Raw genomic sequence first — 57,671 nt, 5'->3', positions numbered from 1 at the left:
CTTATCGTAGCCCTGTGAGCAAACATTAATATGTATCGAGCTCGCCTTTGCATTGAGGCCCAATGCTATCAAGGCCGCAAGACAGGCGTTTTTGTCTTCTATCGCAGGCGGTGTAATATCTTGCGCGTAATCAATCGCCACATCTGTCAACCGATAAGACTGATCTCTTGCCAAGCGCAGTCGAGGAAACTGGATTAACACCTGATTAACTTGAGCAAGCAAACGCGCTTGCTCTGTTCGCATCTCAACCTCGTCACGCCAAAAGGCATACGTAAGATGACGATCGGCTGTTTTACCAATAAAACACGCTCCGCCTTCGGTAATCACACCATCAACGGGGAGTGATCTGGCGATCATGTCTGACCAACCCGCACAGCCACCTGTAACAGGAATTACCTTAAGCCCATTCACTTCCAGTTGAGCCAACGCGCGCAGTGTTTCAACAGGCAACTGCCCTTCCCACGTAAGGGTGTCGTCAAAATCCGTTAAAATAAACCGTAATCCTTGGCAATCATGATTTGCTAGTGCAGAAAGAGCAGATATAGACATAGTCGTCCTAAGAACAAAGTTGAATTTGAACACCATGAGAGGTGAGTAAACGGGCTTGCTCTTCACTCAGAGCATCACTAAAAAACCAATCAATTGCTGAAAAAGGCTGCACCCGCGCCATGGCTTTACGCCCCCATTTATGTTGATCCGCCACCAACAAGCTATAGCGACTTTGCTCTACTAACACCCGACTTACCGCGGCTTCTTCAGGGTCGAAGTCCAAAATACCTTGGTCTTCATCCATGCCACCACAGCCCAATACACCATAGTCAAAGTAATACTGCCGTAAACCCGACAGTGTCTCTTCGCCGACTAGATCATGATGCTGATGCCGTAACTTACCCGCCAATACTCGTACTCGAATATCGGGGTAATTACCCAGAATCCCCGCCACCGTTAAATTATTCGTAAACACTTGCAGGTTATGATGCGATACCAACGCTTTGGCAACATATTCGACGGTCGTGCCAATGCCTAAAAACACCGAGGCACCATCAGGAATCACCTGAGCAACTTGCGCTGCAATCGACGTTTTTGCATCGCCATTTAAAAATTGACGATGGTCAAAAGGTAGGTTTTCTGCACTGGAAACCGGCGAAATGCCACCATGAGTGCGGCGAATCAAATGACGTTCGGCCAACTGATTAATGTCTTTTCGGATGGTTTGTGATGACACATTAAACCGTGCCACCATGTCTTCCACCAACAAAGCATCTTCTTGTTGTACCCAGTTTAATATCTGGTTTTGTCGCTCATTCAAACCCACAAAACAACCCTAAATAATCAGATAAAAATAGCTAAGCCGATAGAAAGGCGAATTTTGTTGGATCATCGGTAATCACCGCGTCCATTCCCCACGCCCAATGAGACTCTACTGCTTGCGGATCATTCGCCGTGTAGCAAAGCAACTTATAACCTGCGGCTTTCACGGCCTGTGCCTGTGACTGTGTCAATCGTGAATAATCGCAATTCAAACTGTACGCTTTAATGCTTTCAAGCTGTGCCTGCCAGTCTTCTGGAATGCTTTCATACAGCTGAGCCAAATGACGATCACCATCAATCTCGTAGCACAACTGTAATGCAGCGTGATTAAAGCTTGAAATCATCAAATTATCATTGTCTTTCCAATGATCTCGTAGCATTGCCAGTACAGCAGGCACAATGTTTTCAACGTCCACACCATCGTGTTTAATTTCAAGGTTTAAACCTAGGTTTAAACCTTGAATGCACTCCAATGCGTCTAACAAAGTGGGAACCTTTTCACCGGAAAAATCCGCAGAAAACCAAGAGCCAGCGTCTAATTCAGCCACATCCGCTGGGCGGGCGTCACGCGTCACACCCGTTCCCGTTGTACAACGATCTAATGTATCGTCATGAAAAATGATCAAACCGCCTTCGGCAATCAAATACACATCGATTTCCACCCAAGTCGCTCCTGCGTCAGCCGCCGCACGAATGGAAGCTAAGGTGTTTTCAGGTGCTAATAAAGCCGCGCCACGATGTCCCATCACTTTTGTGTTCAACACTCTTTCTTTCGAAACACGGCTTTTTAAAATGTGGTCATTTTGCATGTTGTTCTCACAGTCTCTGTTGAGTTTTTGCGTCAAATAGGTGCCAATGTTGTACTGGTGCGGTCAGCCACATAAGACTGTTTATGTCCGGTAAATGCGGCCCAGCCAGACGCACTACCATCGATTTACCCTTCCCAGACTCTTCTTCTAATACGCCATGTATCAAAGTCTCAGCGCCCAATGATTCTACCGCTTGTATACGCAAAGCGAAATCCGCATTTTGCTCATCCGACACCACTAAATGCTCTGGGCGAATCCCCCACACAATGGCGCCGCGGTGCTCATGAGAAAGCGGCAGAGTAAACGTTTCAGTAATTTTTATGCCTTGCTCCGTCACATTAGCGTCCATCAAATTCATGGAAGGAGAGCCAATAAACGCCGCCACAAAAGGGGTGGCTGGTTGATTGTATATATCCATCGGCGTACCGATTTGCTCCGCCCTGCCTTTGTTCAATACCACCAATCGATCCGCCAACGTCATGGCTTCAACCTGATCGTGCGTCACATATAACGTCGTCGTTCCTAATTTACGCTGTAACTGACGGATTTCGACTCGCATCTGTACGCGTAACTTGGCATCAAGATTCGACAATGGCTCATCGAATAAAAATACTTTCGGGTCTCGCACCATCGCACGCCCCATTGCCACACGCTGACGCTGGCCGCCAGATAACTGACCCGGTTTACGCTGCAATAATTCAGTCAGACCCAGCATCTCAGCCACGCCCGAAACTTTTTCTTCAATCTGTTCTTTCGGCACACCGCGATTTTTCAAACCATACGCCATATTGTTATAAACCGTCATATGCGGATACAAGGCGTAATTCTGGAATACCATGGCGATATCACGCTCTGCTGGCTCTTTTTCATTCATGCGCTCGCCACGAATACGTAGCTCACCGTCAGAAATACTTTCCAAACCCGCGACCATGCGCAGCAACGTCGACTTACCACAACCTGATGGGCCCACTAAAACAATGAACTCACCTTCTTCAATAGACAGATCCACACTGGGAATGGCGTGATAACCGTTAGGGTAAGTTTTACCAATTTTTTCTAAAACAACATCCGTCATCACTACTTCTCCGAATCCACTAAGCCTTTAACAAACAACTTCTGCATACCAATAACCACCGCAACAGGCGGCAACATCGCAAGCAAGGTCGTCGCCATAATCTGGTTCCACGCAATGTCGCCATCGGTAACCGATAACATGCGCTTAATACTCATTACCAAGGTGTAATAAGCGTCGTCTGTGGTGATCAGCAAAGGCCATAAATATTGATTCCAGCCATATATAAATAAAATCACAAACAATGCCGCAATGTTTGTCCGAGACAAGGGCAGCAAAATATCAAAAAAGAAACGCCACGGCCCCGCGCCATCCATTCTTGCGGCTTCAACCAATTCACCCGGGATACTCAAAAAGCACTGACGAAACAAAAACGTCGCCGTCGCACTGGCAATTAAAGGCAGCGTTAAACCCGTATAACTGTTCAGTAAATCAAGATTCGCCACTACCTCATAAGTCGGTACAATTCGTACTTCGACAGGAAGCATTAGCGTCATGAAAATGACCCAAAAACAAAAATTGCGGAAGGGAAAACGAAAGAAAACAATGGCATAAGCAGACAACAACGAAATGGCAATTTTACCGAAGGTAATCCCCAGCGCCATCACCAACGAATTCAGCATCATCAAAAAAACAGGCGTTTCCACACCATTACCGGCTTTTTCAAACAACACCGTCTTCCATGTTTCCACGCCGGCATCACCAAACCACAAAGGAATGTGCCCGACACCAAAAGCGGAAGCTGGATGCGTTGAAGCCACCAACGCCATCCACACCGGTAAGGCAACCAACGCAATCCCCACCATTAATGTCGCGTGGCTAGTCACCGTTAACCAAGGTCGATTTTCGATCATGAGTACTGCACCTTACGCTCAATAAAACGAAACTGAATAACGGTCATCAGGCCGACTATTCCCATCAAAATAACAGATTGAGCCGCAGAGCCACCAAGATCTAAACCAACAAAACCATCATCAAACACTTTATACACCAAGGTGGTCGTACTTTGTCCTGGGCCACCTTTGGTTGTAGCATCGATCACACCAAAGGTTTCAAAAAAGGCGTACACGAGGTTAACGACTAACAGGAAAAACGTCGTTGGAGACAAAAGAGGAAAGACAATGGTCCAAAAGCGTTTAAATGGACTCGCCCCATCGATCGCCGCCGCTTCGATCAGCGAACGAGGCACCGCTTGTAAACCCGCTAGGAAAAACAAGAAGTTGTAGCTTATTTGCTTCCATGTTGACGCAATCACCACCAAAATCATTGCTTGGTTGCCATTAAGGTAATGGTTCCAATCCACACCAGCAGACGTTAGCCACAAGGCAATCGGCCCCATGCTAGGATCAAATAATATCCACCAAAGCACACCCGCTAAGGCAGGAGCAACTGCGTAAGGCCAAATCAACAAGGTTTGATATGCCAACTTACCGCGAATAATACGATCCGCCATCACCGCCAGTAATAACGCAACCGACATACCAACAACGGCAACCGAAAAACTAAAAAATAATGTGGTTAAAATAGATTGGTAATACAGTGGATCGGTAAATAAATCGATAAAATTTTCAAAACCAACAAACTCGCGACTTAAACCGAAGGCGTCCTCTAGATAAAACGCTTGCTCTAATGCTTGTTCGGCAGGCCATAGAAAAAAAATCGCTGTCACCACCAACTGAGGCAGTAACAATAACCAAGGTAGGCCTTTTTGAGGGAAGGTAACCGTCATAGAAGTATCCAAAAAAATAAAACGACAAACAACGCCTAAAAAAATCGCCCTTATGAGTCATCATAAGAGCGATTGATTGGATTAATCGTTCGCTTTTTCAAACTTACGAAGTAGAGAGTTACCACGCTCCACCGCTGTGTCTAATGCGGTTTGTGCATCAACATCACCACTCCATACAGACTCAAGTGCTTCATCGATCACACCACGAATTTGAACGAAGTTACCCAAACGCAAGCCTTTCGTGTTCGCTGTTGGCGTACCGGTTGTCATCTGAACAACACCGGTTTCTGTGCCTGGATTAGCGGCGTAGAAACCTTGTCCTTTGGTCAAATCATACGCCGCGTGAGTAATTGGCAGATAACCAGAGAATTGATGCCAATCCGCCTGAACAGACGCACGAGACAAGTAGCTTAGGAAAGACGCAACGCCTTTGTATTCCTCTTTAGTGTGACCTTGAAGAACCCACAAAGAAGCGCCACCGATAATGGTATTAGAAGGCTGCTTTACTTTGCCTTCCCAATAAGGAAGCTCTGCGACACCAAAATCAAATTTGGCATTACGTTTGATTCCCGCATAACCGGCAGACGACTCGGTAAACATAGCGCACTCTTGGCTATAGAATTTTGCAGCGCCATCGTTTGTGCGTCCTGAGTAACTAAAAACACCACTTTTTTGCCATTCACCCATTTTCTTAACATGAGCCACTTGAAGAGGACCATTAAACTTCAACTCTGTTTTCAAACCGCCAAAACCATTATCAAGTGATGCAAATGGTACATTGTGACGTGAACTGAAGTTTTCTAATTGAACCCAAGACTGCCAAGACGTGGTAAAGCCACAGGTCACACCAGACGCTTGAAGCTTCTTAGAAACACTTTCTACATCTTGCCACGTTTTCGGTGCTTGGCTAATACCCGCTTTTTTAAATAAATCTTTGTTGTAGTACAAAACAGGCGTTGAGCTATTGAACGGCATGGACAACATTTTGCCTTCACTGCTGGTGTAATAGCCTGTGACTGCGCTTAAATACGTACTTTCATCAAACGGTTGACCGGATTCACGCATCAATTGATGCACAGGGTAAATCGCGCCTTTCGCCGCCATCATGCTAGCGGTACCCACTTCAAATACTTGAACGATAGCAGGCTGCTGCTTTGCTCGGAACGCGGCAATAGCAGACGTCATGGTTTCTGTGTAATTTCCTTTATAAACCGGCTTTACTTCGTACGCATCTTGAGAATCGTTAAAGTTTTTAGCGATTTCATTTACTTTTTCACCATTGGCACCACCCATTGCGTGCCACCATTCTACTTCCGTCGCTGCCAATGCTGAACCAGCAATAGACAAACCAACAACCACCGACGCTAATTTCAATTTATGCATTTCCGTGTTCCTCACAATGAGTTTTTATTAGAAAAGAAAGAACGACTATAAAGAGCAAATGTTTCACTTTGATGATAGTTAGGTTTCATTTGAAATACAATTACAATTCAAATGAAACAAAAAGATAGAAAACATAGGAGATAAAAACAGAAATGAAACTAAAAATGCAGAAAAACCATAACCTGATAGTAAAACGAAAGGCGTAATCATTAAAATTTTTAATATGCTTGGGCATCTATAGCAGCACTACATTAGGAGCTCCTGATTCAAAGCAAACACTAATGACCTAAACTCCTCCCTCAACGCCATAAGGCTTTTCGGAAGTGCGTCACTGTTGCGCTGTGCCACCAAGACTTCTACTTCACCAATTAACCGACAAAACCGATATGCAGACACCTCTAAAGCGGCGCCTTTTAGTCGATGCACTACAAGATCAAAATTATGCAAATCTTGACCTTCCATATGAGCCTGTAAAGCGTCCAATAAACCAGCAGCTTCTTTAATAAACTCTCCGGCGACCAACACCATCAATTCGTGATTGCACGCCAGCCGACTTTCGTAATCTGTATTATCAAATACCTTTACCTCAAACATGATAATGAAACCTCTGTATAATATTATCTAAGGAAGCCATTTTTTAAGTATCGAGATCAGCTTATCTTGTGAAATTGGCTTTGCAATATGGGCATTCATACCTGCGGCAAAACACTCGTCTTCATCCCCTTTCATGGCATTGGCGCTCAGCGCAACAATGGCCACATCGGCTGGCGTCTTCCCATCGACAAATTGACGAATGGTGCGCGTTGCTTCGTAACCATCCATAACTGGCATCTGACAATCCATAAAGATTAGGTCAAACTGGGTTGATTGCGCCAGCTCAACCGCTTTTTGGCCATTTTCAGCCACCACGACCTCCACGCCATATAACTTCAGCAAACCGCAGGCCACAATTTGATTGGTTAGATTATCTTCTGCTAACAATACTTTTGCGTTAAATACTGGCCGGCCTTCAGGCGTTGTTTCAACTTCTTTTACCGCCATGTTGAGATCTCCTTCACGTAAAGGCTTTAGTTTTTCTAATACATTCAGCAATGAATGACGAAATACGGGCTTAATTAATGATTCAGTATAGGACTCTAAATCATAGTTCACATTAGTACGACCATGAAAGAGCACTCGTTTTAGTTGCCGCTTTTGACTAAGGCGATCAAACGCTAAAACATCAGAAGAAGCGGCATGCTGTAATGCATCCAAATCCACCAACACAGCATGACTCGTCCACTTACTCTCAGCAACAGCACTGGCTAAGTTATCATAAGAGTCATAAGTCACCCCAAATGAATCCAGCAATGCACCAATATACTCACGCCCCGTTTTATTTCGATAGACCAAAGTAACGTTTACTTCATGAGCGATCTTTTTAGGCGGCGCCACACCAGGCGCGAACGCAAAAGGTACGTTAAGCCAAAATGTCGAGCCTTTTCCTTCCATTGACGTTAAACCAATGTCACCACCCATGGCACCCACTATCTCTTTGCTAATTGCCAGCCCAAGTCCAGTCCCACCAAATTTACGAGTTGTCGAACCATCTGCTTGCTTAAAACGATGGAACAGGTGCTTTTGACTTTCTTTAGAGATACCAATGCCCGTGTCTACAATAGAAACTCGCAATATAACCGTATCATCTGCTAACGACTCAACAATAATATGCAGTGCAACTTCCCCATCCTGCGTAAATTTCATGGCATTGCCCATCAAATTTACCAACACCTGCTTAAGGCGCAATCGATCACCGATCAAGTTTAGTTCAGGAACAGGAGTCGCAGGAGAGTTCAGTACAATGCCTTTTTCTTCGGCCTTTAAAACAAAGAGGTTGGTCACTTCCTCAATCAAGTCTTGCAACTCAAAAGTGTGTTTTTCTAACACAAGGTTTCCCATCTCGATCTTAGACAAATCTAGAATGTCATTAATAATGTCTAGAAGAGACTCAGCACTGTGCTGCGATAGTTTTGCTAAATGCGCTTGCTCCGCTTCCAGCTTAGTACTCATTAATAAAGAAAGGCAGCCAATAACCCCATTTAACGGTGTTCGAATTTCGTGGCTCATATTCGCCAAGAACTCACTTTTAGCACGGTTTGCTTCTTCCGCTTCCTCTTTCGCCTTACTCTGCTCTAATTCGGACACTTTCAAGCTTTCATTGGCTAATTGTAAATCCTTCGTTCTTAACCGCACCTTGCTTTCCACTGCGGCTGAGTGACTACCCACAATCAATAAAAACCAACCAAATAACCCCGTCACTAAAAAACCACATACTAAAATGAATTGCACAATCCAAGGCTGTTTGAAGAAGTAACTTTCACTGATTTGAAATAAACGCCACTTTTTAGCACCGACGATAATATCCAAGCACACGGCGTGATTAAAATCATCGGCTTTGTAACGAGAGATAAGTTCATTTAAAGGCAAATTAGCCGATTCACTTTTAGCCACTAAAATTGATTCGTGAACATCCGCACCCTCGTGAAGATCAACCAAGTACAGGTCTGTATTTGGCAACAAACCTCGTTGAAAAATAGTATCTGTTAGTGACTCCAACCCTATTGCCGCGGTAGCAACGCCTAAAAAAGCGCCCGTTGTACTATGAAAGAAAGGCAAAAATAAGAGCACACCATCGCTATTTTGAACCAGTTTTATCGGCGCCGTTGGATAGACTTGCTTTGCGGAGATGGCTTGATCAAGTGCAAAGCGTCGATCAGATTGTGAGTAAACATCGTATCCCAACGCGGCTTTATTACCTTCTAACGGACTCAGAAAAGTCACCACTATATGCTGCGATCTTGGGCTAACCGGTAAAAGCTTCCCATCAATGCCTCTTTCCTTTACTTGAAAGACATTATTGGGATAGTTTTTCTGTATTTCTCTTTCAAAACGAGGAATATCATCGCCCGAAACCGCAAAATTTAATGACACGCCAAGAATAGAGTCTTCTCGCTCTATAACGCTGTCCGCAAACGCCTCAAATTTTTTCGCTTCAAGCTGTTCACTACCATTAACCAGACCTACAAAACTGTACAACATATCCACCGTATTCTTAATACGGTTATTCAAAAGCACTTCTAACAGTTCAGCGTTGGTACGAAATTCCTTTTTTTGCTTGCTCCATTCTGAATAACTGCTCCCCAATGAAAGTGCCGCAGTAATAAACAAAACAAAAAGAAAACAACCCAGCAAGCGAAAAGGGTGCTTAAAATCATTACCAAAAAAACGCGGAAAACACGCCGCTAGCCAAGGGACTATCACTAGAACCCCCATCATGTCACCGCCCCACCAAATCAACCAGTTTGTGAGAAAGTCTTCTTTATTGATAATACCAAGTGAAAGCAGAGACAAAGAACCAACACTGGCACCAATCAAGGTTGATAAAATACCGGCCAAAAAGAGAAAGCGAAACACCAAGCGAGTTTGATGAAATAAGAAAGGGATACCAATAAAACGCCTAACCAAGTAGGCACCAACACAAGATTGTAAAGTAGATCCCAGAGCAATAAGGGTAGGAAGTAACCACGCTATCGTCTGATAGTTTGACCATGTCGCCCATATATTCACCAACAAAGAGCCTATAAAAACGCCCCATGGTGCTTGTCTTGGAAAAAGCATAACCGCAGTAACAGCCAATCCAGCGGCCGGCCAAATAATAGTAGCGTAACCAGGTGGAATAGAGACAGCAAGACCTGCAACGCCTAGGAGAAAATACCCCAGAGCAGTCAATGCCACGACCATCATTGCTTTTTTCATACCCATTTACCCCATCAAAGACTTCTTTAAGCATAACCAAAGCCATGCAGATTGAAGATCAAATAATGGTTACATTATGTAATAAGCACGGCAACTAAAAACTAGAAATAGGCAGTGACTAGAGAGAAGAATTTAAAAAAGAGAAGGGGCTAAAAGAAAGTTAAGAGTGCCACTCATGCCACAGCAAACAAGTGAGAGAGAAATTTTAGGCAAAAAAAAGCCTGCTATAAATAGCAGGCTTTCTTTTTAATCATGGTGCCCGGAGACGGAATCGAACCGCCGACACGAGGATTTTCAATCCTGTATTTAATCTAATAAATTCAATAAGTTAAGAGGTTTCTTTGTACCTAAAATAAAAACACATTTTCTTTATAAATCAATTGATTAGGTTTTGTTGTGCCTATAACTTTACGCCGCTTTATCTTTTACTAATTTTGAGCTCATAAAGGTGATCATAGACTTGGCTACCGCACGAACAACGTCTACACAAACAGAGTTTCCAAATTGCTTATAAATCTGCCCTTGAGATACCGCATCCACAATGAACTCTTCAGGAAAGCCCTGTAATCTTGCGCATTCTCTCGGGGTTAGTTTACGAGGGTTTTTACCCAGTTCACTCTGATCTATCAGAATTTCAGAGCCATCTTTGTAGTATCTAGCGCTGATGGTGTTCGTATAGTCACTATCATGGTTATACAGTGTATAACCGAAGCCATTACCTTTCTCTTTGTGTTGCTCTTTACGCTTTTGATGGCCAGCCCACAATCGATCAGAGATAGTAAACTTATCAGCTGCAGCGGAGATATTTGAAAGGTCTTCAAGAATATCACCCAGTTTTGTAGGGATGCATGGCGGCTCTGGCCACGCAAACTGTTCGGCAATATCAACTTCCGAGTAGTAGTCTTTATCAAAGCCAACGATAAACACCCTTTCTCGGTTTTGAGGAACACCAAAGTCAGCTGCTCGTAATACTTTAAAATCAACCCAGTAGTTTAACTTTTCAGAAAGTGCCTTTCTCGCTTCTTCACTAAGCGGAATATCATCAGGTACTTCTAGTTCAAATTCGCCACGTAGAATTGCTTGAATCGTATTTAAAGTGCGTCCTTTGTCGTGACCTCTTAATTGTTTAACGTTTTCCAACATGAAGGCTTTAGGGCGCTTTTCAACAAGTAGACGCTGTATCTCAAAGAACATCGTGCCTCGTGTGTCACTAAACCCTTTTCCATGACCTGCTTGGGAAAAGCTCTGGCAAGGAAAACCACCCAATAGAATATCGTGATCAGGAACATCAGCCGCTTTAATTTGTGTGATGTCACCACTAGGCATATCAGCGTAATTGGCAAGATACGTTTTCTGTGCAAATTTATCCCACTCAGAAGTGAAGACACATTCGCCACCCAACTCTTGGAACGGCAGGCGTATACCACCGATTCCAGCAAATAAATCGATAAATTTAAAGCTGGGTGTTTGCTCTTTAAACACAAGCGGTGCAGTACCTTGAATCTCTTTAAGTTGGCTCTCTAGCGCCAATATCGCCTCTATTTTCTTTTTAGACGGACGGTGCTCTTCTGTCTCCCATCCTCTAACGGTTCTTTCGCCTTGGCTACCCAATCCCAAAAGGTTCGCAAACTCGGTACGGCCTAGCCCAAGATTCTCTCGTATACTTTTAATAGTATCGGCATTAAGATTGTTGGCATTTGTTGTCATTTGAAACCCTAAACTTATCCGGTTTTAGTCCCGGAAAGTTTACACTGTATACTTATACATGCAAGTTTTTTGAGAGGGAATTTTGAGCTTACAGAACCTAGAAGAGTTAATTCATGAGTGTCGTGATGAATACGATAACTTACCTTATAAGTCTGATATTGAGTTAAATCACCCTACACTAGCTGGTTTATTACAGCATGCTTTGGATTCTGTAGATAAAAAAACACGACATATAATAACCCCTTTTTCTATTGAATTTTTAAATGACGATGGGTTAAGGGCAAATGTATCGTCTTCTGCTTTATGGTATGGAATGTGCTTTTGGAAACTATCTAATCAATTAGATGTATTCTTCAATAATCTGTCAAAAATAAACGATAGCCTGCCTCCTGAGCTATACAAAAGAAGAAAAGAACTTCTTAAACTCCTACCCTCAGAAAAAATCAATGATTCAAGCAACGATGTTGCCTTGGCTATATTAGAACAAGTAGACACTCTTTTTCCTGAAGAGCCAGATAACACATACTTCAGGTTATTTTTATCTAATGGCAATTGGTGGCAACAATCTGTTAGAGAGTCTGACAGAAACGGCAAAAAATTGGACCGTGGCGACGTTAGAGCATCAGCTCTTGCTTCGGCATGCCGAGTAATTAATGATAGCTCCTCAAAAATGCTTATTGTCATAAAAGCTTTTCAACACTCTAAAGAGCTTCGTAATTATTTTTCTACACAAAAACTTAAGCAACTCCAGTCACTAACCAACACAGCACCAACCCAGCAACCAGAGCCACAAGCAAACCAAAAAGCCGCTGAAAATGTCATTTACTATGGCGCACCTGGTGTGGGTAAAAGCTATGAGATCGATTCTACTTGTAGCACGTTAAATTCAATCCGAACGGTATTCCATCCAGATACGCAATACAGCGATTTTGTGGGTTGCCTAAAACCGCAAATGAATGGCGAAAATGTCGTTTATGCGTTCAGACCTGGCCCCTTCACTCTTGCGCTAGAAATGGCTGCATGCGATATGAGCAATCACGTATGCTTAGTCATAGAAGAATTAAACAGAGCCCCAGCGGCGGCTGTATTCGGTGAGCTTTTCCAATTACTGGATCGTGACCCTTCAGGCCAAAGCCAATATTCTATTACGCTTTCTGACCCAGATATGATCCAGTATCTACAAACCAATGCCAGCGTATTATTGGACGGTAACAACCTCAGAATTCCTGCAAACTTATCACTCTTAGCCACGATGAACAGCAGTGACCAAGCCGTAATGCCGATGGACACCGCATTTAAGCGAAGATGGAAGTTTAAATATGTGCCTATCAGTTTCGACCAATGCCCTGAAGGGATCATTACGTTACCAATAACAGACGCTCCAGCATTAAAAGTAGAATGGAAAGATTTTGCGTCTCTCATTAATGACGTTTTACAAGACAGACAAATTCCAGATGACCGACTACTTGGGCCGTGGTTTTTGAACAGTTCAGAGTTAAGCGACGAAGAAGCTTCACTGAAGAGTTTAAAAGGTAAGCTTTTACTTTATATCTGGGATGACATCTTAAGACACGATGATAAAGACATCGTATTTGCTTCTGGCATCAATACCTATGGGGCTTTGATTAAAAAGCTCGATGCTGGCGAGTCGATTTTTAATACAGCAATAGAAGAAAAGCTAAAACGCTTTGCACCGGTACCGGAAATACCGGCAGCTGTAGAGACTCCTGAAGCTATAGCAGATCAATAGGCAAACAGATGGAATCTACTGTCGTTTATCTAAAAGACAGGTGTTTACTGTCTGATGTGCCTAAGGCCGTCGCCTCAAAGCTGTCTAGCGCGAGGCTACTCACTACGTCAGGCAAAAAAGTCTGTTATTGCGGCCTTATCACTGTAGGCAATTTGACTTGTGTCTTCCTGCCAAGGCAAACAGAAACGTCTTGCTCTGTTAGTGTAAAACGCAACTTCAGCCCAGCGCTTTTTAAAGCGCTGCGTTTGTACAGCCAACAAAGTGACCGACTTAATACCAGTGACGACGAAGGTGAAAACTTAGAAGGCAGTGAACAACTAAGCCTAGCCTACGATCTACTATCAGACTATCGCATGAATGGCCTATATAGCCGCAGAGACATTCATAGAAAAACCAATGAAGGCAAACCAAATTGGCCACGAACCGTGGCTAAACATCAGCCTTACCTGTCACCATCTGGTCCTATCTATATGGACTATGAAGGGTCAAAATCCCGCAATCGCACCGACTCAGAAGCATCTAGAATTCACGCTTATTTGATACAGAACCTAGATGTCACCTATGGCGAAGCCTTCTTTGGCAACACTTCATTTCGTGATGGCGGGTTAACCAAACCCTCCACGATCAGCAAACGATACTTTCTCGCTATACTCAATGGAGAGCTTCAAAAGCTTTACTCAGAACGAGATATGAAGATCTTTCGCATGCTGATAAAGCTGGTCAAAAAAGTATGGGGAAACACAACAACGTCTCGATTTATTGGCACCAAGAGCTTTCACACCATTTGGGAGCACATGCTGAAAAAGGTCATTTCTGGCACCATCAATTTAAATGATAAGTTCTCCATACCGACGTACACAAACGCGCAAGGAAAACGCTTCCCTGCAGCGCAAAAGGGCCAAAGAACGGATATTATTATCCACAAAGAAGAGTCCAACACCTTTGCCATTATTGATGCAAAATACTACGAAGCAACCAGCCTAACTACTTCACCAGGCTGGCCAGATTTGGTTAAGCAGTTTTTCTACGCAAAAGCCGTCGAATCGTTATATGGCAGTGCCACAATCAAAAACTTTTTCATATTTCCCGGTACAGAAAGCCACTTTCAATCCGTTCTTATGGCAGACAGAAAGGACGAAAGCAAGACAGACGAACAATATCAAGAAATTGACTGCGTTTACATTAACCCTTCAGAAGTCATTGAAGCTTACGTAACTGGTGGGGTACTAACCGATTTATCCGAGCGTTTAATTACATGATTAAGAGAATGTTATTTTTCATCAAAAATAAAAATTCAACATCTAGAAATAAAATTAAGGATCAACAAAACATAATGGAATTAGAATTTAAAGAACTGCCTTTTTATAAGCGATGGTTATATAACATTTTAGGGTTTAGTATCATCCCAATAATTATTAGTCCTGTAGGATTGATTTATATATCTGTTCCAGAAGAACAAAAAACAGCCATCAAGAGCTGGATCCCGAACAATATTAAAGACTATTCACTATCTTTATACTCAGCAGAAACTTGGTTAGTTATATTACTTGTAATAACTATTATCTGTTCAATATGGGGTGGAATAGGAAGCCATATCAACGCTATTATAATGAAAAACAAATATAAGGTTATCCGTAAATCTTATATTTCTTTAAAAAAAGAGAGTGAAAGCAAATCAATAAACTGCTATCACCTTTTTAGTAATTGGTTATATTCATACAGCAACCATCTTAACCTAACAGTAAGCGAAAGAGTAAGTTTATATAAACTCGACATGAATTTATTTTCTTGTATTGGAAGGTACTCTGAAAATGAAAAGTTCAATAGCAAACCATCTCGATTGTACCCAAGGCATCAAGGGGGAATATCTCGCACATGGGAAGCGGGAGTATTTGAAGACACTGGAGCTCCGGATCCAGAAAATGACATGCAGGCATGGGTTGACTACAATGTAGATAACTATGATTTCACAGAAGAAGATCTATCAAAAATAAGAATGAAAAGTCGCGCATTTTATGGGATTAGATTAAAAAATCTTCGACAACAGACGATTGCGGTAATTCTCTTTGAATCTTTACAGCCTAATGGACTACCAATTGAAAAGTGTAAGCGACTATTAAATTCTCAGGAAAAAATGAATCTCATATCACTGATCGATTCACTAGATAAACATATCCCAACTCTAGAATCAGCTAGAAAGGAGGGTTTTTAATGAAAGCTGCTATTTCTAATATAATCAAATATCTATTGAAAGAATACCCATATAAAAAAGAACTATCTGCTTCAAGACTTACTAAAATGATCTATCTAATAGATTGGAAAAGTTCTATTGATTCTGGCAAACAAATAACAAATGCAAGATGGCACTTTGATCATTTTGGGCCATATGTTGATGATTTTGTTAATTTAGCCAAAGAAGATAAAGATATTATTGTTGAACACACATCTAATGCTTATGGTGGAAAAAAGCAATTATTCAAATTGAGTGATAACTTTAATGGAAAAATAGAGATTTCAGAAAAAGAAAGAATAATTGCAGATCATGTCATAAAAGTTACAAAAACAAAAAACTACCAAGATTTTATAAATCTTGTTTATTCAACTTACCCTATAATATCAAGCAACCGATATGACGATTTAGATTTAGTTGAATCGGCAAAAAAGTACAAGAAAATATTAAAATAAGCAACCAGCTTAAAATCATAATGATTTATAGCACTAGGTAATGACATTATCATCCCTAGTGCTATAAATTATTTTCTTTAAAATATTCCATAGGCTCGTTCCAAACAAGCTCTTCAGAGTTCCAGTCACACTTTATCACTGGCACTTGCAAGTCACTCATTTTCCAAGTGGGATATTCTTTTGTTTGAAAACAGCTTTTAAAATCCAAGTAAAATTTATGAAAAATCTCTTTACCGTATTGGGCTTCGAGGAGAATGTGAATTGCACCTACCGCATTGATCACAGCTTCTAAAGATGCGCTCTCAAAGTTGCCTCCACGATCATGCTTCACCGCATTATAAGCATCATACCAAGTAAGACTTTTAGTAGGCTGCTCTTCATTCCAATCACAAAATGGGGCTATAAAATTGAGTGATGGATGCATTTTCAATTTAATTTTATATAAATCTAACCTCAAAGGTCCGAGAGCTTTTATATAATCTCTAGTCGAGTAGTTCCTTTTATTTTTATATCCATTGTCTTTCAAAAATTGTAGTAAAAGGTACTCTACTTCGGTACAGGCCAATATCAGAACTTCTCTTATCTTATGCCCATACGATATTAGGTTTTTTTGTGTTGGCTCTATGACTTTAAAAAGATCGTCCAGCATATCTACAATATTGTAATAGGCTCTTACCTCATCAGTGAAAGCCCCTTCTGAAGTCAATCGATCATACAAATCACAATTATCTAAAGCCATTCGAGGATGGTATTCACCAGCTTCAAGCGTGCTTTTAGAAAAATCTTTAATTGTAATTGATACAGTTTCTCCATGTCGCCTTAGATAATGAGTAATTACTTTAACAATAGGATCTTCAACACCATAATCAAGGTCTACTTGAGACTGGTAATCCTCCCACTCTCCCCAGCTAATTTGATCGTGAATTGGAAAGTACTTTGCGCCAACAAAAAACAAACAAGCGTCATCGTCTTTTTGAAAGTAGCCCAATTCACCACCCTCAGTCCTAAAAACATAACTATCCATACAGCTCATCCATTCTTCAATGTCTATTTTCTATTGAACCATCATGTTCGATTCGTCACTATTTGAAAACATTTTTATTGACTTCTTTTTCTGACCATCCTATCTTTTAAGGGTGTTGGCAAAATCCAACACTAGGGTGTGGAAACCCTAGACCTACAAGGACGCACATTACCGCCGCGTCGCGGTTTTTTTGTGCCATAATGCTTGCGTTATGGTGGTTGTGCGTGGGGAGGCTTCGGCCTGCCAGCTCCTTGTAACTGGTTTTCCACCCCCGCGCGCAGCCACCACCCATGTGTGGAAACATGAGTAGTGGTTTAAATCTTACAAGGAGATAAACCATGAATAACGCTATTGTTCGTTCACAGCACCACCACGCCCTTTTGCCGCCTGTCGGCTCCCTTTCTGCTTTACCTTCTCAAAGCTCTTTACCTACTCAAAGAATAGGCATTGGCCGTATCGTCGCGGTTTGCGTCGAAAGCGACACACCTTTGTTCGTTCAAACGCCGAATGGCGCCATCTTTTCTATCGGCGGTTTATCCGATCGTCAGAAGCAACAACTCCTTACCCTGTTACCCGATCTCATCCATACCCGTGTCCGCTTTCAGTACAGCCAACAAAATGACCTTGGCCAAGCGGTCGATGCGATGTTTCAAACCTTGCTCATCGAGGGCGACACCCGCCACAGAGCCAGCTCAGTCGTGTTTAATACTGGATTTAACAACATGCAAGGAGTACAGCATGGATAAGCCAGACATTGATTCAGTACAAGATTTCAACATGGAGCGAGTAAACTTGGACATGACAACATCTGACGAAATAAAACGCCAAATACACCATATGTCGTTTGGGATCGATGCATTAGACGGGCTAGGAATGATGGCGGCCCATGCCGTGGATGACGACATAGGCGTCACAGGGGAACAGATAGGAAGTTTACTAAAGTGTGTGGAATACAGTTTATTGATGGCTCAAAGGAGTTTGGGGTCAGATCAAAAACTAATCTGTCAGGGGTGCTGCGTTATACATGCCCTTCAAATCCTCAGTGCAATCAAGTAAATATGTAAACCTAGTTTCTTGATCTGACCCCAAAACTTAATTATCAGCTCAACCGGACACAAGCTCGGCATGTCTGGCTTACAAACCGCCATGCACCGCTTAAAAGAAACAATGGCAAAGCGTGACTTAAAAGATAACTTTTGGAGTTTGCACTTTCTTAAATCAAAAGGCATGTCTGACGCAGAAAGCGACCACATCGCGGGTCACAAAACAGAACGAATGAGAAATAAATACAAGACGAAAATAGAAAGGCATAAAGCGGCAAGATAGCCGTTGTGCCTATTTAGGCACATTTTAGGCAAAAAAAAACCTGCTATAAAAGCAGGTTTTCTTTAAACATGGTGCCCGGAGACGGAATCGAACCGCCGACACGAGGATTTTCAATCCTCTGCTCTACCGACTGAGCTATCCGGGCAAGTGGGGCGTATTATAGAGAAACCTTTTTACGGGTCAATAGTTTTTTTGAAAAAAAATTAAAAACTTAGTTTCTTCTGCTCGTCTGGTATTATCTTCCTATATCAAGGAGATAAACTTATGCTTCACGTTGTACTTTACCAACCAGAGATTCCACCAAACACAGGCAATGTCATTCGCCTGTGTGCCAATACTGGCTACCATTTACACCTAATCGAGCCATTTGGCTTTGAACTTGAAGATAAAAAGCTACGCAGAGCAGGATTGGATTACCATGAGTTTACTCGCCTTAAACGCTATCCAAACTTTCAGTCTTTTGTTGATCAAAACGAGATAGGCACTATCTACGCGTTGACAACAAAAGGTAGCCGTATCCACAGCGAAGCCCGCTTTGTTGAAAACGATGTTCTTGTCTTTGGACCTGAAACACGGGGGTTGCCGGCGGAGTTTATCGAGGCATTACCCCCCGCTCAGCGACTGCGGTTGCCGATGCAGGCCAGCTCCCGTAGTTTAAACCTGTCTAATACGGTTGCCGTTATGGTTTATGAATCTTGGCGTCAGCTTAACTACGCCATGCCATCAGATAGCGAATAATAAGCAGAGGTACAATGAATTCTCTAGGATTGCTCCTAAAACGAAAGAACAGCCGCCATAAATTCCGGAAAAAAGTGCATTTACATGAAACCAGTGACATAAAAAAGCGCTTTATCTTATTAGCTGGTGTCATCGCACTGCACAGTTTGGCGATGGTATTCTTTGAAGACCTCAATTGGTGGCAAGCCTTCTGGCTGACAATGACGTCAGCTAGCACCACAGGCTACGGTGATATCTCTGCCGTGACCTTCTGGGGTCAGTTTTCAACCATTCTGTTAATTTACGGGTTGGGAATTACACTGCTCGCACTCATCGCCAGTGACTATGTTGAACTCAGGCTAATGCGCAAAGAAATGCGTATTAAAGGCCGTATAAAGTGGGACGATATGCAAAACCATATACTTATCATTAATACTCCAAAATACGATTCAGAGCGCTATTTGGGATTGTTGATCAGTCAGATCAGCCAAACGCCAGAACTTGTCGACATTCCAGTACAAATTTTGACGACAGCGTTTCCTGAAGGCCTACCTATTGAACTTAGATCACAAGGTGTTGTTCATCATACTGGAGATGCATTAGACGACGGTATGCTAACGTCAGCCGGAGTACAGAAAGCCAAATACATTATTGTGCTTTGCCAAGATACACAAGACAGCCACTGTGACAGTTCGACCTTTGACACACTGCATCGCATTCAAGAACTAGCCCCTACGGCCTTCATCATGGCAGAAGCCATCAATGACTCAAATAGACCTAGATTCAAAGCAGCGGGCGCAAATGCCGTTATTAGGCCCGTTAGAGCTTACCCTGAAATGCTAGTGCGTTCTCTCATCGCTCCGGGAACAGAACAAGTACTGGAAGATTTATTCCGTCACCAAGGGGATCATACGATTCGACTCAATGTGCGCTTAAAGGGGGTGACTTGGGCACAAGTCGTCACCACATTAATTCAAAAGAACATTGGTACTGCGCTTGGTTATGTGCAAAGAAATGGGGACATTATTACCCATCCACAAACCTATTCGATCATAGAGGCAGAAGGTTTAATTATTTTAATAAATGACGATCAAGTGATCCCGTCATTAGAAGAAATTCGTCAATACTTTATATAAATAAAATCAAAGGCTTAAACTTGCTTATCTTGCAATTTAAGCCCGATTATTTCAATCTGACTGCCATTCATCTGCCTGATTGTTAGACGAATATTACCGAAACGAATCCGATCACCCACAACAAGATGCTTACCAAGCTGGCGCTGTAACAGCGCCGCTGCCGTGTCTGTGTCTTCAATACCGTCAATTGGAACGCCATAGACTTTCGCTAAATCCAATAAAGACGCATCACCACGAATCGCAAACTCACCAAAGAAATCCTGCAATAAGAATGAAGAAGACGCTTGGTGAGAAAAAATTTGCGCAACGTCATTCACGTCCTCAGGATGCAATAGCATCCAGATTCTATCTCCTGACTTCAACACGGTATTGGCATTGACCACAATTGGCTGTTGATCACGAACGAGAGATACAAGCTGAGGTGTAGAGACGGTTTCGCTGGGCACATTCCGTACAATCGATGCGGGAATACGGACGCCTTCCGCCTGAATCAAAAATTCATACAACTCCAACGAGTGATTCGAATTAGCGTCATTGATTAAAGAAAAACGCGTGGTGGGCGCCGGCGCCGGCGGCACTTCTAGTTTTAACCACCGAGCAACGTGAGGCACCGTTGACCCTTGCAGCAACAAAGAGATCAGTACCACCGTAAAGGTAATCTCGAATAATAATTCTGAATTAGAAAGACCCGCAATAATAGGATACAGAGCCAACACAATCGGCACCGCACCGCGCAACCCCACCCAACTAATATACACACGCTCACGCCAGCGAAAATCAAACGGCAACAAACAAATCATAACGGCCACGGGACGGGCCACAAAAATAAGAAACGCAGCAATACCGACCGCTTGCCAGCCATGAGTCAACAAACTGGATGGCGTAACAAGAAGCCCAAGTAACAAGAACATGCTAGCCTGAGCCAACCAAGCCAAACCATCCATGACCTGAGAAATTGACTCAAGGTGCTTGATTCGCCCATTGCCAACGGTTAATCCGACCAAGTACACAGCAAGAAATCCACTGCCACCAATCATGTTCACACCAGAAAAAATTGCCAAACCAAACGAGATAATAAGCAACGCATACAAACCTTCGATAAGCGGAACACGGCGTAAAATCATTAATAAGAATTTGCCGCCAAGAAAGCCGAACAGACCTCCTACCGCAAATTGCTGAGCCATTTGTCCCAAGAAAGCCCAAACACTCAAATGGTCGGAGCTTTGCAGCAAACCAGTGAGCATGACCACCAGCAGAATAGCCATTGGATCATTGGCTCCGGACTCTATTTCTAGTGTGCCGCCCACTCGTTCATTCAATTTAACGCCGCTATTACGCAATAAACTAAAGACCGCCGCTGCATCCGTAGAACCAACGGTCGCACCCAGTAATAAACCATAAATGAGTTTTACGTCTAATAACCACGCAGCGAAAACACCAACCGCGGCCGTGGTGAAAACAACACCTAATGTAGCAAGAGATAAGGATGGCCATAATGCCACGCGAAATGTACTGGTTTTGGTCTGCATACCGCCGTCTAACAGGATGACGGCTAAGGCAAGATTACCAACAAAAAAGGCAAGATTTGGATTGTCAAAGTCCAGTCCGCCGACTCCATCCTCCCCTGCAAGCATTCCCATTCCGAGAAAAACAAGTAGTAAAGGTAAGCCTGCACGAACAGTAAAAGAACTGGCTAGAATACTGATTAACAGCAATATTCCAGCTAAAAAGATAAAAGCATTAGTGTCGATAGTAAGAACAGCCCTATTCGTTTAGAGTTGACCCGTCAACGTTAAGTATTTCTCCATTAACTGCTCTTCCGTTTCTTTGAAATTAGGATCCAACGGAATGCAATCAACCGGACAAACCTGCTGACACTGCGGTTCATCAAAGTGCCCTATACATTCGGTGCATTTTGATGGGTCTATTACATAGATTTCTTCACCTTGAGAAATCGCTTCATTCGGACACTCAGGCTCACACACATCACAATTAATGCATTCATCGGTAATAATAAGAGACATTCTGCTCTCCTAAGACCCGCTGTATTGTCTTTAGTTACATCGCCAAACAGCGGAACTTGAAAATTTGACATTAAATCGTTTGATAATGCTCTTGTAGAACACGCTTAACTTCTGGATTGACAAATTGGCCAAAATCACCGTTCAAAGAGGCTATTTCGCGAACCAATGTCGACGAAATATAAGAGTATTTTTCTGAAGGCGTCAAAAAAATACTTTCCACATCGGGCGCAATTGCACGGTTCATATTGGCTAATTGAAATTCATATTCAAAATCCGATACCGCACGCAAGCCGCGGATCACGACTTTGCCACTGACTGAACGAGTAAATTCGGTCAATAAGTTATCAAAACCAACTACTTCCACATTGGGCAAATGACCCAATACTTTTTTAGCCAATGAAATACGCAAGTCATGAGACAACGCTGGGCGCTTTTTAGGACTCGCAGCCACGGCCACGATCACTTTTTCAAATAGTTTTGATGCGCGCTCAACCAAATCCGTATGGCCGTTCGTAATAGGGTCAAATGTGCCCGGATAAACCGCAATCGTACTCATAGCTTTCATCCAAAAAATTAATAAGGGAGAACGAGTCTGGTAACTGACAAGTTTTTTCCGCTCTCATTCCCGTTTAGGGGTCGCATCATATAGGAATACGACCTTGTTCTCAATTCACCGATCAAGGTGAGTCTTTTTCTCGCGCCTGATCCTCTCAATTTTACGATATTAAATACTGTAAGGAGCCAATACTTGCTTCAAAAAAGAAATCGCAAGAAAGATGAAAATAGGCGATAAATCAAGTCCACCTAATGTTGGAATGACCCGCTGACAAGCACGATATAAAGGGGCGGTAACTTGTCCAACTAACATAGCGCCTGGGTGATTTGCTCCAGGAGCAACCCAGCTTAAAATCACTGAAATCAGCATTGCCCAGAAATACAAATCCAGCAAATGGTATAAGGTGCCAGCAAACGTATAAATAGCATAGCTGGCGGGAGAAATAACCGCACCTTTAATCAGTACAACAAAAACAACCGTTAAGAGCTGGACTGCAAATGCGAGCACTAGAGAAGCCGTGTCTAAACGACCTATCGATGGAATCACTTTGCGCAAAGGAAGAACAATAGGGCTGGTCACTTTGACGATGCTTTGACTAATAGGATTATAAAAATCGGCTCGCGTTAGTTGAAGCACTAAACGCAGCAAAACAACAAATAAGAAAAGGTTAAAAATAACCTTCACTAACATAACAAATGGATCTGAATACATGTTCAATATTCCTTAAATTAGTCTTTTTTAGCGGAAAAATTGCTCGCCATTTCTTTTGATCGATTAACGCAGGCTGTCATTGCATCTGCGACTATTTTATCAATATTAGAGGCTTCAAAAGACAACAAAGCTTGTTCTGTTGTTCCCTTAGGCGACGTAATATTGTTACGTAACTGAGCAATTGGATCATCCAGCTCTATTACCATTCGAGCAGCCCCCAACATGGCATGACTGGCTAATGCTCGGCTTGTCTTTTCATCAAGTCCCTGCTCTTTGCCGTTTTTGATCATGGCTTCAAGGAATCGAAAAAAATAAGCGGGAGCACTGCCTGACAAGCTGGTCACGGTATGCATGTGCACTTCATCTTCTACCCAAACAGAGTGCCCAATACTAGAAAAAAGCTCACTCACTTGCGCTTTTTGCGCTTCAGTAGTGTATTCATTGGCGATTAAACCAGTCATCCCTGCGCCCAATTGAGAAGGCGTATTAGGCATACTACGGACAATCGCCACAGACTTACCTAACCAATAAGCCAATGAGTCTAATTCAACACCCGCTGCAACCGAAATAAACAGTTGATCGTCACGCACATGCGCCGAAAAATCTTCAATAACCGCCTGCATTTGCGCGGGTTTAACACACAAAACAACCACATCGGCCTGATTTACAGCCATATCATTGTCAGCCAACATGGCAATACCATATTGCTCATGATAATAATTACGTTTTTCTGGGGTTCTCGATGTACCAATGATTTTATCAGCTGGGTAACCGCTAGCAAGCATGCCACTAAAAATCGCTCTGGCCATATTTCCTACACCAATAAAGGCAATACTTTGTGTCATTTTACATCCTATTTTTTAATTCTCTAAGCTGGCAAAAAATACCCATCCGCTTATTCAATAAATGATATGGCACTGGGTGGCATTCACACCTTAGCCGAATAATCACGCGATCCAAAGATTGCCGTACCCACACGAACCATGGTGCTACCAGATTGAATGGCCGCCGGTAAATCTCCAGACATACCAATAGATAAGGTATCTATCATGCTGTCGGATTTGGATAATTCAAGAAAGGCGTTTACAAGAGGTTCATACACAGCGCATTGCGCGGCATGGCTTTCTTGTGGCGCGGGAATCGCCATTAACCCTCTGAGACACAAGTTTGGTAGCGTTCTAATGAGGTCGACCATTACATCTAAATCTGACAAGGTTACCCCAGATTTACTGTCTTCACCGCTAATGTTAACTTGAATACAGACATTGAGTAGAGGCATATCTACTGAACGCTGATCGCTAAGGCGGCGAGCAATTTTTTCTCGATCAATGGAATGCACCCAATGCATCGTTTCGGCAATAAGACGGGATTTATTAGATTGGATGGGGCCAATGAAGTGCCATTCGATGTCCGCTAAATGTGCTAACGCATGACACTTATCCACCGCTTCTTGCACGTAATTCTCACCGAATGCTCTTTGACCAGCATGATACGCAGCTTCTAATGCGGATAGAGGCTTTGTCTTACTGACCGCCAACAATCGCACACAACCCGCTTTTCGTTTGTACTGCTGAACCAGTTGATCAATCTGTTGGGAAACTAAGGTTAAATTCGCCTTCACGTCTTCCGCTTCATTGCTTTCGATTTCAATCACCATTGCTCACCACACTCCTTTTCATCAAGATGTAACGAGATGCTCCGTTTCCACTTTATATAAAAAAAATAGGGAAGAAACGATAGGGTGCGCATCATAGCACTATTTTAAAAAACAGAAAAAAGCTTATAACGAATAAAAGTCAGAGCTAGATTCATAATAAGCACCATGAAATTCTAGGCGATATCCAGGTAAGTTGTGTAGTGAGTTTGCAGCGAATGAAGCAGCCTGATGAAGCGACTCTAATGATGAATGCTCGGGATAAAAAGCAATACCGATAGACACACCTGCACGTATCAGCCGATTGCTAGAAAGGCTAGAGTCACTCAATGTTTTCAATAGCTTAGTGGCCACAATCTCAGCATCCTCTAAATGCTGAATCCGGATCCCCATGACCAATTCACGCTCATCATAATGCGCAAGGAGATCATTATCTCGCACCGTATCTTGCATAATACCAGCCCACACTTTCAACTCGCCCTCATCTATTGTCGACGTCGAAAGCAATCGCAGCGAAAATAATGCAGCTCGTTGAAAATGACGACGAGAATCTTTTAATACAATATTAAAACTATTATCAAAACTAAAACGTCGTAATAAGCCTGTCGATGGGTCTCGATGACTGCCTTCCAACAACAGATAATCAGCTTTTTCTCGCTCAAATACAGAGTCCAACCAAGAGGCGTAACTGTCTAAAGCCAGTCCCATTAGCTCTCCTTCTAACAGGGTGTCTTCACGTTGAAATGCTAACATTAAATAGATAGAGCCCTGACCATCGGAAACGCTAACCATGGATACATCTGAAAAACCATGACGTTCAAAAAAAACCTGCCAGTGTTTCCACTCTAACAAATTCGGAATATTCATGTCATGACGTTTAGGGCAAGAAGGGGTGGCTGCAAACGTAATCAACGCTTGAGGAACAGTAACCAATCGGCCATTTGGACTAAGTAAGCTTTCATTAATAGAATCTACATATTGTAAATGCCATTGCGAACACTCTTTGTCACACACGATAAAAAGACAATACGCATTGGGTAACTGAGCCTGTAGCCTATTTTTAAAGCTATTCAACAAGGAGCTTAATAAAGCCCCCTTTGAAATCATGCGTAGCATTTGGGGCATGTCACTGTATAGATCTTTGATAAAATCTCGTTCTCTTTCAAGATAGGCAATACGAGATCGCAAGACCTGCTGTTCCTTAAGCAATTCGTTTGATGCGTTTATAGGCATAAAATACTAAAACCACAATAGTCCATAATTGAAACTAGATTAACGACCTAAGATAAAAAGTAAAGGATATAGTAAAGCCAAATGAGAGAAAGAAAATAATCTGGCCTTACTTATTTGACTCAAACAATCTGATAAACACGTTGACCAGAAATATACGTCGCAATCACACGTCCCACAAATTCATCACCAAAGTACGGGGAATTATGGCCTTTTGTCTTCCGGGTATCATACGACCATACCCAACGAGCCGTACTATCAAACAAAATAAAGTCGGCAAAACTTCCTACAGACAAAGAACCTGCCTCTAGACCAAAACAAGCAGCAGGACCCGATGTTAAGCAAGAGAGCACGGTGGAGAACGACAAGTCTCCTTCATCCATTAACAACATAGCCAAAGGCAATAAAATCTCGACGTTCGCCATACCAGGTTCAGTGGCTGCAAACGGGGCGATTTTCGCCATTTTTTCATGGGGCTGATGATCGGAACAAATAGCGCTAATGACACCCGCTTTTATTCCCTCGATTAGAGTCAAACGGTCTTCATCGCCTCGCAACGGTGGTAACACATGGTAGTGACCATCGAACCGGCTCAACACCTGATCATTCAACAGTAGGTTATGTACAGCAACATCCGCCGTCACATCCAATCCAGACGCCTTTGCATCCGCGATCATTTCAACCGACTTGGCACAAGACAAACGAGCAAAATGCGCGCGCACCCCTGTTTTTTCGACCAGTAATAAATCACGCATCAACGCAATGGTTTCCGCTTCTTCAGGAATACCCGCTAAGCCATGCATGGTCGACATCAGGCCTTCGTGAGCACAGCCCCCTTCAGAAAGGCTCGATTCATCAGGATGAAACACCACCAATAAATCATGTGTCGCGGCGTACTCAAGCGCACGAGAAAGTACTTTAGTACTCGCCATTGGATGACGATGATTGGACACTGCGATGCAACCCGCGTCCGTCAATGCCACCATATTACTCAGCTGTGCGCCTTCCAACCCTTGCGTTAACGCGCCAATAGGAAACACATTAGCCATTCCCGCCTCGTCCGCTTTGTCTTGAATTAACGCGGCAACCGCTGGTGTATCCACAATAGGGCGCGTATCTGGAGGACAAACTAACGTCGTCACACCACCGGAAACCGCTGCACGTCCTTCCGTTGCGACACTGCCTTTTTGAGTCAATCCAGGCTCACGTAACGCCACAGCAAGATCCACTAAACCCGGCAACACCCATTGACCTGTCGCATCAACGACCTCAGCATTTTCAAAACCTGCTGGAGCATCGCCAATCGCTACGATTTTTTGATTGTCGATGAACAAATCCGTGACCGCATCAATATCTTGACTCGGGTCGATAATACGACCATTTTGAATACGTAATTTCATGCTATTTTTCATCCCTCGTTACTGACGAATCATCACTTTGTAACTGACCACTCATCGCCATAGACATCACTGCCATTCTCACTGCGATGCCATTGGTTACTTGATCCAAAATTACAGAATGCTTACCGTCCGCGACTTCCGAAGAAATTTCTACTCCGCGGTTAATCGGACCTGGGTGCATGACGATGGCATCGGGACTCGCCCAAGCTAACGTTTCTTCCGTCAAACCATACAATCGATAGAATTCGCTTTCACTCGGCAACAAAGCGCCTTTCATGCGCTCTTTTTGCAAACGTAACATCACTACCACGTCGACGTCTTTTAAACCGGCTTCTAGGTCATGGCAAATCGTGGCGCCCATTTCAGCAAAAAAGCTAGGCACTAATGTTTTCGGTCCAACCAGACGTATATCGCTAACGCCTAACGTCGTCAGCGCTTGTAACTGAGAGCGAGCCACACGTGAATGCAAAATATCACCGACAATCGCAATTTTGAGCCCATCAAAGCTGCCTTTGTGGCGACGAATCGTCAACATATCTAACATCGCTTGTGTTGGGTGAGCATGTCGCCCATCACCTGCATTAATGATGGCAACATTCGGCGTACAGTGTTCAGCAATAAAATGCGCCGCCCCGCTGTCCGAATGGCGCACGATAAACATGTCGCTCTGCATGGCTTCTAAATTTTTCAGGGTATCCAGTAAGGATTCGCCTTTAGACGTCGCAGAAGTTTCAATATTGAGGTTAATCACATCCGCCGATAATCGCTTACCAGCTAATTCAAAAGTGGTACGTGTACGAGTGGAATTTTCAAAAAATAGGTTTACGACGGTTTTACCGCGTAAAAGAGGCACTTTTTTAACGGACTGCTCGCCCATCGAAAGGAAGGATTCTGCTCGATCAAGAATCTCAGTCAAAATGGTTTTATCCAATCCATCCAGCGTTAAAAAGTGCTTAAGCTGCCCGTGTTCATTTAACTGTAATGCCCGAGGCTCGGATCGCATCATGGTTTGCTTTCCTCAAACTGCAAAGACGGTATCGTCTTACTCTATTTAAAATAGGAAGTCTGGATAGGAAAATGCCCGGTACAGACAAACTGCAGCCGGGCATTAATGACATTAAACGGTTGTCTCGCCGTATTTTTTTGGTGAGATATCATTCTTCTAACCGCTGTATCGTCAATCTTATCCATACGTTAATTGTCGTACGTGTTCGACAAAAAATAAAGCTTTGTTCTGACTATTAATGGGTATCAATGATAGAAACACCCAGTGTTTTTGGCCCAGTTAGCTTAACCCTTTGATCAGGATTGAGTGTTAAATGCTCGCCAACAATATCTGCTGCAATAGGAAGCTCATGCTGCCCCAAATCGTAAAGAATGGCTAACGTAATACTAGCAGGTCGACCGAAATCAAAAATTTCGTTCATCGCGGCACGAATCGTACGACCAGACATAAGCACATCATCAACCAAGATGACGTGACGATCTTCAATCGCTGGCAATGACGTTTGATTCACCTTCGGGTTCAATCCCGCTTTCGTAAAATCATCACGATAAAAAGTAATGTCCAACGTCGCTAAAGGCTCAGTGGTTGGCACCGCTGATATCAAACGTTCTGCCACCCAAACACCACCAGTATGAATCCCAACAACAATGGCATTCTCAATGTTTTTCTTTTCACAATATGCCGTCAGCTGCGTTTTCATTGACGCTAGAGAATGCTCTAAATCTAACTTCATTTTTTTTCAAACCTTGTTCTTAAATTCACAATAAACCACCATTCAACCAGCTACTCACTTAGTCGTCTCGGCAAACCAAGTTTCTACAATCATCTGAGCCGCCAAACCATCCACCGAATTCTCTTTAAAATTTCGGTTTCCTTTCTGAGCAATTACCTGCCCTTTGGCCTCATAGGAAGACAATCGTTCGTCCATCATATGGTAAGGAAGGTTGAAACGTCCATTCAATCGCTTGGCAAACTTGCGTGCTCGTTGGCACATCTCATTTTCTGACCCGTCCATGTCTAATGGCAAGCCCACTACGAAAGCATCTGGCTTCCACTCTTCTACCACCTTGGTGATCTCATCCCAATTAGGAATACCATCTTTGGCTTTTATCGGGTCAAGCGGTTGAGCCGTTCCTGTAATACTCTGACCAATAGCAACACCCATTCGAGTCGTGCCAAAATCAAAACCCAATACTGAACGAACAGTATTGGGTTTATGGTTATCGTTTAAAGATGTTTCTGTCGAGATTGACGCTGTCATTAACCATGTCCTATATCCGGTGAAAGTCTTGCCATATCAATCCCCAATACTCGCGTAGCGGCGGTAAATTGCATATCACTTGGTGTATGGAATAATACGTCTAAATCCGCTTCACATACTAGCCAATCATTATTCGCAATTTCAGACTCAAGCTGTCCTGCGTCCCAGCCTGCGCACCCTAATGTAATGCGAAAGGCATTTGGTCCCTTACCTTCGGCGATTTCTTCAAGCGCTTCCAAAGAGGCAGACAAAGACACGTCATCGGTGACTCGTAACGTATTGCTCCAAACTTTGTCTGCTGTGTGCAAAATAAAACCCCGTTCAGCTTCTACTGGTCCGCCCGTATAAATGGGTTCAGACGTTAAACGCGGGCTACCAATTTTAATGCCAAGGTGATCCGCTAATTCAGTAAAATCAACATTTGAGGGGCGATTGATAATAATCCCCATCGCGCCCGCTGTAGTGTGTTCGCAAAGATAAATAACAGTGTGTTCAAAGTGTGGGTCGTCTAGGTGTGGCATTGAAATTAAAAAGTGATTTTTAAACGAATCGAAAAATGCATTCATAGTCATGTGCCCTCTTTAAATGTATGACAGCGCAAAGATCGCGCCAGAGACTTAAACCTAAGAAGTACTTGAATACCTGAACCTAAAAATAACTCGCCAACAAGGCAATATAGAAGAGCAAAGAAGACGGCAAAGCAGCACTGCCGTCTCAAACAGTATAGGGCAAGATGAGAATTTACCTACCCCAAATACACAAATTGTTACTGAAAGCCTTCAAAACTCACATTCCAAGCAGTAAACTGTCGTTACTGGACGTGTAAAAAAGAGTCCAACAGCCATCATTTTTATCCTTGGAACATACAAATGCCATTAACTTCGACGAAGAATGCTCAAAGTACATCGGTTCAAGCCGAGACACTTTGTCATCTTTACGCGGTGAATTTGGCACAATGGGTACAACACTACCAAGCTGAAACAGTGGACTTGCGCTATTTTTTTCATAGCGGCTGGTCTTCCTAGTTCTTCCTATATTGTCCTTACCACCATAAAACATACTCTATAAAAGAGAATGTTCTTCTATATTTAAAAAGACAAAACCGCCCATCATTGGCGAAATAGGAAACAACCATGCAACTACAAGCAATAGATTACACCAGCGCAACAGCGCAAGAAGATTTCGTAAAATCCCTGCGTGAAACTGGTTTTGGCGTTTTAAAAAACCACCCCATTCAAAAAAACCTCGTCAGCGCAATCTACAGTGAATGGCAGACCTTTTTTGATAGTAAAGAAAAACACGAATACCTTTACAACAAAGGCACCCAAGACGGTTTTTTCCCGCCTAATGTGTCGGAAACAGCCAAAGGTCACACCAAGAAAGACATCAAAGAATATTTTCACTATTATCCGTGGGGGCAATGCCCAACCGATAAAAAAGCCCTACTGACGCAATATTATGCCGAAGCCAACACATTAGCGTCAGAGCTACTCGCTTGGGTTGAAGCACATTCCCCGGTAGACGTTGCCAAGCATTACTCGCAATCCCTTTCTAGCATGGTGGACGACAGTGATCAGACCTTGCTGCGTGTCCTGCATTATCCACCGTTAAAAGGCGATGAAGAATTAGGCGCAATTCGAGCGGGAGCGCATGAAGACATTAACCTACTGACCATCCTGCCATCTGCCAACGAGCCAGGCTTACAGGTCAAAGCCAAAGATGGCACCTGGATGGACGTTCCTTGCGACTTTGGTACCTTGATTGTGAATATTGGCGATATGCTACAAGAGGCCTCTGGGGGCTACTTTCCATCCACGTCACACCGCGTTATTAACCCAGAAGGTGCCGACAAAACTAAATCGCGTATTTCTTTGCCTTTATTCCTTCATCCAAAACCGGAAGTCGTTTTATCCAAACGCCACACCGCTGGCAGCTATTTGCATGAACGCCTTGTTGAGCTTGGTGTGATTTAATACATTTAGAACAGCTTTGTTACAACCAAAAAAAGCGCCTTAGAAAGCGCTTTTTTTCTATCTTATCAACATCAAAACACGGCTTTCAGCGACAAACTTATGCCAGACAAAAATAGTAACACCATGGCTGCGCGCTTTATCGTCTCAGGCGGTACATTCGGTGGATAGCGCTTGGCGAAAAGCGTCGCCAAAAACACACAAGGTACGCCAATAACGCTTAACCAGATCATCTCCATAGTGACCTGCCCTGCGACAGACGTAATCCCAATACGAGTTAGACAAGAGATAAAAAACACGCTCAACAGCGATGCTCGAATCACGTTTAAAGACACAGGTTGACGATACATCAAATACGAAATAGGTGGCCCTGCTGTAGAAAATAAACCGCCCAACACACCAGCAAAACCACCGCATAGAAAAAAGGCCCAAGGCTTAGACTCGATGGGATTTGTTTTCGGTTTAATCAGACTCATACCACACGCTAACATAATGGTTATGCCAAGAAATAATTGTAGCCAATGCAAAGCACCACTTTCTAAACTACCAAGTAAATAGACACCAAACACCGTCGCTGGAATGCTTCCGAGAAAGAACACCAACAACACTTTCACCTTGGCTTCTCGCCATAAACCACCAGCCAACCCCGTCACACTATTAATTAAACTCAACACACTAACGACAAAAGCCGCCACGTCTAATGGCACTAAAGAAAACAAGGCCGCCGCACTCATCACTACGAGACCAAAGGCAAAGCCCGTAATGGTTTGCACATAACTGCCCAATACAAACAATGCTAATAGCGCAAAAGGAATTTCATTCATCAACAACGGCCTTTTATTTTTCAATAATCAATGGTTTATTAGAACATAGATTTGTCATGGCCTTTAGCAAACCGCATAGATTATGCAAATTACAAGAAACGACCGAGTTTCCCGCTTCATGTCCTTTCATTTTCAATCATTGCCCATAAGAATGTTATTCAACGACATCATCAAGGTCATTATTTATGAAAGAGTCACTAGACATTCAATTTGTTTCCGACATCATGTGCCCTTGGTGCGTCGTCGGTCTTGGCAATCTCAATAAAGCATTAGACGAACTAAAAGACACGGTTAGTGCAGATATCACCTTCCAGCCTTTTGAGCTCAATCCAGAGATGCGCCCAGAAGGACAGGACTTTAGCGAACACATCACAGAAAAGTACGGCATTACCAAAGCGCAATCAGACGAAAATAGAGCCATGATTCAAGCCCGCGGCAAAGAAGTCGACTTTGATTTCAACTTCACACCGGAAAGCCGTATGCGCAATTCTTTCGACGCGCATCGATTGTTACATTGGGCAAATTTAGAAGGCAAACAAGCGGAGCTTAAAATGGCGTTATTTAAAGCGCATTTTACGCACAACCAAGATGTTAGCGATTACAGTACGTTGGCAAATCTAGCGGCCAGCGTAAATCTTGATCCAGCGGCGGCCAAAGGTATTTTAGAAAATGGGCATTTTATCGATGAAGTGCGTAAACAAGAAAAAATGTGGCAGCAACATGGCATCACATCCGTTCCCACTGTCATTATTAATAACAAGTACGCGATTTCTGGCGGGCAACCCGTCGACACGTTTAAAAAAGCAATCGAAGACATCCTGACGGAGACAAAAGCTAGCTAGCGCGTTTTCCTAGCAAATTTTTTCTTATACGGCTCAGCGCCACGGGCGTGATACCGATATAAGACGCAATCTGCTGCTGAGGAATGCTATCTTTTAGCTCTGGATAATCCACACAAAAATCCAAATAGCGTCGCTCTGCGGAGTGTTTTACAAAGGCGCTTTCTCGTTCTTCTTTAACAATGAAAATACTTTCTAGAAAGTGTACATACCATTCTAGAAAGTATTTGTCCTGACGCATTTGCTCATAAAAAGCCTGCCAAGGATAAGATAAAATCATGCAATCTTTTAATGCTTGTATGCCGAACAACGCTTTGGCTCCCGTTACCATCGCCTTCGTCGAGCCCATGATTCTTGACCCTTTCACAAACGTTTGTGTAAATTCTTTACCTTGATCCGAGACACTTACATAGCGCACTAACCCTGTGTGTAAAAAATACAGTCGGTTCGCGGTGTCTCCTTGTTGGAAAAGATAGTCACCTTTACGAACAAGGTGCATTTCTAACGGTAATGTCAGTTGTTGCCAATCAATGTCATAGCCCAATTCATTAAAGTAGGCCTGAAAGCTATTTTGCAGCTGTACTCGATCCATTGGTCATTTTTACCTTGGTTAGGTTTCCATCAATAAGAAGCAGTGCAATCAATAACAACATAATACCTACGACAAAGCGCCAATCAGCCAAACTGAATAAACGAGACTGCGACAAGGCCGTAAATAACGCAACCCACACCGGTATTGTATAAGAAAATGCCAGTAACCGACTCGCCCCTGCGGTCATCACCAACCGTTGTTGCAACACAAAGGTAAACAGCGTTGTAAACACCGTCAAATACAAGATGGTCACCCAGAAGTCTTGCGACAACCACTGCACCTGACTAAGCTCCCCCCATAGTAAAGCGACGGGCAACAACCAAAGTGTACCAAATAACATAATCATAAAAGCACCAGACAACGCACCTAAAGATCGTCCCCACTTTTGTACTGACACCACATGCAAGGCCAATAACACGCACGCTCCCAGAAACAAATAATCACCAGAATGCCATTGTAAATCGTCATAAGGCTGCGTCGACAACAATACAACGACAGCACCAATTGATCCCAAAACAAACCCGACTATTCGCCATAAAGGCGCAGCTTCTTTCAGCCAAACTTTTGCAATAAAAACCCCCATCAAAGGCACAAGGGTATACAGCACCGACGTATTCAGTGGCGTAGTCGACTGTAACGCCACGAAAAGTCCAATAAAAAAACCCACCAGCGCACCACTAATCACCACATAATGGAATATCCGCTGCCCTGAAGAAAAGAGCGCTTGAAACTGCTCCGCTTTACTCAACCCTGCACGCTGCCAACTAAATAACAGCACCGGAAATAAAATCAACAACGCCAATAAAAAACGAAACGCCGACGTCGCAATCGGGCTCGCAAACGCCACCATATGACCCGAAACAATAAAAGACGACGCCATCAGCCAAGCCCACAATAATAAGCTAAATACTTGACTCACGATGTCGCTCTCTTACCCATTTCGTCACTGGATAATAGCGCTAATTTATCAGCCAAAAAACGATCAAATAAATGCTCAGCTATCACCAGCTCTAAATCAAATCCAAATACATCGGTTAATACTTGATGTAACTCTTTTGGCGAATGCAGAACGCGCTCTTGCGTTCCATCCTGATGTTTCATCGTCATAATATGGTTTTTTAATGTTACGGTGCGGTCCGCATTTTTTAAGCTCGCAACCAAATTGTTCACAAAACCCGCTTTCGGATAATGTGACGAGTAAAAGTTGCCCATTACACAATCCGCATCTGAATACACAGCCAGATCAAAACGATACAGAGTGAAATAATCACCGTCTTTCATAATCTGAACATCGTATTCACCGCTTTCTTTTAACAGAATACGATACACATCTGACTCAACACGTTGCAGTAGATTCGGCTGTAACACTAAAGGCGCGATCGGGCAGTTGGCTCCAAAACCAGTGTCAATCAAATAGGTCACACCATCGTGCGTCAATAAGGTGACTCGGTGCGTTCTTGGCACATCGTGATCTTGATTATTCAATACCCGAGCCATCACCAACGTCACGTCATAACCCACGGATTTTAATAACTCAAACGTCAGCTTGTTATGTTCAAAACAATAACCCCCTAGACCATGCGTCACTATTTTTTGACTGATTGCGTCTAAATCAAGAGAAACCTCCTCGCCCATCACCACCGCCAAACTATTAAAGCTGTAACGTGCAAGGTGCTCTGCTTGCAGCAATTTCACAAATTTAAGACTAAGTTGCTCCGGTGCAACCAAACCAAGATCATCTAGGTAGTTTTTCAGACTCAATGACAACGACATAATGTGCCCCTTTAAAATAATCAACAAATACAGAATACAACCAAGATTACAGGAGCCAGACGAGTAAATAATTAACATAGGTTAAGAGAGGTATTTTGATTTCGAGGACTAATTAGGGTCAAGATGAAGAATACGGGGGGTTTTCATCTTGACCCTATCTATCATTGAATTGCTGTTGGTGTACAAACACCCTTTGTCATTATTTGCCGCCTGAGACAGCAAAGCCGCTAAAGCCACCCATTGGTAGGTCGGCCATTAAGGTTGCCGCGCCTGTCATCAGGTTCATAGAGTAAAGACCGGCTTTTGATGCACCTTCGAGCTGTAATATGGCGTAAGCGTCGTCAGAACCTTCTTCGGCAGAAACAATATCGAAGCCACCCATTGACGATACGTCAACGGCCTTGCCATTAATTGTGATCTTAGCAACGGTTGTTAATTCGCCTGCATTATTAGCAAGGCTGACCAATGAATCTGTTTTACTGTCTAACGCAAACTGGAAAGTGCTCGACGCTTTTGCACCGGCAATGGCGTTAGTGTAAGCGTTCGCAAAAATTCCAGGCGTTGTGCCTTCGTTGCTGTCGCCTTTTACATAGAATGTTGATGTGAATTTTAATACTGAATTGGCGCGCTTATCTTCGTTACCAAAACCGACTGGGAAATACACCAAGTTAGTGCCATCTGAACCAACCATACGAACAGCATCGATGGCGTTATTAAAATCCATCGCGGTTGCTGACGCATCCTTGGAAATCATGGCGCCTTTTGTGAAAGTAGCACCAAGATCGGTTAGCTTGCCTGTCTTAGCATCAACAGAATAGACAGCGCCGTTGGAATAACCCAATAGCTTGCCAGTAACGGGCCGATAAGCCACGGCATCAAGCTTATTACTTAGCGTAAAGGAGTCCGTCTTAGCGGGAGACGCGATAGACCCCATTGTGACCAAAATCGTTCCGTTATTGGCAAGAGCGTATCCAGCGATAGGGCTATCTTGGTCTGATGTTCCATAAAAGTTAGTTGAACAAGCAGAAACAGCGAAAGCAGTTGAGGCAGCAAGAATCGTCTTTTTCATCATAATCATCCTGTATGAGTTGTATTAGCAAACTAGGTGTCACCCAGTTGGGTGGCTCATACAGAGATACTCATCTTTTAAAAAAAAGTTTCAGTTAAACGATTTTTTAAAAAAAATAATTTTTTTGGGCGATGGAAAGGCGGCAATTAATGAAGGAAAATACGGACTAATTAGGGACAGATGCTGAGGTATCCCCACAAATTTACTCATGAATAGGCTCCTTGTTTTAGCTGCTGGACTAGTTGCCTGATGCCGTCCTGCCATTCCTTTTTTGATATCTGGAAACGAGTCATAATGGCTCGTTTCCCAAGGTAAAAGTGTGACAGAACTCTTCGCTTACGTAGAGTGTTCACTTGGAAGCGTTTTGCATAGCCTGCCAGCTCTATGACTTTACCGACTAAAACAAGCAGAAGCGCAGTGACAGTTGTAAGCAGGATTAAGTTGCTTAGCCGTTCTATCTTTGATGTATAACTCAACTCAAATCCCAAGCCGAATCGGCTGCTTTTCATATCGCGAAAACCTTCTTCAATTTGCATTCTCGTTTCATATGCTTTGACGCAACGTTTCGCAAAAAGACGGTTCACGGGAAGAGAAGACACTAATAACCAAGGTTCTTTTGCACCTCTGGCTGCGGTAAGCGAAGATAAAGAAGCACGTCTTTTACCTTTTTGATTGATGGAGTGACGCCCTTTAGGTGGGCTCTTGTAAAGAACAAACTGATTGGTGATCGGACTAGATTGACGATGTTTAAGCTATAGATGCTTAGGTTTTTGATTAGCACTAGAGAACAAAGTGGATATGCAGCGCCAAGCTTGAAGCGAGTCATCATAGTACTTACGCGGCCTTCTGACTCGTCCGACATAATCCCAGCCCTGTTTCACAACTTCATCTAACCAAGGTGTCTTAAATCCAGCATCCGTTACAATGATGGGCTTTACTTTACTTGGAAGCAGTGCTTTTAAAACGCTTAAAAATTGTCGATGTGTTTTAGGCTTTTCTTTTGTGAGCTTGTCATGCACTTCTTCATAAAGCGTAATGGATCGCCCCTCAAAAGCCGTACTGGCACGAATGAGAAAGTGTTGTCCACGAGCATCTAAATCAGACCAGTCCACGCTAATGATTGGACGCGTTTGAATCACAAAGAGTCGGCAGATATAAGCGTAAATCGATAATGCTTCGCGGTGTAAATTCGGGTTGGAGAGCAATCGGTCTGAGCGTTTAATGCGATGCTTTTCGTACGCTTTTGATTGGATGCCTCGACCAATACTAGTCACGGTGCAAAGATTGCCTTGCGCTAAGCTGAGTACACAAGCTGATAGCGCCTTGCGTCGAGTTTTATGCATATTTGGGCTGACAAATGGAAGGATTTTGTTCAGAATAGATGTCGCGTTCATGGTTCTCGTGTTTGATTGTTTTTGGCGAAATTATTGATCACCAAGGGCCATGAACGTTCCCTTCTTATGTTAACTAATTGTTATTTATATCAAATTCGTGGGGATACCTCAGGGACAGATGAAGAATACGCTGACGGTAGCTCTAACGCCTTGCTAAGCGGAAAAATAACAGTTGGCTATAATCGCGAAGCGATAGCCAACTGTTATTTTTCCGTTTAAGCAACTTGTTAACTGTAAATTGAGCTACCGCTGCTTTTTCTTTAAGTAATGTAATAAAACAATAGTGCAAATTGAGACCACGAAAAAACTAGGAATCACGTGCGTAAATATATATGGAGCATTATCCATTCTTTGTTCTTCATGTAAAAAAGGAAAGGTTAACTTTTTATAAGAATATAAATAAATTCCTATATTAAGGCCTGAATTTATTAATATAAAAGCTAAAGTAGCCAGTATTTTTTTAATTTTCATGAGATTATTTAATCTCCCAAAACCAAACTTCTTTACTTTTATTTAAATCAGAGACAGCACCAAAAAACTCATATATCGACCTCATAAACATTCCAGTACTTGATATTTCATTTTTATTCCATAAATCAATATGATCTCCACTCCTATTATCTAATGATTCATTTCCTCGTTGCCAATAATCTTTGAAAAATATAATGCCAGTTCGTCCATCTAAGTCCTTTTGAAAGGAAGTTGGACTAATTTTTTCAACTCTATTTATGCCGCCAATATTTGCCGTATTGAGCCATTTGGCCATCTCTTCAGCCAGTAAAATATGTTTTCCTCCTTGATGAGACCAACATTTTTTAACTTTTGCACTATTCGTTGAGACCCCAGACTTTATCAATGCATCACTTAACATGATTGCGCAATAATTTCCGAATGGACTACTAGATGTTGATGATTGCTTATTTTGACACCTAGCTCTCATTATGTTTTTTTCTGGGAAATCATTCCAAAGTTGATTAAATTTTAACATACATACTCCTTGTATTATTTTTACAGTTAACATTTTAATAGTGCGCATGCGCATCTGCACTGTTTTTAATTTCCATATAAATCCCTATAAAAAACTGATTCTATGGCACTTTTTAACCTTTCCCACAGGCTGGTTAATTGAAAATCCGAGCGTGCGGGTTTACACATTTATCCACAGCGCGTTATATGGGCTGGGTTTTATGTTGTTGATTGATATTAAAAGACTTTCTGGCTTGCTGCCAGTACAAACGCGCAAAAATGTGATTGTTTTTTAGGCAAAGCGTGCCAATAATTGGCAATCAAAAAAACAAACTGTATATTTGTACAGCTTTAAATCAATTATCCACAAGGAGTGTGTGATGTCTTCTAGTCCTTTTATGAATTTTATTCGTAATGAGCTGCGGCTACGTGGCTATAGCTTAAAAACAGAGAAGTCTTACCTGTATTGGATTAAATATTTTATTCGATTCCATAAGCTGCAAAACCCACAAAACATGGGCGCAGAAGAAGTAAGAGCATTTTTATCATTTCTGGCAGTGGAGCAACATGTCGCCATTAACACCCAAAAATCTGCCTTGAATGCCCTCGCCTTTTTGTACAACAAGTTACTGGATCAACCATTGGGGGATTTAGGGTTTCAGCATGCTAAGCAAGGTCGACGTCTGCCCATTGTTTTAGCCGCTAACGAGATTCAGAAAATACTAAGCTGTTTGAATGAACGGGACCATTTGATTTTTTCATTGCTGTATGGATCGGGGCTTAGGATTAGTGAATGTTTGCGTATTCGCATTCAAGATATTAATTTGGATCAGGGCAGTTTGGCGGTAAGGTGCAGTAAGGGTAATAAAGACAGAACCACCATTCTGAGCCGTAAGTTAGCCGAGGCGTTAAACAAGCAAAAAGCCTATGCACAACAAATTCAACAAGATGACAACGCCAAGGGATATGGCCCTTCTTTGCCCTTTGCGCTGTCTAAAAAGTACCCGAACGCCTTTCGTCAATTGAGTTGGATGTTTTTATTTCCCTCTACATCAATTAGTCCGCACCCTGTGACTGGTGAACTATGCAGGCACCATTTGCATGATTCAGTACCTCGTAAAGCATTGAAAAAATCGGTCAACAAGGCAGGGATCAATGAAAAAAGAGTTAATTGCCATACTTTCCGCCACTCTTTTGCAACTCATTTACTCATGGCAGGGCGAGACATAAGAACGGTTCAAGAGCTGTTAGGCCATAACGATGTGTCGACAACACAAATTTATACCCATGTTATAGGACAGCATTTTGCAGGAACAAATAGCCCTCTTGATCAAATTTTATGACATAAAGGAGTGTGGAAGCTGTTATCGCTTTTTACTCAACCACTCAGCCCTGCGAGTGTTTTAGATGGGCTTTCGCCAAACAGTTGCTTGTAGTCTTGTGCAAATTGGCTCAGATGCCAAAAGCCCCATTGGGCGGCGATGTCGCTGACGGCTTGTCCGTGTTGGGCTTGTACGAGAGAACGGCGCACGCCATTTAATCGGCTAATACGCAGATATTGAATGGGGCTGATGCCAAGAATACTGTCGAAGCTGTACTGTAAGGTTCTTCGACTCACATTAGTGATTTTACACAATTGAGTTACGGTCACTGGCTCATCCAAGTGATGGTCTAAGAACTGACGAGCGCAATCGACCACTTTTTTACGGTGTTTATAGCTCTGTGTTGTCGCCGGTTGCGGCGTTTCCACTTTGAGCACTTCAAGCAGAGCCATCATGACAATATCGTGCTGCAATCGCGATGGTGATTCCTTGTTTTCAACTAAGAGCAAACGCGCTAACAAAAAACGCACTTCCTGCAATATTTTATTAGGCACGCCAAGACGACCATGTTCTGTCAACTCTTTCCAATTCAACTCTACGCCATGGATTAACGCCATGTCTGTCAAAGTCGACTTATCTACCACCAAACCATACAAATCATAATCTGACGGGGTCGACAGCTGGAAATCACAATCGCCCGGTCGACACATAATATTGTTCGGGTTAATAGTTAAGCCGTTAATGCGGCTTTCTTCTTGATCGGCAAGAGGAATCCCCAGCCAAACAGAATCTGGCCAAACCACGCACTTTTGTTGTAATGCCTGACTGGTATGCTCACAAAAAACCTGTAAGCCATCAAAAGGCAGCTCTACAATACGACCATAAAAACCACCTCGGCTTGTTTGATCGTACTCTTGCTGCCAACCCGTAAGATTACCGGCGTGTAAATCCGCATCACAAGCCTCCGACACCCGAATCAAAGAGCCCTTATTTGGTGCATCGATCCCTGAATTCAACATAATCTTCCCCTAAAAAAGATACTTTTAAAGTCGATTTTCAAAATAAAACAAAACAAACACTTGATATATATGGATTTTTTACTTTTGCCATTATTCGATAACGACAGCTTATGGATTTCCGTAAGGTAAACTTACATTCAAATTTTAAACCTTGGACTCAGATCTTAAGTCCAAATAAAAGTAGCAATATCTATGCCCTTTTATACTTTGCTTTTTGGGGCCAACACAATACTAGTAAAGCGTGAGAGACGGTTATGAGCAACCCACATTCTACTTTTCAATTTCGTCACATAGTCGGCAAACAGACTTTTGGCTTCATCGACCTCGCCGATTTAATGGCCAAGGCCACCCCTGCTCGCTCTGGCGATCGGTTAGCAGGCGTCGCTGCACGCACTGCTGAAGAACGCGCCATCGCACAAATGACATTAGCCGATGTACCGCTTCGACTTTTTCTTGAAAGCGCCCTTGTTCCTTACGAAAAAGATGAAATCACTCGGCTAATACTAGACGATCATGACAAAACGGCCTTTTCTATTATTTCTCACCTGACCGTTGGTGGGTTTCGAGACTGGTTATTAAGCGATTTAGCAAGCAGTGACGTTCTCATACAGATCCGCCCCGGCGTCACACCTGAAATGGCGGCAGCGGTGAGTAAGATCATGCGCAATCAAGACCTCATTCTTGTCGCCAAGAAATGTCATATAAGAACCGCCTTTCGTAACACCATCGGTTTACCGGGACACCTTTCAACACGCTTACAGCCAAACCATCCAACTGACGATTTAACAGGCATTGCAGCAAGCATGTTAGACGGTTTGCTCTACGCCAATGGCGATGCAGTGATTGGCATCAATCCGGCGACCGACAACGTACAGCAAGCCACACGACTGATAAAAATGATGGACGAAGTTATCCAGCATTACGAGATTCCCACGCAATCTTGCGTGCTCACCCACGTTACCAACACCATCGAATGCATAGAACAAGGAGCGCCAGTGGATTTGGTTTTCCAATCCATCGGCGGTACGCAAGCCACCAATGACAGCTTTGGCTTTAACCTTGCCAATCTAGCGGAAGCTCAAGACGCTGCACTTTCCCTGAATCGTGGCACTGTCGGCAACAACGTTATGTATTTTGAAACCGGCCAAGGCAGCGCATTGTCCGCTAACGCCCATCACGGTTTAGACCAGCAAACGTGCGAAGCCCGCGCTTATGCCGTAGCACGTAAATTCAATCCGTTATTGGTTAATACTGTGGTCGGTTTTATCGGTCCAGAATATTTATACGATGGCAAAGAAATCACTCGCGCAGGTTTAGAAGATCATTTCTGCGGCAAGCTACTTGGTTTACCCATGGGTTGCGACGTGTGTTACACCAACCACGCCGAAGCCGATCAAAACGACATGGATAATTTACTGACACTTTTAGGTGTCGCCGGCTGTACGTTTGTGATGGGCATACCCGGTTCTGACGACATTATGCTCAACTACCAAACGACCTCGTTCCACGATGCCTTATACGCTCGCCGCGTGCTGGGATTAAAACCCGCGCCAGAATTCGACATTTGGTTAGCCAAGATGGAAATATTCAAAAACAACGAGCAATTCACGCTCAACCACAAGCTGCCCGATGCGTTCCATAAATCGCTCCATCGCATGATTGGAGGTCACTCATGAGTCAGGACAACTATCCATCCGATAAGTCTTTTCCAACGCACCCGCATGCAGAGGCTGCGACGGAAAAACATGAGCCAATCTCCAAACAAGAAGAACCTACTCCCCGAAAAGAAGAACCAGTGACGGAAAACGCATGGCGTAAACTCAACGCCTTCACCGATGCGCGCGTTGGCTTGGGTCGTTCCGGTGTCAGTGTTCCCACCAAACATCTTTTGGCGTTTCAGCTTGCTCATGCTCAAGCCATTGATGCGGTTCACACTCAACTCGACACGGAATCTTTGGCTAAAACCCTCATGGAGCAGGATTGGGCTCCACACAACACGCCCATAATGCTGCACAGCCGTGCAATAGACCGTGCGTCCTATTTGCAACGCCCAGATTATGGCCGACGACTCGATGAAAAATCCGCCAATACACTAGACGAACACAGAGCCGCCACATCACAACACTATGATCTTGCCATCGTCGTGGTAGATGGCTTGTCTTCTCTAGCAATTGAACAAAATACCTTGCCCTTTTTAGAGGCGCTTTTCAGTCATATCCACGTTCAGCAAGCGCCCACACAACAAAATACAAAAAATGGCCATAAAAACGATTGGAGCCTAGCGCCTATTTGTTTTGTGAAACAAGGTCGTGTTGCCATTGGTGACGATGTTTGCGAGCGACTAAACGCCAAATGCGTTTTAGTGTTAATCGGTGAGCGCCCCGGTCTTAGTTCACCTGACAGCTTAGGTTTGTACCTAACGTGGGGCGGTAAAGTCGGCCTTACTGACGCCTTTAGAAATTGCATATCCAATGTTCGGCCAGCCGGTTTGGTTTATCAAGAAGCGGCGCGCAAAGCGTTCTATTTATTAAACGAGGCCCGAACGCTCAAATTGTCTGGCGTAAAGCTAAAAGATCGATCAGACGATGACTTAATCATCGACACCAGTAAAGAATCCAAAAACTTCCTCATCTCTTAACGATGAGAAAACAGAGCAAAAATAAAAAATATAAGCCCATCCGGGCAAAAAATGGCTATAAAAACCACAATTAAAAGAGAACAAAGGGAACCACTATGTCTGATCAAATGAATAAGGAATATCTGGCTAAACGCCAGCTGAAAAGAGGTTCCGCTGGCTGGATTTTGCTAGCGGGCTTGGGCGTATCCTACGTAATTTCTGGTGACTTCGCGGGCTGGAACTTTGGTATTGCGGAAGCAGGCTGGGGCGGTTTTGCTATTGCAGCGGGGTTAATGGCGGTGATGTATTTTACCCTCGTATTGGCCTTAGCTGAAATGTCAGCCGCCATTCCTGCGGCGGGTGGCGGTTATAGTTTTGCTCGCCAAGCCATGGGTCCAACTGGCGGTTATTTAACTGGCTTAGCGGTATTAATTGAATACGCACTGGCGCCCGCCGCCATTGTTATTTTCATCGGCTCTGCAGTGGAAGCCTTATTGGGTTTTAATGGGCCTTGGGTCTACGCCGCATTTTATATTGTCTTTATCGGTATTCACTTAGCCGGTGCCGGCGAAGCCTTAAAAGTCATGATGGTGATCAGTGGTTTAGCGGTCATCGCGATTCTAGCGACTGCTGTCGCCTTGATTGGCGATTTCGATACAAGCCGTTTATTTGATGTGCCTGTGACGGATGCCGTTGGCGCAAGTGAATTTATGCCAATGGGTTGGTACGGTATTTGGGCTGCGTTGCCATTTGGTATGTGGTTATTTTTAGCCGTTGAAGGCGTACCATTGGCCGCCGAAGAAGCCAAAGACCCAGCCAAAGATGTACCAAAAGGCATTATTGGCGCAATGGTTTTCTTGTTGTTCACCGCTTTGCTAGTGGTATTTTTATTGGCCGGTGCTGCTGGTGCAGATGCGATGGGTAAAAGCGCAGTTCCTTTGGTAGATGCACTAAACTTTGCAGGACATGAAACACTGGGTACGGCTGTCAACATACTTGGACTGGCCGGATTGGTCGCGTCTTTCTTCTCGATTATTTACGGTTACAGTCGCCTAGTGTTCGCATTGTCTCGTGCAGGCTACATTCCACAAAGTTTGTCTGTCACGGACAAGCGAAAAGTGCCTTCACGCGCGCTGATCGTTCCGGGTATTTTGGGGTTCCTTGCTTCTTTGACAGGCGAAGGTGACCTTATGCTAGCCATGGCGGTTGTCGGTGCTACGGTGTCTTATGCATTGATGGCACTTAGCCACATATTGCTGCGCATAAACCATCCAGACATGCATCGCCCTTATAAAACACCTGGCGGTATTTTCACTTCATCTATTGCGTTTGTTTTGTCACTGTTGGCGCTGACGGGTGTTTACGCATACGATCCACGTGCGTTTTTTTACACTCTAGTGCTATTCGCCATTGGCGCAGCGTACTACTTCTTGTATAGCAAAAATCATTTAGTTGCGAAAACACCAGAAGAAGAGTTCGACATGCTAGCTCAGGCCGAAGCCGATCTGACGACATCGGCTTAGTTCTCCCTCGTACGGCTAAAAAAGCGATATTTCAAAATCGAACCAAAGCCCCGCATTGTAAAATGCGGGGCTTTTTCATATTCCTTGTTTACAAAATAGTAATAAACAACGTGCCATTAAAACGATCCTCTTCACTGTATGAAGTAAAAGATGAAATGACTATAAGCCTTCAAGGAGCCAGCAGCTTTGGCAGGGGGAGCTATTGATTGTGGCGGTGTTACACAAGGTTACAGCTTCGGTCAATATCGGAAGCTAATCTAATACTCAACAAACCCTCTCTCACCACATCACCATGAGACTTATCAAAGAACATGTGCATGATCATTATCTTTGCTTGTTTTTTTTAACCACAAAGGTCACTCTTATCGACATAAAACCAAACAACCAACAGTATTTCAAATCTACTGCATGCAGTGTTGATAAAATATAAGAAGCTACTTCATAGACAATGTCCGTTTTGTTGACTATAGCGGGGCAGGACGGTAAAAATAACATACTGTCAAAAGCCAATCGCACTGGAAAAAAATAATTATGCCATCGCAAAATGAACAAACAAACCAAGCAAAAAAACCTCTCATTTTTAGTGTGCTATTAATAAGCTTTATTACACTTTTTTCTACTTCCGTTTTTTCAGATACGATAAGAATCGCCACCGACGAATGGTGCCCTTACGACTGCATTGCCAGCCAAAATCAAGGGAAGGTTGGTTACCTAGGGGATTTGCTGGTTGAAACCTTAGAGTCAAGGGGACATAAAGTCGAGTTTGTTGAGGTGTCCTACTCTCGGGGCCTGCAATTGGTTAGAGAAGGTAAGCTTGACGGCACGATGGCCTGCTTTCGAGAAGAAGCACCCGACTTTGTTTTTCCAGACTTTGCTCTAGGTAGGAGCAACAGCACCTTCTTTAGCAATAAAGACTCGAACTGGCGCTATACTGGCAAAGAGTCACTTGAGCAGGCAAAGATAATTGGCATCATTAAAGGATATGACTATGTTGATCCGACTGTGATGGATTATTTCAATCAAAATCCTGAAAACGTTCTGGAAATTACAGGTGAGAAGCCTCTAGAAAGATTGCTTGAAATGCTAATCAATGGCCGCTTAACCGCAGTGATTGAAGACAAAAGTGTATTGGAATATAAAGCTCAACAAATGGGCAAAGCCGACCAACTTAAAGTCGTCGGCACCACCAGTGCTGTGATTGATGTCTACAGCAGCTTTTCACCGAAGAATCCTAAATCCGCTGAATATGCAAAAATAATGTCCGAAGAAACTCTGAAAATGCGAGAAGATGGACGCCTAGAGAAACTACTAGAGCGTTATGGCATCCAAGATTGGCAAAACCAATAAACCGCTCATCAAAACAGCTAAGGCTTGTTAAATGCAATCGTTGTTAAACCATTACCGCCGATCCATTGCTCTGCACTTACTGCTTGTTATCTTTGGTGTTTATTTTTTGGTGGCGGTTTTGGTCACCGTGGTACAGCTTTACAAAGAGTACGAAAACACCAAAAGAGAATTTTATGATGAAATTCAAACCTTGCCGGCCACCTTCGGCAAAGGAATCTCCGAATCTGTTTGGACCTATAATCAAGAATTATTGCAGTCTATTCTACAGGGTATGTATAACCTTCCCATCGTGGTTGGGGTCAAAGTAAAATCGCTTGACCACAAAACAGACTTTCAAATCGGTGCTGTATTTAATGAACAGCACCAGGTTGAATACTACACTTCTAAAGGCATTCCTACAGAACAAGCACTCACTGGTTTAGGTTCTAACGCTCTTTTCGAACACGAGTTTCCGATTTATTACCAAGGGCCAGCATTTGATCAGAATATTTCATTAGGCACGGTTACTCTTTATTCAAATGACCAACTGGTATTTGAACGATTAAAATACGGTTTCATTCTTATTTTAGTCAATTCTATTATCAAGACTTGTATGCTGTGGATTATTATTTATTTCTTTATTAATAAATACCTTGGAAAACCACTAAAAGAATTCACTTTCAAGATTCACCAGCAAGACACACAATCACCAAAGCCGATAGATTTAGACATTAATTGGACTGATGAAAATGAATTGCTCGTTCTGAAAGACAGTTATAATCAAATGATTGAGCGGGTTAATAAGAAACAACTCGAATTGCTAAACCTGAACCAAGAGCTAGATGAGAAAGTTAAAGTTCGGACTCGAGATCTTGAGCGGGCTAAGGAAAAAGCAGAGCAATTAGCCTATAGCGACCCACTCACTAAACTCTGTAATCGCCGCGCCTTTTTTGACTCTGGGAAGCAATTACTCAATCAGGCTAACAATAATGAAAGCTTACTTAGCTTGATTATGATTGATATCGACAATTTTAAAAGCCTTAACGATACTTATGGTCATGCTATGGGTGATAAGGCTCTAATAGTATTTGCAGACAAGTTGAAAAACAGCCTTCGCTCAACCGATCTCATTGGTCGTTTAGGTGGAGAAGAGTTTGCCGTGATTTTGCCAAATATTGGAGAAGATGAAGCAACCAATATTGCCCAAAGTCTCCGACTAAAAATCAGTCAAATCAAGCTAACACACGAACAGTCATCCGTTCACTTTACTGCCAGCATGGGGGTTATTGAAAATTCACCACAAAGCTCAACTATAGACTCGTTATTGGCTCAAGCAGACAAAGCACTGTATTTTTCGAAGGGCCACGGACGCAATCAAGTAACGGCCTATTCGACAATGGCCACTGCTGCTGCATCACAATGACAGTAAACGGTAAGGAAACATGCCGATAAACCGCGCTCATGAGATAATTCAGCTTTAGCCTTAGAGTCTTACCATGTCACATCAACTTAGGAACATGCGAATAAGTCCCTCTCATGAGGCAATCTCTTTTTAAGCCTTCGAGCCTCAACCATGTCACACCAACTCACTTTTGCCGACAGCGAGTTCAACAACAAACTCCGTAAAACACGTAAGGAAATTTTCCTTTCTCGCATGAATGAGTTGATACCTTGGGATCAACTAGAAGCGGTTATTGAGCTGTTTTATCCTAAACCAGGGAATGGCAGAAGACCTTATCAGCTATCAACAATGTTCCGAATTCACTGCATGCAACATTGGTACAACATGAGTGATCCAGTGATGGAGGATGCCTTGTATGAGATCACGTCAATGCGCTTGTTTGCTGGATTATTGTTAGATAGGCCTATTTTACTTATTTAGATAGTTGACCACACCACATAATGAATTTCAGACACTTATTAGAGAAATACAAACTCTCGCGTCAGCTCTTTAAAGAAGTGAATAGGTGGCTGTTTGATGCCGGTATTTATCTCAAAAAAGGCACCATTGTGGATACGACTATTATTGAAGCGGCCAGCTCAACGAAAAATAAAACCAAAGAAAGAGATCCTGAAATGGCACCAAGCTCAAAAAGATAAGCAGTAGCTCTTTGGCTTAAAAGCACATAGTGGTGTTGACGCTAGAACGGGGTTAACTTACAGCGTGAGTACAACGGCGGCCAACGCTCATGACATCACAGAAACAGCGAACCTTCTTCATGGCGAAGAGTGTTTTGTCTCGGCGGATTCTGGCTATCGTGGCGCTCAAAAGCGAGAAGAGTTAAAAGATGTCAAAGCAGACTGGTTGATTGCAGCTATTTTTTCGAAAAGATGGACAAGCAAAATAAGAATCTTAAAAAAGCACCCTAGAAAAAATAAACAGCTAATCCAAACGGAATATATCAAAGCCAGTATTAGAGCAAAAGTCGAACATCCCTTTAGAATCATCAAATGTCAGTTTGATTTTAGAAAAGCTATTTATCGTGGGTTGGCTAAAAATGACAGTAAGCTCGCCATGCTGTTTGCTCTTGCAAACGTGTTTCGAGTTGATCAGATGACCCGAGCCGCAAGGGGTTAATCCGTTTAAAAACCACTAAACAAGGTTCAATTATCTTGTTTAGTGGTAGAAAATTGACAAAACAGCCATATTACTGACTGCCATTGGGCTTTTTATAATATTAAGGCGCGCAACTAAACTTGATCGCATGTTCCCTCTCTTTTGAGCCAATTGTCTACCCTCACTTATTAGAACGAGTCATGGCTTCACGGTGAAGTCACAAGTGCATTCTTCTTAACATTAGAAAAATAATTATACTCGAACAAAATGCAGCGTTGAGAACTATTTCCTATGTCAGCTTAGGCTTTCAAGATAGCTCAGCAACTTCTTAGGTATTCGTTCATTTTCTCGAGAAACCCCTTATAGAGGATTGATCTTGAGTCCAGCCAGTTAAAAGCCGATAGAAATACCTGTCAGATACGGTCTATACAATTAATTTTCACATCAGCACTAACATCCTAATCAAATACACCTGTCCGTTGCGCTACAAAAAAATAGTATTAATCTTGATATTGTATATTGGATACAATATATTTATTTCTCTAATCTTATAATAACAACGCTGTTCTATGGAGATCACAATGAAAATTATAAAAATATTAGCTGCTTCTGCCATTTTGGGTGGAGCCTTTCTCGCTCCTGTCACCAGTGCTACTGAAATAACGTGGAAGATCCCTTCTTCCGTGCCAGAAGGCTCTTTCTTTTATAACAATTTCCTCAAACGGTTTGCTGGTCATGTCGGTGATCTGACCGATAACCAAATCAAAATTCGACCATTTGGTGCTGGCGTTGTTGTACCGGCATTCAAAGTCTATGAATCCGTACAGGATGGTATCGTGGAAGCGGGTCACTCAACCCCAAGTTATCTTGTCAATCAAGATCCAACTAATGCAATTTTCGCAAGTTTTCCAGGCGGTATGTCACCCGAAGCGACGATGGCATGGTTATATGAAGGAGGTGGTCTTGAGCGCATGCAGGCATACCGCAGTGAAAAAATGGGTCTACACAGCTTAATCATTGGTGTTGGTACGTCTGAAATTTTGGCGCATGCCAACAAGCCAATTAATAAGATAGAAGACTTTGCCAACCTAAAATATCGCACATCGGGCGCGTGGGCTGGCGTACTTAAGGATTATTTGGACGGCGTACCTACTGTCGTGCCATCGGGTGAAACTTATACGCTATTGCAGCGCAAAGGTGTCGATGTGGTAGAGTGGGCGACGCCAGGCTCAAACCTGTCAGAAGGGTTTCATGAAGTCGCTCCCTACATAATAGTACCGGGTATTCATCAACCTACTTTTGTCTGGGAAATTGTTCTCAAAACAGAAACTTGGGACAAATTATCGCCAGAGCTGCAAACAAAAGTTGAAGCCGCTGCACGTGTGACGACGATGGAAGCCTTTTTACACTTTGCCAATGCTGATATTAAAGCCATGGATACCTATCGAGACTTTGGTAATGAGATCATTACGTTAGATAAATCCGTATTATCCGTGATTCGCGGCTACGGTCATCAGTGGATGAAAGCTCGTGCTAAGGAGCAAGCAGATAAGGGCAATAACTCAATGAATGTGATACTCGACGAATACCTAGCTTACCAAGAAGCTTGGAGCCGTAACTCAGGCGTTTTTGTACGTGATGCAGAATAATAAATAATGCAATCAAAAAGGGGCGTCGTAAGGCGCCCTTATGAGGCTCCTCCATATGCACAATTTTCTCAAATCTCTTAATACCGTATCCATATTACTGGGCCAGACGGCAATGCTATTGATCTGCCTGCTGGTCTGCTCAATGTTATACGAGGTCGCGGCGCGCTATATTTTTCAAGCCCCTACGTTATGGGCTTTCGACCTTTCTTATATGTTAAATGGCAGTCTCTTTCTACTGGGTGGTGCCTACTCACTTAACCATGAAGCTCACGTACGGATCGACTTTCTATCCAGCCAATTACCTGTTCGTTTTCAACAGAAGCTCAATGCTATTGTGTATGCCTTTTTAGCGGGTCCCGCTTTTGCAGGTTTTTCTTGGGTAGCTACCAGTAAAGCTTACAAAGCATTTCTTACAGGTGAATTGGAAAGCGTTAGCCCCTGGGCCCCACTTGTTTGGCCTTTCTATGCTGCACTCGCGCTAGGTTTAATCGCTTGCACCCTACAGCTCTATCTAGAAGGTATCAAATTTATGCTAAGCACTAAAATTCCAGGCCATACGACAGAATCAGGAGTATCACTGCATGATTGAGCTCATTCCAGTTTGGATGTTTATCGCTTTATTCATCTTCGTCTTCGCAGGTATTCCGGTCGCCCTATCATTAATCATAGTGGCTGCTGGCTTCGGTTTAATGGTGTTCGGGGACAGTCTGTTTTTACAGCTTTACGGTTCTATTCTTCACACCGCCTCTAACTTTACCCTTTCTGCTATTCCACTGTTTATTCTAATGGGCGCATTACTAGAACAAACAGGTTTGGCACTTCGCTTATTTAAAGCCTTGCAGTTATGGATGGGGCGATTTCCTGGTGGTTTAGCCGTTTCAACGATTACCATGTGTGCCATTTTCGCCGCCGCTTCTGGTGTTGTGGGGGCAGTGGAAATAGTGGTCGGTATGATGGCTTTGCCCGCAATGGCAAAATACAAATACGATCAAAGTTTGATGGCAGGAACCGTGTGTGCCGGAGGCTCGCTTGGCACTATCATCCCTCCCTCTATCGTTGTGGTGGTATATTCCTCCATGGCACAACTATCGATCGGCCAATTGTTCGCCGCCAGTTTGTTGCCTGGATTAATCATGGTTGTGCTATTTATTCTGTACATCTTGATTGCTTGTCGTATCAATAAAAAGTTAGGACCGGCGTCTCCAGAAGCAGACATGGTTCCACTCAAAGAAAAGTTGCAAATTACGCTATCGGCGATTATTCCACCGATGCTATTAATAACAGCGGTATTGGGTTCGTTACTATTAGGGATAGCCTCACCGACAGAGGCCGCCGCCGTTGGTGCTGCCGGAGCTGCACTGTTGTCTTTGGTTTTTCGCGAACTGACAATGAGTAAATTTATTAACGCACTGCGAACCACAATTAAGATTACGGCAATGATAATGCTGATTGTAATGGGTGGCACTATGTTCACCAGTATCTTTGCGGTAGCTGGCGGTGGCTGGATGATCACAGAATGGGTAGATGGTTTGAACATGGGCTCCTACGGCCTAATATTCCTACTGATGGCGGTAGTATTTGTGGCAGGTTTTGTACTCGATTGGATATCTGTCGTCTTGATCTTTGTGCCTATTTTTACGCCATTAGTAAATGCGGCTGGGATCGATCCCATCTGGTTTGCGGTGATGTTTATGGTTGTGATTCAAACCTCTTATCTAACGCCACCGATGGCACCATCGATTTTCTACCTGAAATCAATCGCCCCTAAAAGCATGACCTATCGTCATATGTATAAAGGAGTTATGCCGTTTGTAATAATCCAACTGTTAGTCCTCATAATCGTTGTTTTACTTCCCAGCGTGGCAACGTATCTACCGGGCTTAATAACCTCTCGATAAGGTTCAAAAACATCGTTAGCAACGGGCTAATTGAACAGCCCATTGTTAACCTTGATAAGGTATTGGAGCATTTCTCACTAAAAGCAATCTCTCGCAAGTGTGACATATTAAGCTTGATCGTAAGAAACACCACTCACTACGCCACAAGGTTCGCTTCTATTTAGGCAGTTGTGAAACAAGGCGTTTGTGGCGTTTTTTTGCATTGTCTCTCGCAGCGTTGTAGATGTGCATGAGCTCTTCTGCACTAACGTCGACAAAAACATCATCCTCTTCTAATACGTGGTAAAGGTCACCAATCTCGAACTGATGTTGCTCATTGGTTTTATTTCGAACAGATGTGTTCAAAAACAAAGGGTAACGACGCCAATAGAAACAATTGTTAAGAACGAAGGCGAGTACCAGCATCGCCAGTAGATTAATCAACAGTGGGTACAATAAAAACTCATAACCCATCGCATGTATGCTACTTCCACCGATCACACAGGATAAGGCGGTGGACCCTCCCGGTGGATGTAAGCACCCAAGGTAATGCATAACGATAATCGATACACCGACTGCCATGGCGCCCGTCACAAAAGACGCGCCAAATTGCTGATAAAAGCTGATGCCGATGAAGGCAGAAATAAGATGCCCCACCATAAAAGGCCATGGTTGAGACAAAGCGCCATGGGGAACGGCGAACAACAATACCGCGCTGGCACCAATGGAAGACACCACCAATAATGAATCCGGCAGCGACAAGAATAAATTCGAAAAATAGAAGACACTAACCAACGTAATACAGGCCGTCGTTCCAGAAATGAAGCGTTCAAAGTGAGAAGTTTTATTGGTTTCAATGCCAATAAAACGAGCGGTATTACGACAGAACGAAATGAACATGTGGACAATAGAGCCTTACTAAAATAACACCTATTTAAGACAACAAAAGCAAAAGGCACCGCGTTGCTCTTAATCGTCGCTCACTGTACTTTTACCTAGTAACGGCGCTATTTTAATGATTAGAATAGCCTCATGTATAACGAATTTAAATGAGGTTTAACTGCAATAATATTGCATTTAAAGTTAATGACGATGGATATTGAACAAGCCAGAACCTTTCTAGAAATCATTCACGCGGGTACGTTTGCGCGTGCAGCAGAACGCTTACATGTCACCCAAACAACCGTTACCGCACGTGTTCAAGCATTAGAAGCGGCGTTAGGTTGCACCTTATTCATTCGTAATCGAGCGGGTGCGAAGCTCACCAAAAGCGGTGAGGCTTTTGTAAAACCGGCCAAAAACATGATGGAAGCATGGGAGCAAGCCAAGAAAATTTGTGGAAATTCCGACTATCAAGCTCAGCAAACGCTACATATTGGCGGGGAAATCAGTCTGTGGAATCCGATATTGATCGACTGGCTTCTGGCCCTTAACGAAGATATGCCACATTTGATCATCCACAGCCAAGTCACTACTACGGATATGTTATATCAATCCCTACAAAAACAAGAAATCGACGCAATCATTGTCCACAGTCCGCGTTATTTACCTAGTTTAGTGGTCGAGCAAATCGCCGAAGAAAAGCTCATACACGTCGCTTCCAACACACAACAAATACCGGATTTATTCATCGATTGGGGAGAAGAATTCACCCTTCAATTTGATCGCTGTGTACCGTTTAACCGTAGAGCGGCGATGCAATTCTCTCTTGGCCCGATGGCATTAAAATACCTACTAGCAAAAGGTGGAAATGGGTATTTTCGAACCCGAGTCGTCGACCGATACATTCAGGAAGGACAGCTACACAAGGTCAATGGCGCGGCGGAATTTACTTACCCCATTTACCTTGTGTATCACAAAAACAACACATTACCGGACGAGTTTGAACAGGCTAAGCAACAACTACTAGACCAAGTCAAAGCGTTCTCAAGTTGGTCGATATAACGAAGCACCGTCTTGAAAAAACGGACACGTCACTTGCTGTTTATCCAAGCCAAACATGGACGACCAAGACCATTCACCTGGATTTAGCACAAAGCCATAACTTAGCGTTAAACCAGATTCGATTTTAATATCACCCAATCTGGCGTCGCTTTGATCGGTAATATCATAGTCTTCACTCACAATTTCGTCCCCTGCGATAAGCCTGTTCGCTACTTTATCAGAGTAAATTAACAATCGAATGCTATCGATTGACTGAATGCCAATGGCCGAGCCGCCAAAGTCACCCGCCGCAAACCGAATCGGTGCGGCAACACAATGCGTGTTGTCTTGCTGCTTGACGATGATTTGTTTACCAAACACTTCTCTAGATACAAGCACGCCTTTTCCAGCGATGCCACGCAGTTGCAATAGTGTTCCGACTTTTGGCGACGCTATATACACCACGGCTTTTATTTCAGAAGACGCGTTTATGTCTAAAGCCATTGTTTCAGCAGAAAAAAATGACAAAAATAGCCAAATTGAGCATAACTTGGTGGATAAGTGGGGTAAGTTATTAACAACCCTCATCTTATTGATGATTTTCATGATACACCGCCAACTTGTGGGTAATCGAATTTTTGATCATTACTGTCGCTCGGTAATGCCAATATAATAAGTAGAATCACCATGCCAATGGCAGGAACCAAGACCACCAATAACCACCAAGCAGAGCGATTGGTGTCGTGTAATCTGCGAACCGTTAGAGACAACATCGGCAAAAAAACCAGCAGACTATAAAGCGCATCCATTTGCCATGTCGCTTGAAAAAATACTTCCAACACGACAAATACCATCGAGATCAAAACATTCACTAAGCAAAACATCCAAAATGCTTCCCGTGAAGCGGTTCCAGAAAATTGCGCATATCGCTTCCACCCATCAAAATACCAGTTCATACTTTTCTCCTAATAAGAGATATTTGAAGACTTAAAAGTACGTTTGCACCAAGAAACTTGCGTCCTCAATCAGGTTCGAGGACGTCCTTGATGGCTTTCTAGGACATAATGTCGATTAGAATGATCAGTAGAAACAAACATTAATAATTCAAACGGAGCCGAAATGATCGCCATTCCATTGCCTTTTGTGGTTGCCTTACTGTTGTCTATCTTGGCGGCGTTGTTGTTTATTCGTCGTGAAGAAAGCACCCAATCAGCGTTTGCTTTTGTTGCTTTGTGTGCGTTAACAACAACGGTAGTAGGACTACGCTGGACGTTTGATTACTCATTATTTCGTTTACTGCAACCTATCTTCGCAGCCTGTATTCCTGTTACCGCGTGGTACTGTTTTTCGAGTGCTCACAAACGTCATGCGTTTCGTTTTTGGCATTTATTGCCCCCCATTTTTGTCATATTGTGCTCTTTTACTTATCCTTTTTGGCGACCTCCTCTAGACCCTGTCTTGACGCTACTGTATGTGGGTTACGGTAGCGCGCTGATTCACGCGTCATTCAAAGCATCACGCATTCCCGAGCAAGTACGCTTATCAGATATAGACAAAGCACTCAAAGCGGAACGGATCGCGGGTGCCATGCTATTAATGTCTGCGATGATTGATGGTGCATTAGCGGTCGATTTCTCACTTTTTGCTGGCAAACACGCGCTGATTATCCTCGCCATTGGTCATGCAGTGCTCTTACCTGTACTCGCCATTGCGGTGATTATGATTAGCTTGAGCATTGCACCAAGTATGAATGAAACGCTTCATCAAGATGACAATGAATCTTTCATTGCCGAACCAAAAGACAAGCCGAACCACCAGCTTACGGACGATGAAGTAAAAGACATCGTCCATAAAATAGACGTGTTGTTGACAACCAAAGAAGTCTTTCTCGATCCCGATTTGACCTTAGACCGACTCGCTCGAAAAGCCTGTATTCCTGCTCGCCAAATATCCGCCGCTATTAACCAAGTCTATGGCCGAAATGTTTCCCAAGTCGTGAATGAATACCGTATTGAACGAGCGAAAAAGCTGCTAACCAGTAGCGATAAAAACATCACGCAAATCTACCTAGATTCAGGGTTTCAGACTAAGTCCAACTTCAACCGAGAATTCAACCGAGTCACACAACAAACACCGAGCGCCTTT

General features: G+C 43.2%; 59 protein-coding genes, 1 tRNA gene and 1 pseudogene (2 of these 61 running past the window's edge). 25 read left to right on the top strand and 36 right to left on the bottom strand.

All coding sequences use genetic code 11. The features are described 5' to 3' along the window. From M3I01_RS00890 to dcm, 10 genes are all read right to left on the bottom strand, one after another. Positions 1-549, bottom strand: partial view of an HAD-IIB family hydrolase gene (locus M3I01_RS00890; RefSeq protein WP_255893667.1) — the 5' portion only. 255 nt of this gene lie to the left of the window's left edge; the window shows 549 of its 804 coding nt (coding positions 1-549); the start codon lies at positions 547-549; the stop codon falls past the left edge of the window. Between the two features lie 7 nt (positions 550-556). Then, entirely contained in the window at positions 557-1,315 is a 759-nt protein-coding gene (locus M3I01_RS00885; protein ID WP_255893666.1) for a DeoR/GlpR family DNA-binding transcription regulator, read from the bottom strand. Between the two features lie 31 nt (positions 1,316-1,346). After that, a complete protein-coding gene (locus tag M3I01_RS00880; RefSeq protein WP_255893664.1) occupies positions 1,347-2,120 on the bottom strand; it encodes a glycerophosphoryl diester phosphodiesterase in 774 nt (257 codons plus the stop codon). A gap of 7 nt (positions 2,121-2,127) precedes the next feature. Then, complete coding sequence (gene ugpC, locus M3I01_RS00875) at positions 2,128-3,195, bottom strand: sn-glycerol-3-phosphate ABC transporter ATP-binding protein UgpC (RefSeq protein WP_255893663.1); 1,068 nt, start codon at positions 3,193-3,195, stop codon at positions 2,128-2,130. 2 nt (positions 3,196-3,197) lie between these two features. Next, positions 3,198-4,046 (bottom strand): sn-glycerol-3-phosphate ABC transporter permease UgpE, encoded by an 849-nt coding sequence (ugpE, locus tag M3I01_RS00870; RefSeq protein WP_176336411.1) that lies wholly within the window; start codon positions 4,044-4,046, stop codon positions 3,198-3,200. Further along, positions 4,043-4,921 carry a sn-glycerol-3-phosphate ABC transporter permease UgpA gene (ugpA, locus tag M3I01_RS00865; RefSeq protein ID WP_255893660.1) on the bottom strand — a complete coding sequence of 293 codons (879 nt, stop codon included), beginning with the start codon at positions 4,919-4,921 and terminating at the stop codon, positions 4,043-4,045. Before ugpA ends, ugpE begins: the two co-directional genes overlap by 4 nt. Positions 4,922-5,002: 81 nt before the next feature. Further along, positions 5,003-6,304, bottom strand: coding sequence for a sn-glycerol-3-phosphate ABC transporter substrate-binding protein UgpB (gene ugpB / locus M3I01_RS00860; RefSeq protein WP_255893659.1), 1,302 nt, complete (start codon positions 6,302-6,304; stop codon positions 5,003-5,005). A 246-nt stretch (positions 6,305-6,550) separates the two neighbouring features. Next, positions 6,551-6,898: an Hpt domain-containing protein gene (locus M3I01_RS00855; RefSeq protein ID WP_255893658.1), complete on the bottom strand. Its 348-nt coding sequence runs from the start codon at positions 6,896-6,898 to the stop codon at positions 6,551-6,553. A gap of 27 nt (positions 6,899-6,925) precedes the next feature. Then, the gene (locus tag M3I01_RS00850; RefSeq protein WP_255893657.1) at positions 6,926-10,099 is read right to left on the bottom strand and encodes an ATP-binding protein; all 3,174 of its coding nucleotides are present in this window, start codon (positions 10,097-10,099) and stop codon (positions 6,926-6,928) included. Positions 10,100-10,507: 408 nt separating this feature from the next. Then, the gene (gene dcm / locus M3I01_RS00845; RefSeq protein ID WP_255893656.1) at positions 10,508-11,806 is read right to left on the bottom strand and encodes a DNA (cytosine-5-)-methyltransferase; all 1,299 of its coding nucleotides are present in this window, start codon (positions 11,804-11,806) and stop codon (positions 10,508-10,510) included. An 82-nt stretch (positions 11,807-11,888) separates the two neighbouring features. On the opposite strand from dcm, the gene M3I01_RS00840 reads away from it, so the two are divergent. From M3I01_RS00840 to M3I01_RS00825, 4 genes are all read left to right on the top strand, one after another. Then, a complete protein-coding gene (locus M3I01_RS00840) occupies positions 11,889-13,556 on the top strand; it encodes an AAA family ATPase (protein WP_255893655.1) in 1,668 nt (555 codons plus the stop codon). Between the two features lie 8 nt (positions 13,557-13,564). Further along, positions 13,565-14,815: an LlaJI family restriction endonuclease gene (locus tag M3I01_RS00835; RefSeq protein WP_255893654.1), complete on the top strand. Its 1,251-nt coding sequence runs from the start codon at positions 13,565-13,567 to the stop codon at positions 14,813-14,815. A gap of 74 nt (positions 14,816-14,889) precedes the next feature. Beyond that, on the top strand, positions 14,890-15,768 hold the full coding sequence (locus M3I01_RS00830; protein WP_255893652.1) for a hypothetical protein: 879 nt from the start codon (positions 14,890-14,892) through the stop codon (positions 15,766-15,768). Continuing rightward, complete coding sequence (locus M3I01_RS00825; protein ID WP_255893651.1) at positions 15,768-16,241, top strand: Panacea domain-containing protein; 474 nt, start codon at positions 15,768-15,770, stop codon at positions 16,239-16,241. Before M3I01_RS00830 ends, M3I01_RS00825 begins: the two co-directional genes overlap by 1 nt. Positions 16,242-16,302: 61 nt before the next feature. Here M3I01_RS00825 and M3I01_RS00820 read toward each other — a convergent pair whose 3' ends face one another. Then, on the bottom strand, positions 16,303-17,265 hold the full coding sequence (locus M3I01_RS00820; protein WP_255893650.1) for a hypothetical protein: 963 nt from the start codon (positions 17,263-17,265) through the stop codon (positions 16,303-16,305). A gap of 338 nt (positions 17,266-17,603) precedes the next feature. Here M3I01_RS00820 and M3I01_RS00815 point away from each other — a divergent pair, with 338 nt between their 5' ends. The 3 genes from M3I01_RS00815 to M3I01_RS00805 all read left to right on the top strand — a co-directional run bounded on the left by M3I01_RS00815 (position 17,604) and on the right by M3I01_RS00805 (position 18,591). Then, positions 17,604-18,011: a hypothetical protein gene (locus tag M3I01_RS00815; RefSeq protein ID WP_255893649.1), complete on the top strand. Its 408-nt coding sequence runs from the start codon at positions 17,604-17,606 to the stop codon at positions 18,009-18,011. Next, positions 18,004-18,321: a hypothetical protein gene (locus tag M3I01_RS00810; RefSeq protein ID WP_255893648.1), complete on the top strand. Its 318-nt coding sequence runs from the start codon at positions 18,004-18,006 to the stop codon at positions 18,319-18,321. Before M3I01_RS00815 ends, M3I01_RS00810 begins: the two co-directional genes overlap by 8 nt. 69 nt (positions 18,322-18,390) lie before the next feature. Further along, positions 18,391-18,591: a hypothetical protein gene (locus tag M3I01_RS00805; RefSeq protein WP_255893647.1), complete on the top strand. Its 201-nt coding sequence runs from the start codon at positions 18,391-18,393 to the stop codon at positions 18,589-18,591. 69 nt (positions 18,592-18,660) lie between these two features. On the opposite strand, the gene M3I01_RS00800 is transcribed toward M3I01_RS00805, so the two are convergent. Beyond that, positions 18,661-18,736: transfer RNA gene (locus tag M3I01_RS00800), tRNA-Phe, on the bottom strand. Between the two features lie 119 nt (positions 18,737-18,855). Here M3I01_RS00800 and trmL point away from each other — a divergent pair. Together trmL and M3I01_RS00790 are read left to right on the top strand one after the other, a co-directional pair. Next, complete coding sequence (trmL, locus tag M3I01_RS00795; protein WP_255893646.1) at positions 18,856-19,329, top strand: tRNA (uridine(34)/cytosine(34)/5-carboxymethylaminomethyluridine(34)-2'-O)-methyltransferase TrmL; 474 nt, start codon at positions 18,856-18,858, stop codon at positions 19,327-19,329. Positions 19,330-19,343: 14 nt separating this feature from the next. Then, on the top strand, positions 19,344-20,444 hold the full coding sequence (locus M3I01_RS00790; protein ID WP_275564860.1) for a potassium channel protein: 1,101 nt from the start codon (positions 19,344-19,346) through the stop codon (positions 20,442-20,444). Between the two features lie 14 nt (positions 20,445-20,458). Here M3I01_RS00790 and M3I01_RS00785 read toward each other — a convergent pair whose 3' ends face one another. The 9 genes from M3I01_RS00785 to M3I01_RS00745 all read right to left on the bottom strand — a co-directional run bounded on the left by M3I01_RS00785 (position 20,459) and on the right by M3I01_RS00745 (position 29,025). Next, complete coding sequence (locus tag M3I01_RS00785) at positions 20,459-22,195, bottom strand: potassium/proton antiporter (RefSeq protein WP_255894771.1); 1,737 nt, start codon at positions 22,193-22,195, stop codon at positions 20,459-20,461. Between the two features lie 21 nt (positions 22,196-22,216). Next, positions 22,217-22,468, bottom strand: coding sequence for a YfhL family 4Fe-4S dicluster ferredoxin (locus M3I01_RS00780; RefSeq protein WP_255893642.1), 252 nt, complete (start codon positions 22,466-22,468; stop codon positions 22,217-22,219). Positions 22,469-22,538: 70 nt separating this feature from the next. Then, positions 22,539-23,024 carry a pantetheine-phosphate adenylyltransferase gene (gene coaD, locus M3I01_RS00775; protein WP_255893641.1) on the bottom strand — a complete coding sequence of 162 codons (486 nt, stop codon included), beginning with the start codon at positions 23,022-23,024 and terminating at the stop codon, positions 22,539-22,541. A 168-nt stretch (positions 23,025-23,192) separates the two neighbouring features. Continuing rightward, complete coding sequence (locus M3I01_RS00770) at positions 23,193-23,735, bottom strand: YggT family protein (protein WP_255893640.1); 543 nt, start codon at positions 23,733-23,735, stop codon at positions 23,193-23,195. A gap of 17 nt (positions 23,736-23,752) precedes the next feature. Next, positions 23,753-24,580, bottom strand: a complete 828-nt coding sequence (gene proC / locus M3I01_RS00765; RefSeq protein ID WP_255893638.1) for a pyrroline-5-carboxylate reductase — start codon at positions 24,578-24,580, stop codon at positions 23,753-23,755. A gap of 83 nt (positions 24,581-24,663) precedes the next feature. Next, positions 24,664-25,392 (bottom strand): YggS family pyridoxal phosphate-dependent enzyme, encoded by a 729-nt coding sequence (locus tag M3I01_RS00760; RefSeq protein WP_255893637.1) that lies wholly within the window; start codon positions 25,390-25,392, stop codon positions 24,664-24,666. Positions 25,393-25,515: 123 nt separating this feature from the next. After that, the gene (locus M3I01_RS00755; protein WP_275564859.1) at positions 25,516-26,577 is read right to left on the bottom strand and encodes a diguanylate cyclase domain-containing protein; all 1,062 of its coding nucleotides are present in this window, start codon (positions 26,575-26,577) and stop codon (positions 25,516-25,518) included. A gap of 164 nt (positions 26,578-26,741) precedes the next feature. Continuing rightward, the gene (locus M3I01_RS00750; protein ID WP_255893633.1) at positions 26,742-28,019 is read right to left on the bottom strand and encodes a dihydroorotase; all 1,278 of its coding nucleotides are present in this window, start codon (positions 28,017-28,019) and stop codon (positions 26,742-26,744) included. 1 nt (position 28,020) lies between these two features. Then, positions 28,021-29,025, bottom strand: a complete 1,005-nt coding sequence (locus tag M3I01_RS00745) for an aspartate carbamoyltransferase catalytic subunit (RefSeq protein WP_255893632.1) — start codon at positions 29,023-29,025, stop codon at positions 28,021-28,023. A gap of 71 nt (positions 29,026-29,096) precedes the next feature. Here M3I01_RS00745 and M3I01_RS00740 point away from each other — a divergent pair, with 71 nt between their 5' ends. After that, the gene (locus tag M3I01_RS00740) at positions 29,097-29,264 is read left to right on the top strand and encodes a hypothetical protein (protein WP_255893631.1); all 168 of its coding nucleotides are present in this window, start codon (positions 29,097-29,099) and stop codon (positions 29,262-29,264) included. Here the strand turns inward: M3I01_RS00740 and pyrR are convergent. From pyrR to M3I01_RS00725, 3 genes are read right to left on the bottom strand one after another with little or no spacing between them, the layout of a single operon-like run. Beyond that, the gene (gene pyrR / locus M3I01_RS00735; RefSeq protein ID WP_112134908.1) at positions 29,261-29,758 is read right to left on the bottom strand and encodes a bifunctional pyr operon transcriptional regulator/uracil phosphoribosyltransferase PyrR; all 498 of its coding nucleotides are present in this window, start codon (positions 29,756-29,758) and stop codon (positions 29,261-29,263) included. The two genes, M3I01_RS00740 and pyrR, sit on opposite strands and share 4 nt — an antisense overlap. A 54-nt stretch (positions 29,759-29,812) precedes the next feature. After that, positions 29,813-30,286 (bottom strand): Holliday junction resolvase RuvX, encoded by a 474-nt coding sequence (gene ruvX / locus M3I01_RS00730; RefSeq protein ID WP_255893629.1) that lies wholly within the window; start codon positions 30,284-30,286, stop codon positions 29,813-29,815. After that, a complete protein-coding gene (locus M3I01_RS00725) occupies positions 30,286-30,858 on the bottom strand; it encodes a YqgE/AlgH family protein (RefSeq protein WP_239495626.1) in 573 nt (190 codons plus the stop codon). Before M3I01_RS00725 ends, ruvX begins: the two co-directional genes overlap by 1 nt. A gap of 297 nt (positions 30,859-31,155) precedes the next feature. Here M3I01_RS00725 and M3I01_RS00720 point away from each other — a divergent pair, with 297 nt between their 5' ends. Then, complete coding sequence (locus M3I01_RS00720) at positions 31,156-31,311, top strand: hypothetical protein (RefSeq protein WP_255893628.1); 156 nt, start codon at positions 31,156-31,158, stop codon at positions 31,309-31,311. A 108-nt stretch (positions 31,312-31,419) separates the two neighbouring features. Further along, a complete protein-coding gene (locus M3I01_RS00715; RefSeq protein WP_255893627.1) occupies positions 31,420-32,259 on the top strand; it encodes an isopenicillin N synthase family dioxygenase in 840 nt (279 codons plus the stop codon). A gap of 71 nt (positions 32,260-32,330) precedes the next feature. On the opposite strand, the gene M3I01_RS00710 is transcribed toward M3I01_RS00715, so the two are convergent. Further along, positions 32,331-33,080, bottom strand: coding sequence for a sulfite exporter TauE/SafE family protein (locus M3I01_RS00710; RefSeq protein ID WP_255893626.1), 750 nt, complete (start codon positions 33,078-33,080; stop codon positions 32,331-32,333). A gap of 185 nt (positions 33,081-33,265) precedes the next feature. On the opposite strand from M3I01_RS00710, the gene M3I01_RS00705 reads away from it, so the two are divergent. Next, positions 33,266-33,922, top strand: coding sequence for a DsbA family oxidoreductase (locus tag M3I01_RS00705; protein WP_255893624.1), 657 nt, complete (start codon positions 33,266-33,268; stop codon positions 33,920-33,922). Here M3I01_RS00705 and M3I01_RS00700 read toward each other — a convergent pair. The 7 genes from M3I01_RS00700 to M3I01_RS00675 form a co-directional block, all read right to left on the bottom strand. After that, complete coding sequence (locus M3I01_RS00700) at positions 33,915-34,511, bottom strand: Crp/Fnr family transcriptional regulator (RefSeq protein WP_255893622.1); 597 nt, start codon at positions 34,509-34,511, stop codon at positions 33,915-33,917. The genes M3I01_RS00705 and M3I01_RS00700 overlap by 8 nt on opposite strands. Then, positions 34,486-35,430: a DMT family transporter gene (locus tag M3I01_RS00695; protein ID WP_255893620.1), complete on the bottom strand. Its 945-nt coding sequence runs from the start codon at positions 35,428-35,430 to the stop codon at positions 34,486-34,488. Before M3I01_RS00695 ends, M3I01_RS00700 begins: the two co-directional genes overlap by 26 nt. Further along, complete coding sequence (locus M3I01_RS00690; protein WP_255893619.1) at positions 35,427-36,284, bottom strand: arylamine N-acetyltransferase family protein; 858 nt, start codon at positions 36,282-36,284, stop codon at positions 35,427-35,429. Before M3I01_RS00690 ends, M3I01_RS00695 begins: the two co-directional genes overlap by 4 nt. Positions 36,285-36,483: 199 nt before the next feature. After that, entirely contained in the window at positions 36,484-37,356 is an 873-nt protein-coding gene (locus M3I01_RS00685) for a DUF4394 domain-containing protein (protein WP_255893618.1), read from the bottom strand. Positions 37,357-37,559: 203 nt separating this feature from the next. Then, the gene (locus M3I01_RS18520; RefSeq protein WP_394358955.1) at positions 37,560-37,889 is read right to left on the bottom strand and encodes a hypothetical protein; all 330 of its coding nucleotides are present in this window, start codon (positions 37,887-37,889) and stop codon (positions 37,560-37,562) included. A 216-nt stretch (positions 37,890-38,105) separates the two neighbouring features. Beyond that, positions 38,106-38,747 carry an IS4 family transposase gene (locus M3I01_RS18515; RefSeq protein WP_394358954.1) on the bottom strand — a complete coding sequence of 214 codons (642 nt, stop codon included), beginning with the start codon at positions 38,745-38,747 and terminating at the stop codon, positions 38,106-38,108. A gap of 475 nt (positions 38,748-39,222) precedes the next feature. Further along, the gene (locus tag M3I01_RS00675; protein WP_255893617.1) at positions 39,223-39,735 is read right to left on the bottom strand and encodes a type VI secretion system amidase effector protein Tae4; all 513 of its coding nucleotides are present in this window, start codon (positions 39,733-39,735) and stop codon (positions 39,223-39,225) included. 358 nt (positions 39,736-40,093) lie between these two features. On the opposite strand from M3I01_RS00675, the gene M3I01_RS00670 reads away from it, so the two are divergent. Then, entirely contained in the window at positions 40,094-41,056 is a 963-nt protein-coding gene (locus M3I01_RS00670; RefSeq protein WP_255893616.1) for an integron integrase, read from the top strand. A gap of 35 nt (positions 41,057-41,091) precedes the next feature. Here the strand turns inward: M3I01_RS00670 and M3I01_RS00665 are convergent, their stop codons facing one another. Continuing rightward, positions 41,092-42,054, bottom strand: a complete 963-nt coding sequence (locus M3I01_RS00665; protein ID WP_255893615.1) for a helix-turn-helix domain-containing protein — start codon at positions 42,052-42,054, stop codon at positions 41,092-41,094. A 254-nt stretch (positions 42,055-42,308) separates the two neighbouring features. Here M3I01_RS00665 and M3I01_RS00660 point away from each other — a divergent pair, with 254 nt between their 5' ends. From M3I01_RS00660 to M3I01_RS00620, 9 genes and pseudogenes are all read left to right on the top strand, one after another. Then, the gene (locus M3I01_RS00660; protein ID WP_275564858.1) at positions 42,309-43,730 is read left to right on the top strand and encodes an ethanolamine ammonia-lyase subunit EutB; all 1,422 of its coding nucleotides are present in this window, start codon (positions 42,309-42,311) and stop codon (positions 43,728-43,730) included. Further along, positions 43,727-44,692, top strand: coding sequence for an ethanolamine ammonia-lyase subunit EutC (eutC, locus tag M3I01_RS00655; RefSeq protein WP_255893614.1), 966 nt, complete (start codon positions 43,727-43,729; stop codon positions 44,690-44,692). Before M3I01_RS00660 ends, eutC begins: the two co-directional genes overlap by 4 nt. A gap of 95 nt (positions 44,693-44,787) precedes the next feature. Then, on the top strand, positions 44,788-46,194 hold the full coding sequence (eat, locus tag M3I01_RS00650; RefSeq protein ID WP_255893612.1) for an ethanolamine permease: 1,407 nt from the start codon (positions 44,788-44,790) through the stop codon (positions 46,192-46,194). Positions 46,195-46,725: 531 nt separating this feature from the next. Further along, complete coding sequence (locus M3I01_RS00645) at positions 46,726-47,541, top strand: substrate-binding periplasmic protein (RefSeq protein WP_255893611.1); 816 nt, start codon at positions 46,726-46,728, stop codon at positions 47,539-47,541. Between the two features lie 31 nt (positions 47,542-47,572). Then, the gene (locus M3I01_RS00640) at positions 47,573-48,943 is read left to right on the top strand and encodes a GGDEF domain-containing protein (RefSeq protein WP_255893610.1); all 1,371 of its coding nucleotides are present in this window, start codon (positions 47,573-47,575) and stop codon (positions 48,941-48,943) included. A 150-nt stretch (positions 48,944-49,093) separates the two neighbouring features. Beyond that, a pseudogene (locus M3I01_RS00635) lies at positions 49,094-50,098 on the top strand (IS5 family transposase). Positions 50,099-50,658: 560 nt separating this feature from the next. Then, entirely contained in the window at positions 50,659-51,726 is a 1,068-nt protein-coding gene (dctP, locus tag M3I01_RS00630; RefSeq protein ID WP_275564857.1) for a TRAP transporter substrate-binding protein DctP, read from the top strand. Between the two features lie 142 nt (positions 51,727-51,868). After that, a complete protein-coding gene (locus tag M3I01_RS00625) occupies positions 51,869-52,315 on the top strand; it encodes a TRAP transporter small permease subunit (RefSeq protein WP_255893606.1) in 447 nt (148 codons plus the stop codon). Further along, complete coding sequence (locus tag M3I01_RS00620; protein ID WP_275564856.1) at positions 52,308-53,624, top strand: TRAP transporter large permease; 1,317 nt, start codon at positions 52,308-52,310, stop codon at positions 53,622-53,624. Before M3I01_RS00625 ends, M3I01_RS00620 begins: the two co-directional genes overlap by 8 nt. 156 nt (positions 53,625-53,780) lie before the next feature. On the opposite strand, the gene M3I01_RS00615 is transcribed toward M3I01_RS00620, so the two are convergent. Further along, on the bottom strand, positions 53,781-54,503 hold the full coding sequence (locus M3I01_RS00615) for an HPP family protein (RefSeq protein WP_255893604.1): 723 nt from the start codon (positions 54,501-54,503) through the stop codon (positions 53,781-53,783). 192 nt (positions 54,504-54,695) lie between these two features. Here M3I01_RS00615 and M3I01_RS00610 point away from each other — a divergent pair, with 192 nt between their 5' ends. After that, positions 54,696-55,547: a LysR family transcriptional regulator gene (locus M3I01_RS00610; protein ID WP_275564855.1), complete on the top strand. Its 852-nt coding sequence runs from the start codon at positions 54,696-54,698 to the stop codon at positions 55,545-55,547. On the opposite strand, the gene M3I01_RS00605 is transcribed toward M3I01_RS00610, so the two are convergent. Both M3I01_RS00605 and M3I01_RS00600 read right to left on the bottom strand, forming a co-directional pair. Further along, positions 55,530-56,132 carry a hypothetical protein gene (locus M3I01_RS00605; protein ID WP_255893601.1) on the bottom strand — a complete coding sequence of 201 codons (603 nt, stop codon included), beginning with the start codon at positions 56,130-56,132 and terminating at the stop codon, positions 55,530-55,532. The two genes, M3I01_RS00610 and M3I01_RS00605, sit on opposite strands and share 18 nt — an antisense overlap. Next, complete coding sequence (locus M3I01_RS00600; RefSeq protein WP_255893599.1) at positions 56,129-56,482, bottom strand: DUF805 domain-containing protein; 354 nt, start codon at positions 56,480-56,482, stop codon at positions 56,129-56,131. Before M3I01_RS00600 ends, M3I01_RS00605 begins: the two co-directional genes overlap by 4 nt. Before the next feature lie 163 nt (positions 56,483-56,645). On the opposite strand from M3I01_RS00600, the gene M3I01_RS00595 reads away from it, so the two are divergent. Further along, positions 56,646-57,671: the 5' portion of a helix-turn-helix domain-containing protein gene (locus M3I01_RS00595; RefSeq protein ID WP_255893598.1), read on the top strand. The gene runs 18 nt beyond the window's last position; 1,026 of the gene's 1,044 nt are visible here — the first part of the coding sequence; it begins with the start codon at positions 56,646-56,648; its stop codon lies beyond the right edge, outside the window.

Origin of the sequence: Marinomonas maritima, from assembly GCF_024435075.2 — a bacterium.
GTDB lineage: Bacteria > Pseudomonadota > Gammaproteobacteria > Pseudomonadales > Marinomonadaceae > Marinomonas > Marinomonas maritima.
The sequence above is the reverse complement of the archived record's forward strand: the minus strand, read 5'-3'. Positions and strand labels throughout refer to the sequence as shown.

Coding starts and splice junctions, on each gene's coding strand:
- M3I01_RS00880 (WP_255893664.1), bottom strand. CDS start 2,120: ATGCAAAATGACCACATTTTAAAAAGCCGTGTTTCGAAAGAAAGAGTG.
- ugpC (WP_255893663.1), bottom strand. CDS start 3,195: ATGACGGATGTTGTTTTAGAAAAAATTGGTAAAACTTACCCTAACGGT.
- ugpE (WP_176336411.1), bottom strand. CDS start 4,046: ATGATCGAAAATCGACCTTGGTTAACGGTGACTAGCCACGCGACATTA.
- ugpA (WP_255893660.1), bottom strand. CDS start 4,921: ATGACGGTTACCTTCCCTCAAAAAGGCCTACCTTGGTTATTGTTACTG.
- ugpB (WP_255893659.1), bottom strand. CDS start 6,304: ATGCATAAATTGAAATTAGCGTCGGTGGTTGTTGGTTTGTCTATTGCT.
- M3I01_RS00855 (WP_255893658.1), bottom strand. CDS start 6,898: ATGTTTGAGGTAAAGGTATTTGATAATACAGATTACGAAAGTCGGCTG.
- M3I01_RS00850 (WP_255893657.1), bottom strand. CDS start 10,099: ATGAAAAAAGCAATGATGGTCGTGGCATTGACTGCTCTGGGGTATTTT.
- dcm (WP_255893656.1), bottom strand. CDS start 11,806: ATGACAACAAATGCCAACAATCTTAATGCCGATACTATTAAAAGTATA.
- M3I01_RS00835 (WP_255893654.1), top strand. CDS start 13,565: ATGGAATCTACTGTCGTTTATCTAAAAGACAGGTGTTTACTGTCTGAT.
- M3I01_RS00830 (WP_255893652.1), top strand. CDS start 14,890: ATGGAATTAGAATTTAAAGAACTGCCTTTTTATAAGCGATGGTTATAT.
- M3I01_RS00825 (WP_255893651.1), top strand. CDS start 15,768: ATGAAAGCTGCTATTTCTAATATAATCAAATATCTATTGAAAGAATAC.
- M3I01_RS00820 (WP_255893650.1), bottom strand. CDS start 17,265: ATGGATAGTTATGTTTTTAGGACTGAGGGTGGTGAATTGGGCTACTTT.
- M3I01_RS00815 (WP_255893649.1), top strand. CDS start 17,604: ATGAATAACGCTATTGTTCGTTCACAGCACCACCACGCCCTTTTGCCG.
- M3I01_RS00810 (WP_255893648.1), top strand. CDS start 18,004: ATGGATAAGCCAGACATTGATTCAGTACAAGATTTCAACATGGAGCGA.
- M3I01_RS00805 (WP_255893647.1), top strand. CDS start 18,391: ATGTCTGGCTTACAAACCGCCATGCACCGCTTAAAAGAAACAATGGCA.
- trmL (WP_255893646.1), top strand. CDS start 18,856: ATGCTTCACGTTGTACTTTACCAACCAGAGATTCCACCAAACACAGGC.
- M3I01_RS00790 (WP_275564860.1), top strand. CDS start 19,344: ATGAATTCTCTAGGATTGCTCCTAAAACGAAAGAACAGCCGCCATAAA.
- M3I01_RS00780 (WP_255893642.1), bottom strand. CDS start 22,468: ATGTCTCTTATTATTACCGATGAATGCATTAATTGTGATGTGTGTGAG.
- coaD (WP_255893641.1), bottom strand. CDS start 23,024: ATGAGTACGATTGCGGTTTATCCGGGCACATTTGACCCTATTACGAAC.
- M3I01_RS00770 (WP_255893640.1), bottom strand. CDS start 23,735: ATGTATTCAGATCCATTTGTTATGTTAGTGAAGGTTATTTTTAACCTT.
- proC (WP_255893638.1), bottom strand. CDS start 24,580: ATGACACAAAGTATTGCCTTTATTGGTGTAGGAAATATGGCCAGAGCG.
- M3I01_RS00760 (WP_255893637.1), bottom strand. CDS start 25,392: ATGGTGATTGAAATCGAAAGCAATGAAGCGGAAGACGTGAAGGCGAAT.
- M3I01_RS00750 (WP_255893633.1), bottom strand. CDS start 28,019: ATGAAATTACGTATTCAAAATGGTCGTATTATCGACCCGAGTCAAGAT.
- M3I01_RS00745 (WP_255893632.1), bottom strand. CDS start 29,025: ATGATGCGATCCGAGCCTCGGGCATTACAGTTAAATGAACACGGGCAG.
- M3I01_RS00740 (WP_255893631.1), top strand. CDS start 29,097: ATGCCCGGTACAGACAAACTGCAGCCGGGCATTAATGACATTAAACGG.
- pyrR (WP_112134908.1), bottom strand. CDS start 29,758: ATGAAGTTAGATTTAGAGCATTCTCTAGCGTCAATGAAAACGCAGCTG.
- ruvX (WP_255893629.1), bottom strand. CDS start 30,286: ATGACAGCGTCAATCTCGACAGAAACATCTTTAAACGATAACCATAAA.
- M3I01_RS00725 (WP_239495626.1), bottom strand. CDS start 30,858: ATGACTATGAATGCATTTTTCGATTCGTTTAAAAATCACTTTTTAATT.
- M3I01_RS00720 (WP_255893628.1), top strand. CDS start 31,156: ATGCCATTAACTTCGACGAAGAATGCTCAAAGTACATCGGTTCAAGCC.
- M3I01_RS00715 (WP_255893627.1), top strand. CDS start 31,420: ATGCAACTACAAGCAATAGATTACACCAGCGCAACAGCGCAAGAAGAT.
- M3I01_RS00710 (WP_255893626.1), bottom strand. CDS start 33,080: ATGAATGAAATTCCTTTTGCGCTATTAGCATTGTTTGTATTGGGCAGT.
- M3I01_RS00705 (WP_255893624.1), top strand. CDS start 33,266: ATGAAAGAGTCACTAGACATTCAATTTGTTTCCGACATCATGTGCCCT.
- M3I01_RS00700 (WP_255893622.1), bottom strand. CDS start 34,511: ATGGATCGAGTACAGCTGCAAAATAGCTTTCAGGCCTACTTTAATGAA.
- M3I01_RS00690 (WP_255893619.1), bottom strand. CDS start 36,284: ATGTCGTTGTCATTGAGTCTGAAAAACTACCTAGATGATCTTGGTTTG.
- M3I01_RS00685 (WP_255893618.1), bottom strand. CDS start 37,356: ATGATGAAAAAGACGATTCTTGCTGCCTCAACTGCTTTCGCTGTTTCT.
- M3I01_RS18520 (WP_394358955.1), bottom strand. CDS start 37,889: ATGCAAATTGAAGAAGGTTTTCGCGATATGAAAAGCAGCCGATTCGGC.
- M3I01_RS18515 (WP_394358954.1), bottom strand. CDS start 38,747: ATGAACGCGACATCTATTCTGAACAAAATCCTTCCATTTGTCAGCCCA.
- M3I01_RS00675 (WP_255893617.1), bottom strand. CDS start 39,735: ATGTTAAAATTTAATCAACTTTGGAATGATTTCCCAGAAAAAAACATA.
- M3I01_RS00670 (WP_255893616.1), top strand. CDS start 40,094: ATGTCTTCTAGTCCTTTTATGAATTTTATTCGTAATGAGCTGCGGCTA.
- M3I01_RS00665 (WP_255893615.1), bottom strand. CDS start 42,054: ATGTTGAATTCAGGGATCGATGCACCAAATAAGGGCTCTTTGATTCGG.
- M3I01_RS00660 (WP_275564858.1), top strand. CDS start 42,309: ATGAGCAACCCACATTCTACTTTTCAATTTCGTCACATAGTCGGCAAA.
- eutC (WP_255893614.1), top strand. CDS start 43,727: ATGAGTCAGGACAACTATCCATCCGATAAGTCTTTTCCAACGCACCCG.
- eat (WP_255893612.1), top strand. CDS start 44,788: ATGTCTGATCAAATGAATAAGGAATATCTGGCTAAACGCCAGCTGAAA.
- M3I01_RS00645 (WP_255893611.1), top strand. CDS start 46,726: ATGCCATCGCAAAATGAACAAACAAACCAAGCAAAAAAACCTCTCATT.
- M3I01_RS00640 (WP_255893610.1), top strand. CDS start 47,573: ATGCAATCGTTGTTAAACCATTACCGCCGATCCATTGCTCTGCACTTA.
- dctP (WP_275564857.1), top strand. CDS start 50,659: ATGAAAATTATAAAAATATTAGCTGCTTCTGCCATTTTGGGTGGAGCC.
- M3I01_RS00625 (WP_255893606.1), top strand. CDS start 51,869: ATGTTATACGAGGTCGCGGCGCGCTATATTTTTCAAGCCCCTACGTTA.
- M3I01_RS00620 (WP_275564856.1), top strand. CDS start 52,308: ATGATTGAGCTCATTCCAGTTTGGATGTTTATCGCTTTATTCATCTTC.
- M3I01_RS00615 (WP_255893604.1), bottom strand. CDS start 54,503: ATGTTCATTTCGTTCTGTCGTAATACCGCTCGTTTTATTGGCATTGAA.
- M3I01_RS00610 (WP_275564855.1), top strand. CDS start 54,696: ATGGATATTGAACAAGCCAGAACCTTTCTAGAAATCATTCACGCGGGT.
- M3I01_RS00605 (WP_255893601.1), bottom strand. CDS start 56,132: ATGAAAATCATCAATAAGATGAGGGTTGTTAATAACTTACCCCACTTA.
- M3I01_RS00600 (WP_255893599.1), bottom strand. CDS start 56,482: ATGAACTGGTATTTTGATGGGTGGAAGCGATATGCGCAATTTTCTGGA.